Genomic DNA, 57071 nt, shown 5'->3' with positions numbered 1-57071 from the left:
TTGACGGCGGGCGTATTGAGTCAACTGCGCGGCGATCCGGACCGGACGCTTGCCCATACATCGGACCTGCTTGAACTTGTCGAGGAACACCGGATGCCGAACTGGCGGCTCGCCGCGACGGCCCTGTCGGGCTGGGCGATCGCGGCGCTCGGCGATCCCGATGCGATGAGTGACGCAGAGGCCGCCGCACATGCCCTGAGTGACACGATGGGCTCGGTCGGTTCGATGCTGCTCGGTCTGCTTCGCGATCGCGAATCCTGAGATTCGGCAGGGATCGGGGTGCCGTAGGCCGACTTGCGGGGCAGGCTCGTGGTACCTTCGTGCACATCAGTATCGAAGAGGTTGAAGAGTCATGGCAGGGCAGCAGGAGCACGAACACGCGCATCAGCACGCGACGCCGCGCGGCACGCACGAGCAGATCGAACAATTGCGAGACAAGGGTTTCGTTGTCGTTCCGGGATTCGTGCCGGGCGACGCACTCGCCACACTCAACGCCGTCGCGCGCGAGCAGCTTGCCGCGCGAGCCGAGCCGCTCGAATTCGAAGCGGATCTTCAGTACCCGGGTGCACCGTCATCGCGCGAAGCCGCCGGTGGAGAAACCGTTCGCCGATTGCTCGATGCGTATACGCGAGAGCCCCAGTTCGCGCGTTGGGGCGCATCGGAAGCCACTGGCGCATGGATGCGCGAGTACTTCGGCGAGCGTGTGTTCATGTCGCGCGCGCATCACAACTGCCTGATGACCAAGCATCCGCGCTACGGCAGTCTGACGGGCTGGCACCGCGATATCCGCTACTGGTCGTTCGGACGCGAAGACCTCGTGTCGGTCTGGCTCGCATTGGGAGAGGAAGAGGTCGATAACGGCGCGCTGTGGTTCGTGCCGGGCTCGCACCGGATGGACTTCGACGCGAGCCGCTTCGACGAGGCGAAGTTCTTCCGGGCCGATCTCGCGGACAATGCTGCGCTGATCCGGACCGCCGAATCGCCGCGCCTTGCACCGGGCGATGCGGTCTTCTTTCACAGCAACACGCTGCATTCGGCGGGCAAGAATCTCAGCGACAACGTGAAGTTTTCGCTGGTGTTCACCTATCGCGGCGAAAGCAATCCGCCGCTGGCCGGCACGCGCTCGACGTCAAAACCCGAGGTCGAACTGCGTGCCGTAGGCGTGTAAGGTCTGAACCGTTATCGCCGCGCCGACGCTGCGAGTCCGATCAGGCCGGCGATCAATGCGACTGCGCCGCCGACGAGCAACGCGATGGTCTTGTCGGTCGGCGAGCCGGTAAAGAAACGCGAGACGTCGTTGCCGAAGGAGTGCATGGACTGTCCGCCGAAATACAGCAGCAGCACGCCTCCGATTACCAACGCCAGGGAAATCGCTCTCGTCATCGACACACTCCACTCAAGGGCCTCGCGCGCCACAGCGCTGAAACCCGCAGTTTCAGAATGCCGCTATCGTCGCGGATTGCGCGCAGGCAGGCAATGGCCCGTCACAAACCGTTTCAATCACCCGTCGGCTTCAAGATCACTGAACGTCTTCTGAACGCAGTCGCCGACGCGTTTCATTGTCGTTTGCTATAGTCGTCGGCCTGCCGTCCTGTACGACCCCGCGTCACGCCGTGCCGTTACCCGGGTGCATCCGCCACCTGCGTGCATATCTGCCGCGGCGCACATGACGCAGCACATCGACGCACACCCGACCCGGCGCAAGACCGGGCTGCCTTTCCATTTCGAGGACACACGATGACGTATCTCGCTGCATCCGACCGTTATGACGGTCGCGTCCCCTATCGCCGCTGTGGCAAAAGCGGTCTTCAGCTCCCCGCGATTTCGCTCGGCCTGTGGCACAACTTTGGCGACACGACGCCGATCGATCGCCAGCGCGCGATGCTGCGCACCGCATTCGATCTCGGCATCACGCACTTCGACCTGGCCAACAATTACGGGCCTCCGTACGGCTCGGCCGAGACGAACTTCGGCCGGATCTTCAAGGACGACTTCCGCCCTTATCGCGATGAATTGCTGATCTCGTCGAAGGCAGGTTGGGATATGTGGCCGGGTCCGTATGGCCAGGGCGGCGGTTCGCGCAAGTACGTGCTCGCGAGCCTCGACCAGAGCCTGCAGCGCATGGGTCTCGACTACGTCGATATCTTCTACTCGCACCGTTTCGACGCGGACACGCCGCTCGAAGAAACGGCGGGTGCGCTTGCCACTGCAGTCCAGCAAGGCAAGGCCCTGTATGTCGGCATCTCGTCGTACTCGGGCGCGAAGACGCGTGAGATGGCCGCGCTGCTGAAGGACCTCAAGGTGCCGCTGCTGATCCATCAGCCGTCGTACAACATGCTGAACCGCTGGATCGAAGAAGACCTGCTCGACGCGCTCGATGAAACCGGCGCGGGTTGCATCGCCTTCACCCCGCTCGCGCAGGGCGTGCTGACCGACAAGTATCTGAACGGCATTCCCGCAGAAGCCCGGGTCAACCAGCCTGGTGGTGGCTCGCTGCAGAAGGACCATCTGAGCGAGCAGAACCTCAACCATGTGCGCAAGCTCAATACCATCGCGCAACGCCGTGGTCAGAGCCTCGCGCAAATGGCGCTCGCGTGGACACTGCGCGACAAGCGCGTGACGTCCGCCCTGATCGGCGCAAGCCGTCCCGAGCAGATCGTCGAGAATGTCGCGGCGCTCAAGAACCTGACTTTCTCGCAGCAGGAACTCGAAGAGATCGATCAGCACGCGCGCGACGGCGGCGTGAACCTCTGGCTCAAGCCGTCGACGGACCAGCGGGTCGGTTAAACGCACGGTGCGCCGGTAGAGGATTCGATCACGCGACCTCTGTTTCCGGCTGCACAAAATAAACAGCCCGGCACCGAATTCGCATTCGGGCCGGGCTGTTTTTCGTGGGTACTTGCCGATCGATGCTCAACGCTCGAAGGTCCGTAACCCACACATCGCTGCTCGGGCGGGACCTTCCGTGCAGGCAAGGTCCGTTATACGTATCTGAAGCCGATACGCTTAGAAGTTGAAGTTATCGATATTGCTTTCGTCAAACGTCGTCGGCGGTCCGAGCACGACTTCGCCGTTCTTGCCGACCGTGCGCTTGCCGAGCTTGCCGGCTTCAAACGAATCGCCTTCCTTGCCCGTGATCGTGCCCGAGGCCAGGTTCGCTGCGGCATACGCGGCGAGGTAGCCGAGTGCACCCGGATCCCACAGTTGGAACGCCTTCACAGTGCCGTTCTTGACGAACGCGCGCATCTGGTTCGGCGTACCGAGGCCTGTCACGGCAATCTGACCTTTCTTCGGCGACGTCGACAGATAGCGCGCGGCAGCGGCGATACCCACCGTCGTCGGCGCGATGATGGCCTTCAGGTTCGGATACGCCTGCAGCAGCCCTTGCGTTTCGACAAACGACTTCTGGTCGTCGTCGTTACCGTACGCAACCTTCACGAGCTTGATCTTCGAGTACTCAGGCTTCTTGAGCTCGTCCTGCATGAACTTGATCCAGGTGTTCTGGTTCGTCGCGTTCGGCGTGGCCGAGAGAATCGCGATTTCACCCTCACCGCCGATCAGCTTCGACGTGAGCTGGATCTGTCCGCGGCCGATATCTTCGCTGACTGCCTGGTTCACGAAGATCTGACGGCCGGCGGGCGCCGTGTCGGAGTCGAATGTCACGACCTTGATCCCGGCCGCGTGCGCCTTCTGCAGATACGGCACGACGGCGTTGGCATCATTGGCCGCGATCACGATCGCATCGACCTTCTGCGTGATCAGCGTGTTGATGTATTGAACCTGCGACGACGCGCCGGCATCCGACGGACCGACGACCTTGCCGTCACCCTTGAACTCCTTGATCGCGTCGAGGCCGCCGTTGTCGGCAATCACCTCGTACGGGTTGTTGATCTGCTTGGGCAGAAACGCGATCTTGAGTCCCTCCTTGACGCCTTGCGCGTGACCGGCGCCGCTGACCGCGAGCAATGCCGCGCACAGGGCGGGCATCGCTAACGCACGAACGTTTCGCAACATGTGAAGCCTCCTAAGGTTGCACTCTTCTGCCGGCGAGCCGGATGACGGTGCGTGGGTGGGTACTGCGGTGAGGTGATCTCCTCGATCATCGATCAGGCCCGCGCGGCAGCGCGGGCAGCCAGTACGCGGCGCTCGCGCATCGAGCGCCAGCGTGCGAACAAGTTGGGAATCAGCACGGACGAGAGCAGCAGCGCACCCGTGATGATCGTCAGCACTTCGCTCGATACGTCGGTCAGCGTCAGCGCGTTGCGCAGCACACCGATGATGATCAGCGAGAGCAGCACGCCGATCATCGAACCGCGGCCGCCGAAGATGCTCACGCCGCCGAACAGCACGGCGGCGATGACGGACAGTTCGAAGCCTTCGCCGTTGTCGCCGCGCGCGCTCGTGAAGCGCAGCGTGTAGATGATTCCGGCCAGCGCGCTCATCGCGCCCGACATCACGAACAGCTTGAGCTTGGTGCGTGCGACATCGATGCCGGAAAACTGCGCAGCCGTCGGGTTCGCGCCGATCGCATAGAGACTGCGGCCGAAGGCCGTGGCCTGAAGCAGCACGCAGAACACGATCGCGCCGATGACCACGATCACGAACGGCTGAGGCAGGAAGGAGTTGCCCACCGTATTGATGCCGAACGACGTGTACTCGGGCGGAAAGTCCGCAATCGCCTGATCGCCGAGCAGCACGTAGGCCAGGCCACGGAAGAACGCGAGCGAGCCGATCGTCACGGCCAGCGAGGGCAGGTTGAGCTTCACGATAACGAGGCCGTTGAGCAAGCCCGCGAGCGTGCCCGCGACAAGCACGATGACGATCACGAGCGGCATCGGCAGCCCCATATGCCAGAGCACGCCCATCAGGGCGCTCGATGCGCCGAGCACGGACGCCACCGACAGGTCGATCTCCGCCGCGACGATGATCAGCGTCATCGGTAAGGCCATCAACGCGATCTCGGTGAAGTCGGCCAGCATGTTCGAGATGTTCGACGCACCGAGAAAGTCGGGTGACAGCGCACGGCCCAGCGCCAGCGAGGCGATCAGCACGACCGCGAGCGAGGCTTCCCACGGCCAGTGAAACGCGCGGCCGTTTGCGGCAGCGGTGGTATCGGGCTTGAGTCCGGTATCAGACATGGTCGATGTATCCCTTCAATGCAAGTGCTGTGCAACCGGCGATCACCGCGGATGCCGCTTCGATGTTCGACGCATGCGATTCGTGCGCCCTGTCGTTGCCGATCCTGTTCGCCTGTGCGGCCCCGTACATCCGGGGCGCTGGCGACTGAGGGTCGTCCGGGAGAGTGAGGGCACTACGCATGTTCACGCTTCTTCATCATGCGTTTGGCGACGGAGCGCGCCAGCAGCGTGTCGAGCGTGATGGCCGCGACGATCAGTGCACCCTGAATCGCCTGCTGCCAGAACGGCGACACGCGCAGGACCACGAGCGAAATATTGATCACCCCTAGCAGCAGCGCGCCGAGCGTAGCGCCGCCGATCGTGCCGACACCGCCCGTGATCGCGACACTGCCGACGACTGCGGCCGCGACGACTTGCAGTTCGATCCCTTTGGCCGTGCTTGCATCGACAGTGCCGAAGCGTGCGAGCCAGAGTGCACCCGCGAAGCCCGCGATCGCACCGGAGATCAGGAACCCGTAGAACACGCGGCGGTCGACGGCAATCCCTGCAAGTCGCGCAGCTTCGAGATTCGATCCGATGGCGTAGTACTCGCGTCCACCGCGGTAATAGCGCAAGTAGATGCCCATGATCACGAGCACGAGGGCGGCGATCAGCACCAGGTTCGGCACACCGAGCAGCGAGCCTGTCGCAAGGCGCGAGTAGGCATCCGGCAGGCTCGTTGCATTGACCTGGCCGCCATGGACGTACCAGTAGTCCGCGCCGCGGATGATGTAGAGCGTCGACAGCGTGGCCACCAGCGAGGGCACGCGCCCGAACGTGACCAGCAGTCCGTTGATCAGCCCCGCACACATCCCCATGCCGACGCCGGCGAGTAGCGCGACGACGACCGGCATGCCCGGGAAAAACACATATAGCGTGCCGACGAGATAGGCCGTCAGTCCCACCACCGAACCGATCGACAGATCGATATGACGCATCAGCATGACCACGGTCATGCCCGCGCTCAGCAAGCTGATGATCGCGACGTTGAGCAGCACGTCACGCAGGTTCTGCACATTGAGGAAGCCCGGGCGGGCGAGCGCGGTACCCAGCACGACGAGCACGAGCACAATGACCAGCGTGCTTTCGCGATTGCGCGCCAGCGCGGCGGCGAAGCGCGAGGCCGCACCGGACCGGCGATCGGCCGGGCCTGCCGGCGGCGGCGCGGGTGTCTTGGGCGAGGAAGGCGAGGAGCTCATCGTGGACAGTTCGCGATGCGGACGATGGGAGATCGAATGGGCGCGGCTCATGCGGCACGCTCCCAGCGTTGCCCGAGGGCGGCGCTCATGATGCGTTCTTCATTGGCTTCGGCGCGCGTGAGCTCGGCGCTCAGCCGGCCTTCGTGCATGACGAGCACGCGGTCGGCCATGCCCAGCACCTCGGGCAATTCGCTCGAGATCATCAGCACGGCCATGCCGTTGCGCACGAGATCGGCCATGGTGCGGTAGACCTCGGCCTTGGCGCCGACGTCGATGCCACGTGTCGGTTCGTCGATGATCAGTACCTTCGGATCGGCGGCCAGCCATTTGCCGATCACGACCTTTTGCTGATTGCCACCCGACAGCGTGCCGACCGGCACCGTCATGCTCGCGGCCTTCAGGCGCAGGCGTTGGCCCCAGGTCTGCGCAAGCTGCTCTTCGCTGCGCGACGAGATCAGACCGCCGCGCGTCAGCCGACCTAGTACGGTCAGCGACGCGTTGCGTGCGATGCTGAGTTCGAGTGCCAGCCCTTGACCTCGACGATCTTCCGGGACGAGTGCGAGCCCCGATCGCACCGAGACCGCGGGCTTGCCGAGCGTGAGGCGTTTGCCAAGCAACTGCACTTCACCCGCGTCGACCGGATCGATGCCGAAAATCGCGCGAGCGACTTCACTGCGACCGGCTCCGACGAGCCCCGCGAGCGCGACGATCTCGCCATGGCGCACCTCGAAGGAGATATCGCGGAACACGCCGGTGCGGGTCAGACCGCGCACGGACAGGGCGACGTCGCCGGGTGTCGTTTCCGCCTTCGGGTAAAACGTATCGAGATCGCGCCCGACCATCTTTGCGACGATCGAGTCTGTCGTCATTTCCGACGTCATCGCGAAGTGCACCGTGCGTCCATCGCGCATGATCGTGATGCGCTGCGTCAGCTGAAACACTTCGTCGAGACGGTGCGTAATAAAGAGGATGGCGACGCCTCGGGTGCGCAGCTTCTCGGCAATCGCAAACAGGCGCTGAACTTCAGGCAGCGAGAGCGCCGCCGTCGGCTCGTCCATGATGAGCACGTTCGCATTGAGCGACAGCGCCTTCGCAATTTCGACGACTTGCTGATCGGCGATCGACAGTCCACGTACCGGTTGTTGCGCGCGCAGCGGGACACCGAGCGATTCAAGCAGGCTGTCGACCTCGGCGTGCATCGCATCGTAGCGAATGCGGCCCGCGCGATCGCACGGCTGCCGGCCCATATAAATGTTCTCCGCGATCGACAGATCGAAGAACAGCGTGGGTTCCTGATAGATGACCGCGATGCCTGCATTGCGTGCATCGGCCGGGGTGGAGAACGTGCGCGGCTCGCCATCGATGCGCAGTTCGCCGCCATCGGGCTGATAGACACCGGCAAGCAATTTGACGAGCGTCGATTTGCCCGCACCATTTTCGCCGAGCAACGCGTGGACTTCGCCAGGCCACAGCGTAAGAGAACCGTCCTCGAGCGCGCGCACGCGCCCGAAGCTCTTGCTCGCGCGGTGCATCTCGAGGCGCGGCGGAGTCGACGATGGATCAGTCATGACACATTCCTCATTCAGGCGCGGTGGCCTGCTCAGATCCGGTAGACGCGTTCCGCGTTGCGGCGGAACAGCGCTTCTTTCTCGGCGTCGCTCGCGCCGTTGACGATGGCCGCATAGGCGGACCACAACCTGTGATAACTCGTGAATAAACGGTCGACCGGAAAATTCGACGCGAACATTGCGCGATCGGTACCGAATGCATCGATCGTTTCAAGCACGTAGGGCCGCAGGCTATCGACGGTCCATTCGTGATCGAACATCGCAAGGCCGCTGATCTTGACGCTCACGTTGTCGCAGGCCGCGAGTGCGCGCAGGCCTTCGCGCCAGGCGTGCCAGCCCTGCACCGAATCGCGGTCGACGAACATGCCGGCGTGATTCACGACAAACGGCGTGTGCGGGTTTTCCCGCGCAAGTTCGACGGCCTCGGACATTTGCGACGGATACAGCTGCAGATCGAACGAGAGCCGGTATTTGCGCAGCAGCCCGAAATTACGGCGCCATACGGGCTCGCGCATGTAATGCCGCCCGACATAGTCGTAAAGCGGATTGGCGTGCACGTTGAGAATCTGGCGAATGCCGCGCGTATTCGGGAAGGCGGCATGCGCGGCGAGCACGGCTTCGACGTTATCGCTCGAGAGATCGGCGCCCGCGACGATTGCGTTCGGCATGCCGTGACTTGCTGCGCCATCAGCGACCGACTGGAGCCAGCGTGTTTCTTCAACGGGGTCCGCGGGATCGTGATTCGCGTCGATATGCACGGCTTTGATCAGCTCGAACCGCTCGGGCGATGCGACCGGATTCGTGGCCGCGGCATTCGCATCGGCCACGGACCGCGCTTCGGGGGCGTGCGTTGCGCTGGCGGACTCGGCATCGGCCAGGAAATCATTGATCTGGTAATTGTGCTTGAGCGCACGGGCGTCGCCGACGAACGACACGCCGGGGTTCGCCAGCCACGGGTAGTGGTGCGTGTCGAGGTCCCACAGATGAATATGCGGATCGACGATTTTCATTGAGCACGGCATCCGTTGGCAGAAAGGGGCACTGCGCGCCGGCGTCACGTACGTCGTACGCGAGCGCCGGTGCTTCAGCGGCTGCACTGCACTTACATTCACTGCGCATCCATCTCGGGATAACGCGCGTCGCGCGCCATCTCGCAAGGTGTCAGGCCGCGCGCTTACGCGAGATGAAACATCGGCGTGAGCGGCACGACGATCGGCGCATGGTCGGTCTCGGTATCCATGAGATCGGCCATGTAGTCCCACCAGCGGCGCATGACCGGAAGCCCCGGCAGCGCGTCCATGCCGTGATCGGCCGGGCGCTTGAGCACCGCAAACAGGTGGTGTGTCGATTCGTCGAGAAAGATCCAGTAATCGTGGATGCCGGCTTCGCGCAATGCGTCAGCCAGCTCGGGCCAGATAGCGTCATGACGCTGCCGGTACTCGTCCTGCTTGCCGGGCTTCAGCGTCATCCGAAAGGCGATCGTCTCCATCGGAATCCTGTTTCTAGGGACGTCGCGCTACTTTGGCGCGTCGTCTGTCTCCGTTGCATTTCTTCTATTGAGTGACACGACTATAAGCGGGGCAGCGATAACCATTCAATCCGATGTTACGATCAGTCGATCAGAAAAGCGGATCGGTGCGATGACCCTCTCCCCCTCGTTCGTGACGCTCGTGAACCGCCTCCGGTTCCGGCATCTGTCACTGCTCGTCGCCCTCGACGACACGCGCAACCTGCATCAGGCCGCGGCCGATATCAACGTGGCGCAGCCCAGTGCGAGCCGCATGCTCGCCGATATCGAAGAGGCATTCGGGTTTGCCCTGTTCGAGCGCCGCGCGCGTGGCATGGAGCCGACACCGCTTGGCATCGAAGCCCTTGCGTATGCGCGTCAATCGCTCGCCCACCTGACGCGTTTCGCCGAGGGGCTCGAGGTCAAACGCCGCGGCGGCCATGGCCAGCTGACGGTCGGCGCGATCATGGGCGCGGCGCCGGATCTCGTCGCGGTTGCCGTTGCCGACCTCAAGGCGGAGCGGCCTCTGCTCAATATCCGCATCCTTGGCGAGACCAGCGATCAGGTTGTCGAACTGCTCGAGCGTCGCGAAATCGAACTCGCGCTCGGTCGATTTACGAATCCGCTCCAGCACAATCATTTCGACTTCGAGCCCATCGCCAATGAAACGATGAAGCTCGTCGTGCGTGCGCGTCATCCGCTGATTGGCCAAGCTGCGCCGCGGCTCGCCGATCTGATCGACTGGCCGTGGGTTGTGCAGCCCATCACGAGCCCGGCACGCAAGCTATTCGAAGAAGAACTCGCCTCGGCGGGGCTGTCGTCCCCTGCCAATCTTGTCGAATGCGCTTCGATTTTCGCGACGCTTCAACTGCTTCAAAGCAGTGATGCCGTGGCCATGCTCTCCGAGTCGGTCGCGCGTGACTATCTGAAAGCGCGCTTATTGGTCGATCTGCATGTCGAGATCGGTAAGAACCTGACCGGGTTTGGTCTGCTCGTGCGCAAGCACGAACCGCTCAGCGACGCGGCTGAGCGATTTATTGCGCTGTTGCGGAAATACTCGGGTGTTGCGCCGCGTGAGGGGGAGATGGTGACGCCGGCGTGACTAGCTTTAGCGCGGGGTTAGTGCGTCCCGCCGACGAGCATGATCGTCAGTGACCGTACGCCTTGCGCGCCGCGAACCAGCACGCCCTCGATATCGGCCGTGGCCGACGGTCCGGTCACGAGCACGGCATAGCGCGCGTGGTTGAAATCGTCGCGGCGATACGCGTCCTGCAAGCCGTCGACGATCGACGACTCGTCGAGCACGATCACGAGATGCTGCGCGAGATAGCCGATCGAATTGACGCGATATTCAGCCTCGCTGAGCCACACCGAGCCCGTCTCGGCGACGCCGAACCGACCGGGCACGACGGCCACTTCCACGTCGTGCAGCGACGATGGCACGGTGTCCGCGCCGATCACGCGCGTGCCCGGAATGGCGTCGACCACCGAGCACAACGCGACGTCCTTGCCGAATTTGGCGTAAATCGCGTCGCGCGCCTCGTCGACGGTCGCGACACGTTGTGCGACACCGCCGTACAACGCGAGCCCGGCAATAAACCGCTCGATCCGATCGCCTTCCGGCGTCGCAAACAACGGAATGTCGGGCATCTCGACCGCCGCCGGCTGCGCCGCACGGATCTTCGCGAGAAAGCTGTCTTTTGAACTCATGGCGCGTATGTGCTTCTCAATTCGATGACTCGATAAACCGATGACTTAATGACTCGATAAACCGATGACTCAATCATTCGACTACTTGGTCTATCGGTGACTTGTTAATTCGCTTACTCGACGTCTTCCGACTTCGCCCCGCGATGCGTCGCGTACCACTCGTGGAACGTCTGCTTCGGCACGTCGGGCAGATCCCGGTGCCGTCCCCAGATATTCAACGGGTTGTAGAGCATGAAATTCGGCAACCGCTCAAGCGCCGTCGACATCGATTTGACCGTCGTCCGATAGAGCTTGGGACTCGCGAGCAATCGCCCGGCAACCTGCAGCGCCTTCTGTTTGACGAACGGCAGCTCATGATGCGTCGCGACGACCTGCCGCCATTTGTAGAGCTGCTCGTGAATATCGATCTTGACCGGGCACACGTTCGAGCAACTGCCGTTCAGCGTCGATGCATAAGGCAGCGCGCTGAACTTCTTGAGGTCGTAGGTCGGATTGATGATCGCGCCGATCGGTCCCGCATACGTGCTGCCATACGACAGGCCGCCGCTGCGCCGGTACACGGGGCAGGTATTCATGCATGCGCCACAGCGAATGCATTTAAGCGAATGCCAGAAATCGCCCATCGCGAGCCGGTCGCTGCGTCCGTTGTCGACGATCACGTAATGCAATTCAGCGCCTTCACGCGGTGCGCGGAAGTGCGAGGTGTACTGCGTGATCGGCGAGCCGAGCGCGCTGCGCGACAACAGGCGGATAAACACGCCGAGATCGCGCGTGCGCGGGATCAGCTTCTCGATCCCCATCGACACGATATGCAGCGGCGGCACGTTCGCGCTCAGATCCGCGTTGCCTTCGTTCGTGCAGACCACCACCGTGCCCGTCTCAGCGACGGCGAAGTTACACCCCGTCATGCCGGCTTCGGCGCGCAGGAAGTACGGGCGCGTGTTCTGACGCTGGCTTTCGGCGAGATACGGGATGTCGCTGTTGTTCGGATCGCTGCCGATCGTCTTCGCGAAGACTTCTGCGACATCCGTGCGCAGCTTGTGCACCGCAGGCATCACGATATGGCTCGGATCTTCATGATCGAGCTGCTGGATGCGCTCGCCGAGATCGGTCTCCATGATATCGATGCCGCGTTCCTCGAGGTACGGCCGCATGCCGCACTCTTCGGTCAGCATCGACTTGCTCTTCACGAGCGTTGTCACCTTGCGGTCCGACAGGATCTTGTGAACGATCTCGTTATGCTCTTTCGCATCGGCCGCCCAGTGCACCTTTACACCATGCGCTTCGGCTTGTTCGGCAAACTGTGCGAGGTACTGTGACAGATTTGAGAGCGTGTGTTCCTTGAGCGCCGACGCGGCCGCACGCAGTTGCTCCCACTCGGGGATGCCGTGCATCAGCGTGTCGCGCTTTTGACGGATGTCCCACAGGCGTTTGTCGTGAAACGCGATGTGGTCTTCACGCGCGATGAACTTGCCGGCCGCTTTCGCGTGATCGACCTTGCCGGGCTTGCCATGAATGGTTGCACTCATTCGCGGGCTCCGTTGAGGATCTGGGCGATATGAATAAAGCGCATGCCCATGCCGATGCGGGCCGAGCAGCCCTTCTGATGCATCAGGCACGACATGTCGCCCGATACGATGTATTCCGCGCCCGCCGACAGGTGGTCGCGAACCTTGTCCTGGCCCATGCGCACCGACACCGCTTCCTCACCGACCGAGAACGTGCCGCCGAAGCCGCAGCATTCGTCGGGCCGCGTGGGCTTCGCGAATTCGATGCCCTTGACGCCCGATAGCAGCGCCATGGGTTTGGAGAACGCTGGCGCATCGACCTCGCTGATCGACGCTTCCTTGAGGTGACGCAACGCGCTGCAGCTGTTGTGCAGGCCAACCTTGTGAGGAAACTCGGCCCAGGGAAATTCGCTGACCTTGAGCACGTCATGCAGGAACTCGACGAGTTCGTACGTGCGTGCGCGGACTTGCGTCACGCTATCGGTCTGCTCGATGGCCGTCATGTGCGATCGCACATGGTGAACGCAGCTTGCAGAAGGGCCGACGATGTAGTCGTAGCCCGCGAAGCTGTCAGCGAAGAGTTGCTCGCAGCCAGCGGCATCGGCTTCGCTGCCGTTGTTGGCCATGGGCTGGCCACAGCAGGTCTGCGTGGCCGGGTAGTGGACATCGAGACCGAGACGCTCGAGCAACTCGAGCGATGCGATGCCGACTTCAGGGTAGAACGCGTCGATGAAGCAGGGGACGAACAGCGCGACTTTCAAGCTTTCCTCGCGGGGTCGGCCGTCGCGCGCTCTGCGGCGCCTGCTGCGACGGCGCTATTGAAGATTGACGAATAACCCGCCGTCGACCAGCAGCGCGGCGCCTGTCACATAACGCGCCATGTCGGAGGCCAGGAACACCACGACATCGGCGATATCGTCAGGACGGCCCAGCCGGCCAAGCGGAATTCGTCGTTCGAAATAGGCTTTCTTCTCGGGCGAGGACAGATCTTCTGCATTCAGATCAGTCGCGATCGTCCCCGGCATCACCGAGTTACACCGAATCTTATAGGGGCCGAGTGCGATTGCACAGGACTGCATCAACGAATGCACGCCGGCCTTGGTCGGTGTGTAGTGTGTTTGCATGCCGCCGCCGACCAGCGCGCTGATCGAACTCGTAGCGACGATTGCCCCGCCGTCGCCTTGCTTCTTCATCTGGTTGGCCGCGGCTTGCGTCACATAGAACGCGCCACCGAGATTGACGGCGACTGTGGTCTGAAAGACTTCAGGCGGCATGTCGAGAAAGGCGTGGAACGGGCAGATGCCTGCATTGCTGGCCAGCACGTCGACGCGGCCGAAGGCTTCCACCGTCTTGTCGACAAGCTCGGTGGCCGTTGCCGGTAGCGAGACGTCGCCTTCGACGGCGATCGCGCGGCGGCCTAGTGACTTGATCTCGTCGAGCACGCTGTCGACGGCCGAGCGCTTGTGATACGACGCGTCGTTCTCGCCCCAGTAGTTGATTGCCACGTCGGCGCCTTCGCGCGCGCATGCGACGGCGATCGCTCGCCCGATACCGCGCGAGCCACCGGTCACGATGACCACTTTGTTGTTGAGCAGCATGACGAGATGTCCGATTCCGGTTTACAGGTGAATGGTCGCGCGACCGATGCAACCGGATCGCATGTACCTTCGATGTGGCAAAGCCCGATCCGGTTCATGGGTGAATGCGCGAGGATTCGAAACCGAGCTCGGCGTTCATCAGTGAATCGCATCGGGGCCCTGCACATCGCGCATCACGAGCGGTCGATGCGCGTGAATCATGCGCTTAGTGTTCGTACGGACGATGCAACGCACAATCCGGATTCAGGCGCACGCCGAAGCCCGGTGTGTCGGGCACTTTCAATCGGCCGTTCACAGGGACCGGTTCGTCGAGCAGCAGCGGTGTGAACATCGGCACGACCTTGTCGGCCTTCGGCGCCATCATCAGGAATTCGGAGAACGGCGAGTTGTGGCGCGTGACGACGAAGTGGTAGCTGTAGACCGATGAGCCGTGGGGCACGACGAGCGCATCGTGCGCATCGGCGAGTGCCGAGATCTTGATGAGTTCGGTGATGCCGCCGCACCAGTTCACGTCCGGCTGGATCATGTCGCAGCAGCCCATCTCGAGCAACATGCGGAAGCCCCAGCGGGTGGCTTCGTGTTCGCCGGTCGTCACCCACATGCCCTTGGGCACGTTCTTGCGCAGTTCGGCGTAGCCCCAGTAATCGTCGGGCGGCAGAGCCTCTTCGATCCACTTGAGATTCCACGGCTTCGCGAGCTCGGCGAAGCGCGTCGCGTAGCGCACGTCGAGACTCATCCAGCAGTCGTACATGAGCCAGAAGTCATCGCCAACTTTGTTGCGCATGTCGGCGAGCCGTTCGATGTTCTTGCGCAGGCCTTCTTCGCCTTCGGCGGGGCCGTGTTGCAGCGGCATCTTGCCGCCGATAAAGCCCATTTGCTTCGCGAGGTCAGGGCGTGCGCCGGTGGCGTAAAACTGGAGTTCGTCCCGCACGGGGCCGCCGAGCAGTTGGTAGACCGGTTCCTTGCGGATCTTCGCGAGCAAGTCCCACAGCGCGAGATCGACGCCCGAAATCGTGTTGAGCACGACGCCCTTGCGGCCGTAGTAGAGCGTGCCGAAGTACATCAGGTCCCACATCTTTTCGATGTCGCTGACCAATTGGCCTTCGAGGAAGCGCGCGAGATGCTTTTCGACGATGAACGCGCCGATCTCGCCAGCAGTCGTGACGGCGAATCCGACCGTGCCGTCGCTCGCTTCGATTTCGACGACCAGCGTGCCAAGCACGTTGATGCCGAACGAGCGGCGGCTCTTGCGGTATTCGGGGTAGCGCGCGAGCGGGGTCGAGATATGGTCGTCGATCCAGTGACCATCGTCCTGGTCGTGATAGTCGGCGCCGCCGCCGCGCACCGTGAATGCGCGGACGTGACGAATCGTGGGCATGGACATCATCGGTCTCCGTCGGAGGGGAGGCGCGCGCATCGATGCGCGCGTCGTCGCTTAAGTCGGTTCGGGGCCTGGCGAGCGACAGGGGTGCCGCGGACAGGCGGCACGGCGGTTGTCTCGAGCAGGCGGTTGTTTTGTGTCTTGATCGGCGCTGACGGTCTTGGCTTCGGCTTCGGCTTCGGCTTCGGCTTCGGCTTCGGCTTCGGCTTCGGCTTCGGCTTCGGCGCGCAAACGTTCGCTGTGCGCCGAAGCCGCGTCAGCGCGCCGTAGCGTCAGTACGTTGCGCGGCCGCCGGACAAGTCGAAGACGGCACCCGTGCTGAACGCACAGTCTTCCGAGGCGAGCCAGATGATCATCGCGGCGGCCTCGGACGGCTGCAGGAACCGCGCCATCGGGATGCGCGCCAGCATGTAGTCGATGTGCTGCTGCGTCATCGAGTCGAAGATCTCCGTCTTGGCTGCCGCCGGGGTAACCGCGTTGACGAGGATGTTCTTCGTCGCGAGTTCCTTGCCGAGCGATTTGGTCAAGCCGATCAGGCCCGCCTTCGACGCACTGTAGTGCGAGGCGTTCGGATTGCCTTCCTTCGCGGCGATCGAGGCGACGTTGACGATCCGACCGTAGCCTTGCTTGATCATCTGCGGAACGATTGCCCGGCAGGTGAGATACGGGCCGATCAGGTTCACGTCGATGACGCGGCGCCACACGTCGGGCGGCAGTTCCCAGAGCGGGCCATTGCCACCGGTGATGCCGGCGTTATTGATCAGGCCGTCGATCGAGCCGTGCGCGTCGAGCGTGGCCTGCGTCGCCGCGTTGACCGAGGCTTCGTCGGTCAGCTCGACCACGTGCGTGGTGACTTTGCCCTTACCGAGCGCGCCAAGTTCACCCGCCGTCTGCGCGAGGCGTGCCGCGTCGACATCCCAAAGGGCAGCCGAGCCGCCTGATTCCAGTGCGCGCTGCGCGACCGCGTAACCGATACCGCGCGCGCCGCCCGTCACGACGAGCACCCGCCCGCTCAAATCGATCTGGTTCACCGTGTCTCCGAATCGTTCGTTGTAGTGCGAACAAATATATCGGCAATGCGATAGCCGACCAATCGCATTCGATGATCGGGCGATAGCGAAAGAGAATCTCTCGAGGGGAAAGCTCTAGGGCGCCAACGAGCGGATTGTGAAATCCGGGTCGCTCGCGCGTCTGGCGAATGGGGGTGAAGTGAGCGTTGCGAAGAACGAGGCGGCCTATCCGTCGCGCTGCAACGCCACAGTGACGCGTTATCGCGCGTCAATCGGCTTTATCTACATTGCGGGGAGGGCACCATGACCATGTACCCACGGCGATCGCGACGACTCGGGGGTCCGCGTCTCCATGTGCGAACGCCTTATCAGAGCGAACATCAAAAAGAGATGGCTAGCTTGCGCGCATGCATGGATAGGCTGGACCGAGACCCTGACGGGACGACGCAAGAGCTGATCGATGCCGGGATTCTTTATAGGCATCCCGACGGGAGCGTGACGCTGCCTCCACTGCCTCCGATCGGTATTACTGCAGTGTTCTTTCGATAGCTAGGAACGAGTCTGCCATCCGACCCGCGAAAATCAGGAACACGGACCTGCAGTGATCGCGTGGCCTTGCTTTACCCGACTCTGGCGTTTGCCTTCAAGCGGCTCGAACTGCCTTTCGACGATCAGGTCTCGCTCCATTGTCGGAGCAAGTTGTGATAGCAGCCGACGAGGGTACGTCGGGCGTCCTCGTCGCCTGAGGTGGCGTTGAGGCGTTGGATGGCCGTGTCCATGTCGTGCAGGATCGAGCGCTGGCCGTCGTTGCGAATCAGGCTCTGGATCCAGAAGAAACTCGCGACGCGAACACCACGTGTGACGGGTTGAACGCGGTGCAGGCTCGATGCGGGGTAGACGATCGCGTCGCCGGCTGCCAGCTTGACCTCATGCGTACCGTAGGTGTCTTCGATCACCAGTTCGCCGCCGTCGTATTCGGACGGATCGGCCAGAAAAAGGGTGATCGACAAGTCCGCTCGAATCTTGCGTCCGGTGGCCGGCGAGATTCGCACTCCGCCGTCGACGTGATTGCCGAAGGTCATACCTTCCCCGTACCGATTGAACATCGGCGGGTAGACCTGGTTCGGCAGTGCGAAGCTGATAAAGAGCGGGTTGCGTTCCAGAAACGACAGAATCTGATCGCCCGCCTCAGCCGCGAGCTGCGACACTTCGCTGATCTGTTGATTCAGCTTGACCGGCGCACCGGAGTATCCGGCTGAAACACGCCCGTCGACCCAGGGTGCGTCCGACGCATCGAGGCGGCTTCGAATCGAGGTGACGGTGTCGCGGTCAATCAGCTTCGGAATCGACAGAATCATGTGCAGTGTGTTGTGTGTTTCAGACTACTTGTTTTCAGGAACGTCAGGCGCCTGGCTTCCCGTGCGGCTGGCCGGGGTGCAATCGGCGATTGCCGCCAAGACCCGGTGCCTTGTCCGGACGTGGCCAAAAGCCATGTCCGGACAACCGCGCAAAGCCGGAGAGCCTCGCCTCCCCAGGCTTTGGCGGACAGCGGATCAGAAGCGATACGTCCCGGTCAGCAGCACGGCGCGGCCAATGCCAGGCACCGCTCGGCCACCGTCCGACGGGATCAGCGCGTCGTAATAGTACTTGTTCGTCAAATTCAGCAAGTTCACCCGCACGTCGTACTTCGGCTGACGGTAGGCGACGGTCGCGTCGAAGCGCGTATAACCGCCGACCGACACGAAGTCGTTGTTCGCCGCGTAACGCGACGACAAATACGTCATGCCTCCGCCGATTTCCCAGTGCGGCAACGGTTCGTAGGTGGTCCACAGCGTGAACGTGTGCTTCGGTACGTTTGCCGGTGTCTTGCCCTGTGTGCCGTCACGCGCTTCAAGGATCGTCGCGTCGAGATACGTGTATCCCGCGTAGATGAGCCAGTTGTGCGTGAGCCGGCCGCTCGCACCTGCCTGAAAACCGTCGACGCGAATATTACCGTCAAGCGAATAGACCCCCGTCGATACCTGCGTGCGCGCATTGGTCTTGTCGATGCGGAACAGCGCCGCGTTCGTCGACAGATTGCCGTCAAGCAGATCCCACTTGCCGCCGACCTCATACGACCGGTTCGATTCGGGCTTGAGGTTCTGCTGACCGCTGGTGACCGTCAGCGTCTCGAGCGACGGATCGAACGAGGTGCCATACGACGCGTAGTACGACTGGGTGTCCGTCGGCTGCCAGATCACCCCGGTGCGCACGCTCGTAAAGTAGTTCGTCTGCGATGCGTATCCAGGCGCGGTAATTGTATTGGCGATGTGCGCCCGATATTTGTCCCAACGCAAACCGCCGACGATTTTCCAGTGATCGCCGATCGACACCGTGTCGTTCGCATACGCCGCGAACTCATTGGCACCCGAGTTTGCATAGTTGCCGATCGTTGTCGCTGAGTTGGCGGGCGTAGAGGTATAAATCGGATCGAGAAGCGAGACGATCGGAAGGTTGGTGCGCGTTGTTGCCTGGTTCGTGTACGAATCGTGGCCGAGTTCGATACCCGTGACGACTTCGTGCTTGAGCGGCCCCGTTGCGAACTTCGAAATCAAGTCGGTCGTGTTGTAGATCGACTGATCGGTGATGACGCGATCATGGGAACCGAGCTTCGCGTACAAGGACGACAGCGGGAGCGTCGTGTAATTGCCGTTTGTCAGCGCCGTGCTGGTCGACAGCGGTCCGGTCAACACTGCGCTCGCACCGGTCTCGCGCGCGTCCGTCACGTAGTGCGCGTACTGCGTCTGATTGCGCAGACGGAAGTTCTCGTTGAAGCGATGGTCGACCCGGGCCGACACGATCTGCACATCCTGGATCGTTCGATCGTCCGTCAGCCCGTAGAACGTCGACTTGTCGACCGGTACGGGACGGCCGTTGACCGGCGGAACGCCATAATCGGGCATATCGCGGTTGTGCTGGATCAGCGCCGATAACGTGATCTCGGTGGGCGTACCGATGCCGAACTTCACGGTCGGCGCGATCCCGTAGTCCTTGTTGCGCATTTCGTCGCGCGACGAACCCATGCTCTGGCCGAACGCGTTGATCCGGAACGCCGCTGTGTCGGACAGGGCGCGATCGAGATCGACCGTCGTGCGGTAGCGGTCGTCGGTACCGATCGTCGCCGAGACTTCGGAGACGGGCGTCAGCTGCGCCTGCTTACTGGTCTGGTTGATCACACCACCCGTCGAACCCCGGCCGAACAGCATCGACGAAGGACCGTAGAGGACTTCGATCGCGTCGAGATCAAACGTGTCGCGATAGTACTGACCGCGGTCACGGAATCCGTCGAGATAAATATCCGTTCTGGCGGTAAATCCGCGCAAGTTCACGTTATTTCCGATGGTCCCGCCTTCTGCCGCACCGATCGTCACGCCGGGTGCATTGCGCAACGCATCCTGAAACGACGTCGCTCCCTGCGAATTGAGCAGTGCACGGTTGATGACCGTGACCTGTTGCGGGATATCGCGGAGCTCGGTCGGCAGCTTGGCGCCAACGGATGAGGTCTCGGCAGAGAAGCTTTGATTATCTGTGACGTCATTGACCTGCACTGTGGGCAGCGTACCTTCCTCATGCGACGGCGTGGTCTGAGCCTGAGAAGTGGCGGCCTGGGCCTGGGTCTGGGCTTCCGCGCTTGCGGCATGAGCGGGCAGGGCAGCCAGGGTGATGGCACCGGCTGAGAACAGCGCGGTGACGAGCGGAGTCGGGCGAAGCATCATGTTTTACCTGGTCAGTCGAGTGGCGGAACGCGTCGAAGACGCGAACGGGTTGTCGGCTGGCTTGGCAAACGGAGGCACGCACCGTCCGCCCGGATTTCTCACCGGTGAAAACGGGGTTTGAGCGTGGTGTCGCCTGGCTGGCTTTTCGGTGCGGGGCTAGGCAGATCAAGGCGCGGCGGGGGCGGAATGAAATCGCCGCACGCGGGGTGTAAGCTGCGAAGCCTAGTCTCAAATGTCCATTTGAGAATCGTTATTATTACTGTCCATTACCCTGGTGAGTGAATGGCCGTTGTAAGGTAAAGGTTTTTGTAAGCGATTTGTGCATGTAGCAATTTTGTGCATGGACGCGGAAGCAGGCTGCGGTTGTTTGGCGTAGGCGTTTGTCGCTGTAAGGCGCGGCGGCCTTCAACGACAACTCGAGAGGGATCTGCGCTGCAGCAGGCGATCCACGACACACGAAATAAACCCGGCGAACGCCCACGACGCGACGCCATCCCGAAGGGCCCGGCACGTTGTTCGATCGGTACGGAACGTGCTCCCGCCGTACGCATTGGACGGCGAACGGGTTCCGTTTCAACCCCGCGTATGACGGCAATAACGCCGCGTGCGCCTCGTCACCTGCGTCGGACCCGCGTCTGACGCGAAATGTGCAGTCGTGCAACACTGACGGACTTCGCTATTCGTTGGCAGGGCTTCACGCCGACACCCCTTTTAGGAGCGAGCGCGAGATGACAACGACTTCCCCCACCGCGCGCGACGCCTGGCCTTTGCTGCTCGCGCGCCTGGATCATGCCCGCGCGGCGACCGACAGCCTGTTTGGCTTGCTCGCCGATGACGCCTTTTACGACCGGACCATTGCCGAGCGGCATCGGCTTGGTTTTTATCGCGGTCACCTGGACGCGTTCGACTGGAATCTTTTCAACGGCCGGCTCTTCGAGCGGGCGTCGGTGAACCTGGAGTACGACCGGTTGTTCGCATTCGGCATCGACCCGATCGACGGCCAGTTGCCGTCCGACCAGGTATCGGACTGGCCGACGCGTCCCGAGGTCGAACGTTATTGCTGGTCGGTCCGCGAGATCATCGACGAAGAACTTCGCAAAGCGGAGCGCAACGGCGTTGATCAACTGCCGACCGGACAGTCGACGGCATTGCTGCTGAACGTCGCCATCGAGCATCGACTGATGCACGCCGAGACGTTGGCCTATCTGCTCCATCAGTTGCCGCTCGATCGCAAGGTGCGCGGCCAGCCGTCGTTCGTTCCGAATGCGCCTCCGGTTCAGAACGAAATGCTCGATGTGCCGGCCGGGCGCACCCGCGTCGGTATGCCCGCCGATGCGAATGGCGCGTTCGGGTGGTGCAATGAATTCGGCGGTGCCGACGTCGACGTGCCGGCGTTCTCGATCGACAAGTACATGGTCACGAACGGCGAGTTCCTGGCGTTCGTCGCGGCGGGCGGCTATCAAAACCGGGCGCTGTGGAGCGATGCGGGCTGGGCGTGGCGCGAAGCCGCCGGGATCGACCATCCGGTGTTCTGGCGGCGTGCATCGAAGGGCGGCGTGAACAGCGCGGCCAACGATGCGTCCGTTGCTGGAAAGGCGGGGTCGTCAAGCCGCGCAGCACAAGCCCATGCCGGCCAAGCGAACGACTGGACGCTTGTCACGATGTTCGACGAGATTCCATTGCCTTTGAACTGGCCCGTGTATGTGAGCCACGCCGAGGCGAGTGCTTTTGCGCACTGGACCGGCAAGGCATTGCCGACCGAGGCGCAATGGCAACACGCGGCAGGTCAGCGGCGTGCTCACCATGGCAATTTCGATTTCGCCTACTTCGATCCTGTCTCCGTGGACGCCGATTTGCACGAGCGCAGCGATGCTGGCGTCGTCGGGATGTGGGGCAATGGATGGGAGTGGACAAATACGAAGTTCGGTCCGTTGCCGGGCTTCGAGATTTACGAGTGCTATCCGGGCTATTCCTCGAATTTTTTCGACGATCAGCACTACGTGCTCAAGGGCGGATCGACGCGTACCGCGAGTTGCATGATGCGGCCGTCGTTCCGTAACTGGTTTCAGCCGCATTACCAATATGTCTACGCAGGCTTTCGCTGCGTGAACGCCTGAGCAGACAGGAGACGAAATGGCGCATCCCGTACTCGCCGACAAGACATTGTCGGCCTTTGCTGAAGACGTTCGTTTGGGCCTGACGCGCTCGCCGCAGAAGGAACTGCCGTCCAAGTATCTATACGACGCCGTAGGTTCGGCGTTGTTCGATGTGATCACGGTCCTGCCGGAATATGGTGTGACCCGTGCCGAAGAGCGTGTGCTGGTCGCCCACGCGGGCGAACTCGCGCGCCTTGTGCCGCAAACCAGCCTCGTCGCCGAGCTGGGGAGTGGCAGCGGGCGCAAGACCCGGCGCATCCTGGAGTCGCTCGCGGTGCGGCGCCCGGTCACGTACTGCCCGATCGAGATTTCGCCGGCAGCGCTCCACCAATGCGAGCGCGCGCTTGGAGATCTCGAGCGCGTCAGCGTTGCGGGTTACGCGTACGAATATCTCGACGGGCTGAAGCGCGTGGTCGACGAGCGTCGTCGTCCGGACGAGCGACTGCTCGTGATGTTCCTGGGCTCGACGATCGGCAACTTCCGCCGGCTCGCCGCGGCGCACTTCCTTCGTGACGTCCGGCATCTGATGCGCCCGGGTGATGCACTCGTCCTCGGTGCTGATTTGCTTAAGCCCGAACCCGTGCTGATCGACGCGTATGCCGATCCGACGGGCGTCACCGCGGCGTTCAACCTCAATCTCCTGGGACGTCTGAACCGCGAACTGGGAGCGGACTTCGACCTTCGTGAATTCGAGCACGTCGCACGCTTCGACCCGGTTGCCCGCGCGATCGAAATGCACCTGAGATCGCGCCGTGACCAGACGGTAACGATCGAAGCCGCCGACTGCACCGTGCACTTCAAGCGTGGCGAGACAATCTGGACGGAAGCGAGCCATAAGTACACGCTCGACGACATCGCCCACCTCGGCGACGTCGCAGGCTTCGACCTCACCGCACAATGGACCGACGCAGAGTGGCCGTTTGCGGAAACGCTATTTGTCGCGCGGTAGTGATCGATCGCGGTGTTGCGAGCTGCGGTAGCTGAGATCGTCGCCAGTTATGGCACCCGCAATGCCTGGCGTGCAGTTAGATGAGTTCTGAAGCGTCCCTCAAGCGGAGCGCGGTGATCGGTAGACCGCCGCGCTCCAGGGCTTGGGCAAAGTCCTCTGGAGTAGCGTGAGGACGCCGCCATCGGCTGCGCATTCGTTTAAACGCGGCAATAACGACGAGCGGGTCGAGATCCCACTGATTCACGATGAATCGATCCGGATCAAGCACTTCGACGCCATACGGATTGACCAGGGCGTTCGGAAAATCCCTCAGGTTTGACGTGACGATGCAGTCGGCATGTCCGGCCACAGCTGCGGCAAGCACGTGGCAATCATCAGGATCGGGCAGCGAATAGCTGTGTGCAAGCGGCATCCACGCCGCTTCGACAACTTCCCAGTCGGGCACTGCTTCACGCATGCAGTTTCGCCGGACATCGAGCTTACCGACCAACTCAGGACGCATCGCTTCGAGCGACCCAATCCATTCTTGTTCGATTCTTTGTGTCCATTTCGCTGCGTAGAGTCCTGCCGTGGCAAGACTCATCAGCGCGTCGGCTATCGCGATCGGGAAAAGGACGCACGCGTCCAGCACAGCTGTGTAGCGCGCGCACCCGGCCATGTTCAATAATCCAGTCCAAGTTCGCGCGCGTTCGCTGCCATCCGGTCGAGGGCGGCAATCTTAGCCTCGCGCATGGCTTTGGCGTAGGCGACGAGATCGCCAAACGCTATCCGGCGGTGAGTGCCAACCATCCGATGCTTCAAGCGCCCTTCGTTGATTTCCTTGATGACGAACGGGCGCGATACGTTAAGGAAGTGCGCGGCTTCTACTGTTGTGAACTCACGGTTCGACGGCACGAGCGTGATCGTCAGGCCCTCGCTCAGTGCACCGAGCAACTGCCCTATAAGCTTCAGCGCCGCTGGCGGAAGCGCGATTGAGGGATGTTCGCCTTTGTCTGTCGTCAGAGTGATGGATGCGGCACGGGAGTGATCCAGTGCCTCCATGATGCATCGCTGCGCTATACGGGCCATTTCAATGTCGCTCTCGGTCATCGGGGGGGGCGTTATTTCACGAAGTCGGTCGAGAGTGCTCATGACTGTATGTTCCTTAGCTGGCTACGTTCGGCGTGGGGCCCAAGGGATCCCTTCGTGTTGACCATGCTAAGGAGCAAGTGAAATAAACGCAATTCGTTTCATATGATCCTTTTACGCAGGCAGCGGTATCCGAGCAAGGCTCTTCGTGAAATGAGATCGAAATTGGCATGGTCCTAAAGAAAGATCGAGTTTTTGAGACGCAAAAGACTTCGCTGGCGGCGCGCGCACGCGTCGGCCAAGGATGCTTAGCGGGTTGAGGAACCAGAGGAGAGGGAAGAACTGCATACACATCGCCGTGGCTCGGCGATCGTCTGCGTATGCTGAATGGGCGAGCGCGTTGGCGCGTTCGCCCGAGTGATGCGCGACGCTAAGGTCGCGGTGCAGGCCCGGATAGGGCCTGGCGGTTACAGCATTGCCGGTAGTGCCTCAACGAGCACCATGCCGCACAGCGCACCAATCGCTGCGCCGACGAGCCGCAGCGTGTTTGTCCGCATTTTGGTGCGCATCGGAATGGCGCCAAGGAACAGCGCGCCAGCAAGCGCCATCGGGATCAACAGGATGAAATCGTTGATCGTGAAAAGATCGAAATTGAAGTTCATGCGCGTCTCCGTCCATTATTCGTGGACCTCTGAATTCGAGTATAGGCAATGCCGCCTGATTGCAAAGGCGGTCTGATCCCTATTCGATACTGCGTCGCAGCAAACGCTCAGAGGGGCTCGGTAACGTCAAGGACTACGCATTTTTTGTGCCCTGGTTGGCGGCGGAAAAACTAAAAAAGCGAATCCGTCGTTTAAAACGAATTCGCTTTTTGCGGGAAAGCAGGGCGATTTGCGCTCGTTCAGCTCAATTGCTGCGCGGAGAGGCGCAACGACTACGGCTGCGACCTCCCAGCGAGCCGTGCCCGGCCTATCCGATCAGCTATTGCTGCCCTTCGCTGCGTTGACCATGTAGTCAACGGCGGCCTTCACATCTTCGTCCGATGCGTTCGATCCGCCCTTCGGTGGCATCTGGCCTTTGCCATGCAGCGCGTAGTTATAGACCGTGTCGATCGGATCCTTGAGACGCGGTGCCCACGCGGCGGCGTCGCCAAATTTCGGTGCGCCCAGCAGGCCCGTCGCGTGGCACGACTGGCAAACCGATGTGTAAAGCGCTTTGCCGGCTTGCGCTGCATCGGCGCTGTTGCCGGCCGCGGCCGGTGCCGACGACGGAGCCGGAATGGCGGCAATCGCCGCAGCTGCAGCCGATGCGGCGTCTGCACCCGCGTTGGCACCCGATGCGGCGTTGGCGTCCGTTGCACCCGACGCTGCGGCCGCCGTCGCATTCGCTGCGCCGGGAGCCGGCGCTGCCGGTTCGTCCAGATGACCCCCGGAGTTGTTGGCCATATAGACGATGGCGCGGCCGATTTCATAGTCGCTATAGTCGTCCGGGCTCGTGCCACCGCGCGGAGGCATCGCGCCCTTGCCGGCGAGCGCGGTCTTCAGCAGGGTGTCATAGCCCTGCGAGATGCGCGGCGCCCAGTCGGACGCATCGCCAAACTTCGGAGCGCCTGCAGCGCCCGGCGTGTGGCATGTCGTGCAAACCGCCTTGAAAACTTCTTCGCCCGTTTTGAACGCGTGAGGCGCGCTGGCGTCGTGGACTGTCAGTTGTGCAATCGGCGAGATTCGCGCTTTGACGTCATCGGGGGCGAACGCGTCGGTGCCGGCTCCCACGCGATTCATGTTCTGAACGTATTGCACGCACAACACAATCACAATAATCGGAAGCAGGAAACTCGCAATCGCGACGGCGATGAGCTGACCTGGGGTTTTGATAGGGGACTGGTGTTCATCGCTCATGCCTGTCTCGTCTCTCGAATGGTTATGTTCAGGGCGATACGTAACGACCAACTTCCATCTGTAAACGATTATAGGCATAAGTGTTTTCGCGACGCGATCAGCAGAATCCCGTCGAAGTCGCGCGCGTGGATGGAAAATTCGTGCGCGAACAGGGTGACGCGCTAAGGAATGCGCGGATGCAGCAAGGAATAAAAGTTAGCGCTCGCTATCGCTCGGCTCACACACGGTCAGTTGGAGGGCGCGTGTGGATGCGGGTTTGCGGGTCGTGACGTTGCGTTTGTCAGGCGGACGGGCCAGGAGCGGGAGAGGGCGTTTGAGGTCGAAATTGCACCCCAAGCAAAACGCGAAGGCTGCGCCGCCTTCGGAAATGAATCGTCTACGTGTTTCGTCAGCCCGTCCGGCGCAGGATTTAAGCCGTGGGCGAGGTGGACGGCGTGCGTTGAAGCAGGTATCCTTGCGGACTCGCAAAGGGCGCTGGGTCCAGTCGGACCAGCGCCTTCGTCATGTACGCGCCCGTAGCTCAGTGGATAGAGTATTGGCCTCCGAAGCCAAGGGTCGCTGGTTCGATCCCAGCCGGGCGCGCCACACAGCGCATTCAGTTTGCGCATCCCCCCAAGCGTCACGCCATCCGGCGCAATGACCCGTCGCGGGCCTAAGCGTCGTACCCAATCCGCTCAAACGCCCTGACTCGCGCTCGCGCGACGCCCTGGACAATCGCGCCGTGCAGCACGGCGTCGGTACCCGTTGAAGAGATTGCGAAGTCGGGGATCGGAATAGGTAGCCATGCAGCGAGGTGTTCGCGGATCGCCGGCAGCATCATGGACGCGCTGTGGCCGATGCCGCCGCCCAGCACGACGAGTGCAGGATCCAGAACAGGAATGATGGACGCCAGACCCCAGGCAAGCTGGCGCGACTCTTCGGCTACGGAAGCGAGTGCTCGCTTATCGCCTTCCTGCGCTTTCAGGAATACTTCTTCGGCGGTCTCGACGGCCATGCCCGATCGCCGGGCGAACGCGACAATGCCCTTAGCCGCGGCGGACCGCTCGAAGACGTCGTCGGACGGATCGGATCCCGCATCGACATTCGCGGGGACCGGCGCCGGCCTCAGCACCGCAATTTCTCCCGCGAACCCGTGCGCGCCGCGATGCAGTTTGCCATCGGCAACGATCCCGAGCCCGATGCCGGTGCCGATCGACATGAATACGAAGTTGTCGACGCCATGCCCGACACCGTGCGCTTGTTCGCCGAGCGCGGCGAGATTGATGTCGTTCTCGAAAATCGTGTCGTGTCCCAGCGCCGTGCGCAGCGAAGCGACGAGGTCAGCAGCCTCCCAGTCCGGAAGGTTCGGTGCAAGGCGCAGTCGCTCAGTCTTCGAATCGAAAACGCCGGGTGATCCGAGCACCGTCGCCAGCACGTCTTCGCGCTGAATTCCGCGTTCTTCGCGCATCTTTCGCGCTATGTCGGTGATCTTGGCGATGAGCTGCGAAGCCTGCGGCGACGAGCGCTCTTCGCGCCGCAGGACAACATGCCCCGTCAAGTCGGCGAGCGCACCGCGAATCCACTCGGCGCCGACATCGATCGCCAGCACATAGGCGGCATCCGCCCGCGGGGCATACAAACGTGGCGACCGGCCGGCGTTGCCTTCCCGGACGCCGGTCTGTTCGACAAGCCCAAGCCGTTCGAGATTGCCGAGCGCAGCCGACACAGTCACCTTCGACAATCCCGTGCTTTCGGCCAGCTGCGGACTGCTCGCCGGCGCGAGCGAGAGCAGGTGCTGATAAATCGCCCATTCATTGCCCTGGCGCACATAAGCGGGTCCGCGCGTCACAGGCGCGGTGGGAGGGCGAAGCTTCCGTGTATGCAAGGTCATGCTTGTCGTTGAGTCATCTTCTGAAAGCGGATTTTGCCGCGCCTGACCCGTCAGACGGCACGCCCGATGCGCGTGTGCCGTAGGTGATTCGCCAAGGCCCTCGATCCTATCAACGCTGTGTCACCCCGGGCAAGCCGAGGAGAACGCGAAGAAGCACACACGATGCGAGCTTCTTGATAGTGTTTTTACGGATTTGAATTCGTAAAGAACCTTTCCTATTATTCGCCTCCATGTCACCGAGAAAGGGGTGTCCGCGCTGGAGATCCCTGAAATACCTGGACCAACGATCAAACGGCGCAGGCCGCATGGAGGCAGTGATGAGCGATTCGACCAGACGGAGCCCGTCGCGAGGGGCGGGTTCGGACGGCAGTTTTAACGCGCCTTATACGGCATCGACGTCCGCGTCGCCGTCGGGCTCCGCCTCCGCCCACGCCGCATCCACCACAAGCGATCGCAGCGGGAACCGCGGAGCTGGAGCTGGCGACGCCTCCCCGCATTTCCATCGATCAGTCGGCCTTTTCCCGGCAATCGCGGTCAACATGATCCAGATTTGCGGGATCGGGCCGTTCCTGACCATTCCGGCCATCGTTGCCGTGCTCAACGGGCCGCTTGCCGTCATTGGCTGGATCTGCGGCGCGATTCTGGCAATGGCTGACGGGCTGGTCTGGGCCGAACTCGGCGCGGCCATGCCGGGCGCGGGCGGCACTTACCTCTATGTCCGCGAGGCGTTTCAATACCGCACGGGCAAGCTCATGCCGTTCCTGTTCGTCTGGACCGCGATGCTGTCGATCCCGCTGATCATGAGCACCGGGATCATCGGCTTTGTGCAGTACCTCGGGTTCTTCCTGCCGAATCTGACGCCGTGGCAAAGCCACGCGATCGGCGTCGTGACCGTCGCGCTCGTCGTACTCGCGCTGTATCGACGCATCGAATCGATCCGGTCGTTGAGCACGGTGCTGTGGATCATCATGATCCTCGCTGTCGGCCTCACCACAGCGGCGGCCTACACGGACTTCCATTTCCAACAGGCCATGTCGTTGCCACCGGAAGCCGCGAGCCTGGGCAAGTTCTTCACGGGCCTCGGCGCCGGGCTGATCATCGCGATCTACGACTACGCCGGTTACAACACGACGGCCTACATGGGTGACGAACTCGAGAACCCGGGCCGCGTCATGCCGCGTTCGATCATCATCTCGATCCTCGCGATGATGGTGTTCTACCTCGCGATGAACATCGGCGTGATCGGCACGGTACCGTGGCAGGACGTGGCGAAGTCGACATCGGTCGCCTCACTCGTGGTCGAACGCAATTGGGGCCACACAGCCGCGGCCATCGTCACGGTGCTGATCCTGATCGCGGCGTTTGCGTCGGTCTTCGCGGGTCTGCTGGGCGGATCGCGCGTGCCGTTCTATGCGGCGCGCGACGGGGTGTTCCTGTCGGCGTTCGGCAAGATGCACAAGAAGCACAACTTCCCGCACGTCGCGTTGCTGGTGATGGGTGTCGTCACAGCCGCCGGCACGTTCTTCGACCTGACCACGGTCATCAACATGCTCGTCGCGGTCGCGGTGCTCCTCCAGTCGGTCGCGCAGATCGCCGCGCTGACCGTCCTGCGCAAGCGTCAGCCGTCGCTGCGCCGGCCGTATCGCCAGTGGATGTATCCGTTGCCGAGTCTCGTCGCGCTGGTGGGCTGGATCTATGTCTTCTACGCAACCGACCATCAATCACAACTGCTCTCGACGCTCTGGATCGTCTTTGGCCTCGTGGTGTTCCTCGTCTGGGCCCGTATCGCGCGACAATGGCCGTTCGGACCGAAGCACGTGCGAGAAGAGTTTCTCGAGCGCCAGAATGGGTCGGTCCAGCGTCACTGATCTTGTTGGCCCCGATCCGAATGTTGAACCCAGAGGCCGACCCAAACGCAGACTTCAAAGGCAAACCTCCAGGGCAAACCTCAACGGCAAACCTCAACGGCAAACCTCAAGGGCAAACCTCAACGGCAAACCGGAGAGGCCGGCCTGACAAGCTGGCCTGAAAAGCAGTACAACGCCTAACCGAAAGGCTTGACTCGACACGTAGATGAACACAACTCTGGACTCTAGTGGCGTCGTCACAAGCGACGCCGATGGGGTGCACTCGCGCTCGGGTTCCGACCGGACCGTCGCGAGTGATTCGCCCACCCGCCCCGCGCCCGGATGCCTGCTCGCAATCGACTTCGGCGGCACGAAGATCGCAATGGCGACGGCGGCCCCGACGGGTGAACGTCTGCGCGAGTGTGAGATTCCGACGCTCGCGGAAGAGGGCGCCGACCGCGTACTCGAAAGAATGTTTGAAGCGGCCTCGAACCTTGTGCGCGAGACAACGGCAGCAACGCGACTGTCGCTGCAAGCCGTGGCGGCCGTTACTCCCGGCATCGTGGAGCCCGACGGCATCCGGCTCGCGCCGAACAACCCAGGTTGGGACCGCTTGCCGCTCGAGCGTGTGCTGCGTGCAGGTTTCGACGTCGACGCAATCCGCGTGGAGACCGATGTCAAAGCCGCCGCGCTTGCCGAGGCGCGTTGCGGAGCACTCGCTGGAGTGCGGCACGGGCTGTACGTCAACGTCGGTACCGGACTCGCCGCGGCTGCCGTCATCGACGGCAAGGTGCTCCACGGCGCGAATGGCGCAGCCGGCGAGATCGGATATTCGCTGCGCGGCGTGCCGAACGAAGTCCTGTTCGCCGATGACGGCGCGCCGCTCGAGCAATTCGTATCAGGACGAGCGATCGCCGATCGCGCGACAGCGATGCTTGGACGGCAAGTCAGTGCACGCGATGCGTTCGATCTGGCGAAGTCCACCCCCGAAGTCGCGGGTCTGATCGACGGGGCGCTCGAGGCGTTGGCGATTCATGTCGCCAATCTCGTGCTGATGCTCGACCCGCAACGCATCGTCTTGGGCGGCGGCATGGCGCGCGTGCCGGCGATATCGATCAAGCTGATGCACTGCCTCGCACGTGCGGTCCCGTATCCGCCGGAGGTCGTCATTGCGACGTTCGGGCAGGGCGCCGCATTGCAAGGCGCGATCGTGGCGGGGATGGAAGCGCTAAACGGCGTGTGAGCATCTCGAGGTCGAGATGCCCTCATCAATGGGGGCCTGGCCACTCAATGCCTTGAAGGTGGCGGCAAGAGAGCCGAGGCAGGAGCGAGCGCGGGGCATGAAATCCAGCCTTACCGACGCCCAATCGTCGATCACCCCGTAGCTGCTCCACCAAGACGTTCGCCTCAAAACCCCCAGTTACACACGACGTTCTGCCCGCTGCTGCTATCCGACGCGTACGGGATGAACCCGTGTGAACGCGAGCGTGTGTAGACCGTGCGCGCTGCGGCCGTCGCCGAGCAACTCCCCACGTAGTCGAGGGTCGCGATCCAGAACGGGTGACCGTTCGGCGTCAGGTTCATCGCTTGCCACGCAAGAAGCTGCTGCTCCGCCTGCGAGTCGTAACTCGGCGAATAGACTTCTTCATGCGCGATGCCGTCGAGCAGGCTGGCAAAACTCACGCCGCCGGTCTGGCCGAGCCGCGTGACGTCGCTCGTGGCGTTCTGCATCACGATGACCAGCGACGGGTACTTCGCGCGCAGCATGCGCACGATATCGAGTCCGCCCTGCGCGCAGGCGGCATTGCAGGGACCGTTTGTCGTCGACGTGCCATGCTCGACGATCTCGAGATTGTCGAGATAGAAGCCATCGGCACCCTGCGCGACGAGGCGCGGCGCCACATAGTCGACGATCAGGTGCTGGTAAGCCGGGTTCGACGGATTCATCCACATCTCGTCGGGATACCCCGAGTACGTCCCCGCGTGCGCGGCGGTGTTCGCCTGGCATGACACAAAACCTGCCGGCACCGTGTTCCAGTACGACCGGAAGTTCTCGCACGATCCGATGTTCAGGTAACTGAGCACGACGTTGTTACCGTTCGCCTTGAGCGTAGCAATATCCGACGCACTGAAATTGCCTGCATCCGGGTCGAGGTCGACGTCCATGACGTGAAACGTGCTTGCGACAGTCGAGACGTTGCCGATCGTCGACACATCGCCGTAAAACGACATCCACGGCGCCGACGTGAATGCGCGCGCGCTGTCGACGACCGTCGCCGAGTTGAGCGTCGTCGGCGAAGTCGAGGTCGTGATGTTCGACGGCGTACCGGACGAGTTCGATGCACCCGAGGTGCCGTCGTCGCCGCCTCCACCGCCACCGCCGCATGCGACAAGCGCACAGAGCACGATCGCACTGACGCCCGCTTTGACATGCCGCCATGGCAGGCCAGTGCGCTGCATCTGATCAAGCGCCTTCATGTATTCGTACCCCGAATCTGTATGGGAAGCGATAACGATTGTTCGAACGGGCCGCTCCCGGGCCGGTGTACGAATGGTGAAGCATCAATGCCTGCTCGGGAAATATCGATGTGCAGGCTAATCAATTCAAGTGAAACGCTGTTGTCAGCAGCCTGCTGCCCCGTTGCTAACTTTCTATAGGCTCAGACCTACTGGCACAGACCTACTGACGCGGAACTACTGACTCGGTCCTACTGACGCGGGCCTACTGACGCGGACCTACCAACGCGGAACTGTTGAAGCCGACCGCTTCACCTACATCGGGTCGACCCTGCTTTTCGTAGCCATCGCAATCATTGTCGAGGCCAACGTCGCAAGGTTGCGCAGATCGACGATGTCCCGTCCATTCCTTAGATCGGCTGAATTTTGCCAACCTTGATAGTGGCTCACAATTTGAAACACTCGTGTGACCGGTGTGCGGCCGATGCGGGACCGATGAACGACCGATGTCCGGCCGATGTGTGGCCGATGTGTGGCCCACATGCGGCCTATAGCACCGAGAAATCTTGCCGTGTAACCCGAAGCTCGCATGTCTGACAGCGCTGCCAGAGCGCGAACGGTTTGCGTACTTCGGTCTCGCGGCCGTGCGCAAACTGATCGAGTACAAATGGCGAGCGCGGTGGCTTGAATCTCGCGCTTGCATTTCTACACTCGTCTTCAGCGCGCATTGAATGTGCGTATCTCGACGGCGAGGCGTGCTCATGCGACCACGTAGCGCACCGGCGGCGGCATCATTTCAGACGTGCGGCAACTCAGACGCACACGGACTGCGTTTGCCGGTGTTCGTGGTCATTCTGTGGCTCCTCGTCTCGGCCGATCAAGCGGTCGCGCGATGCACGTCCTCGGCAGGCGTCGTTACCTGCGACACCGCGGCACCGAACCCCTGGACAACGACGATCGGCTCGTTTCGCGAGAACGGCTGGTCCGTCACGCTGTTGGATGGCGCGCAAATCGTCGTGGGCGATACGAACGCGATCGCGTTAAGTTCGAACGCCCGAATTGTGCTTGGCCCCGGTACGCTTGTTGAAAATGTCCCGGTCAGCGGCAGCGGTCTTGCGGGAGGCGGATCGGAGACGATCGTGCTGCGCCGTGGCGGATCGATCACGATCGATGCGGGTGCGAGTCTGATCGATGCCGGACCGCAGCCCAATGCGTCGACCATCGAGGTGCTCGGTGGCGGTGTCCGGGTCGACAACAGCGGATTGATCCAGAACGAACTCGAGGGCGGTTTGCTCCTGGGTGACGGTTCGACGTTAATCAACCGAGCGCCGGGCGTCATCACGTCGCTTGCGGGCGGCAACGTGTTCTTCGGCACAACGTCGATCACGTTCGTCAACTACGGCGCCGTTCATGGCGATGTGGGCTTCGATGGCGGGAACAACCTCGTCACGCTCTACACGGGCTCGACTATCTCGGGATCGATCTCGCTCGGGGCGGGCGACAACACGCTGACACTCGCAGGCGAGGGCAGCGATGTGTTTTCGAACCCGACGACGGGGCTGACGCACCTGATCAAGGCAGATGGCGGCACGTGGCAGTTCAGCGCGCCGCTCGCCACGCCACAGACGATCGAGGTCGATGCGGGCACCTTGCTGTTCCGGGGCACGACACGGGCGACAAGCCTGTCCGTCGCGGCGCCCGGTGTGTTCGACGCACCCGCGACTGTGTTGCCGCTACAGGTGGTCAACCAAGGGCTCGTGCGCGTGTCGGCCGACAACGGATCGATCGGCTACGCCGGTTCAATCAGCGGAAGTGGCGCGGTCGAGAAAACGGGTTCGGGCACGCTCGCGTTGTCGGGGGCGAATACGTGGAGCGGTCCGACCTTTGTCGATGCCGGCACCTTGTCGGCGACGCAGGCAGGCGCGTTGTCGCCAGCCAGCGCAATCGTGCTGGCGCCGTCTGCGGCGCTCGTCATGTCTGCGTCGCAGAACGTCGCCGCGGTGTTCGGCGCCGGGACGATCGCGATCGATCCGTCGACCTTGACGGTTGGCGGCGGCAACGTCAACGCGCTTTACGGCGGCGTGATCTCGGGCGACGGCAGCCTTGCGAAGGTCGGTTCGCAGGCACTCGTGCTGACGGGCGCCAACACTTTTACCGGTGGTACGTCCGTCGAAGCTGGGGTGCTGGCCGTCGAAGGCAGTCTCGCGTCGGGCGTAACGATCGCGGCGGGCGCGACCTTGTCCGGATCGGGCGCGGTTCACGGCGATGTCGAGAACAGCGGAACGATTGCCGCAGGCAGCCACGCCTTCACGTTCGATATCCCGACGGTGTCTCCGACGGGCGCGCTCGGCGCAGCGACCGATTCGGTGCCTGCCGCGCTGGGTGCCTCGTTGATTGCCGGCAACTACGCAAGCGACGGCGGCGCGCTCGGCGTCCGCACCGTGATCAACAACGGCGGCGCGGGCAATCAGTCGACCGATCGTCTTCTTGTTGCAGGCAACGCGTCGGGGCAAACGACGATTCACGTATCGCCGCTCGACGGCAGCCAGGCTGCGCTCACGGGTGTCACGGCGTTGAGCGGTATCTCGCTCGTGCAGGTTGGCGGGGGATCTTCCCCCGTGAACTTCTCGCTGCCGGGCGGGTACGTAGCCGCCGGCCCCTATCGGATGCGCCTCGTCTATTTCGCACCGGCTCAGTCCGCTGCGGCCGAGCTGGATCCTCGGCTCGCATCGGCCGGTGCGACGCAGTTCGGCGACTATCGTCTGCAGACGGAAGAAGTGCTCGCAGCGGGCACGCCGCCCGCGGATGACCCGACCGGTGAACCGACGGGAGAAGGGCCCGATGGCGAACTACCCGGCGGCGAAGTCCTGACGCCGTCGGTGCCCGCGTACCTCGCCATGCCGACGAGCGCGCTGCATTACGGCAACGTGATGCTCGACGATCTGCACAAGCGCGCGATCGAACTCATGGATCCTGTATTCGGCGAACTCGAGCCTTATACGGCGACGGGCTTTCTCCGCGCGAAGGGATGGACGGGCAACGTCGAGGCCGACTCGTCGCACACGTCCGAACAGAACTTCCATCAGCGCATCTGGATGGTCCAGGCGGGAGGCGGCGTCGTCTGGCCGAGCGTGTTGCAGCCTGGCGATCGCCTCGACACGGAGATCGTGATCAGCGAGGGTGGCTCGAGTAGTTCCGTCGCGATCAACCACGCCGGCACGCGCTTCGACGCGACGGGTATCGGCGTCACGGCGACCTATCGCGCGGTGTGTGGTGCGTATGTCGATGCCGTTATCGAAGGCCTGTTCTTTACCGACGTCGGTTTCTCGACGGACGAGCGCGGCACCACGGGCACAACAAGCGGCGAAGGGTTTGTCACGTCGATCGAAACGGGGATGCCGTTTGACGTCGCACATGTGCTGACGGTCGAACCGCGCTTTGCGCTCAGCTATCAGGGTGACTATTTCAAGTCCTTTACGGATGTCGACGACGTTCAGGTCGATGTAGGCAATCCGTCCGCGTGGCAGGCGCGCATCGGCACGCGTGTCTCACGTGCGTTCGAGTTGCCGGTGATGCATGGAGACATGATCGCCGAGCCTTTCGCAACGATCGACTACGTCCGGGCGCTCGATGGCCACAACCGCGAGACGATCGGTAGCGTGGTATTTGCCGACGATGCGGGAGGCAGCGCGCTCAAATATGGCGGCGGGGTCGAACTGCGAGTGCGCGACCGCCTGCGCGCGTATCTGAGCTTTGAGCACGCATCGGGCCGTGGTGCGCCGAGCGCAACAGGCAACGAGGTACTAGGGACTTTCCGCTATGTATTTTGACCCTCACGCGCCGACTATCGCCGACCGCGAGTGAGCGCGCACTGCAAAGGTTTTTTCCGAATCCTTACCGGTAGCGCAATGAATTTCGGTAACATCCAGCCCATGCTGATGCAGCGCCCAGTGCATCGGTATGGCGAGTCATCGTGGAGATTCGGCGCTAAACAAGAGATCGAATCCCATGCTTGCGATGACTCCGGCCTCTCGGGGTTGGGCGAAATAGCAGGCGAACTATGAACAACAAGGACGGGGCGCCCGGCGCATGGCAAATCCATACGCTGGCGGATGAAGGCAAATTGGGTATTGCGTTTGAGCTGTTTTCGGCCGACGCGGTGACTTACCATTCGAACGCAGTCAATCCTCACTACGCGTTGACCTCAGACCAGGTTCACGCGCTGATATCGGATCTCAATCGTGCGCTGCTCGATCTCGAGCGGGAGCGCGACCGGCAATCTCACGAATCGCGACTCGGCGCGGCGGCGCTTTAAGCCTGGCTAACGCACCGGGAGCATGGGTGCTCCCGAGTTCCGGGATCGCGGTTGGGTGCTTTCGCGCCCGGGATTTTGTCGATCCCACACCGACGTGCTTGCTGCGCGCCGAGTCAATCAAACCTTGCGAAGATCGATGTCGAGGTGCGCCTCGATAAACGCGCGCACGGCGACGGTCGCCGCCTCGTGGCTGCGCGCCTGAAGCCATTCGGCAAGGCACTCGAAAAACGCGCGCTCAAACAGCACGCCCTGATTGTGCGTGACGCGCTGACGGATCTCGTCGAGCGCCACGGCGCGATTTTCATGCTGGCGGCTCGCGATCTCAGCGGCCTCGCGTGCAATCAGATCCGGCACGGTCTGGCGTACGCGTGTTTTTTCGCGCTCGAGCGCACGCACGCGCCGCTTTCCAGGCGGACCCCCCGTCTTGTTGTCGGTATTCATAGCGGTCTAATGCCAATTTCAGCGGTCCCCGTTGTCTTTTATTGGCCGCTTCGCAATGACCTTAACCGATTTTCTTTTGATTTGTACGCTCGGTTTTAAAATAATGTGCGACTGAGATATTGCGCACATTACGGTCGGGAGCACCGTGCTAGAGAAGTCCGGATGTTATTGTGAATAAATCGGATTTTAATGTGTGGCTGCGAACGGTTGAAGCCGGGCAACGATGCCAGGGCAGGCGATTCAAGCCTTGGTATGTGTGAACCTGAGCGCAGCGGATCAGTAGAAACGCTCGGATATTTTTACTGATACACGCAATCGATGCTGAATGGGTATTCGATCGCCATTAACTGCGTGCAGGTATTGTAAGTGATTTGGCAGCGTGCTGTGTTTATTGAATTGCGCTAAACGTTAATATTCAGCGCAATCCTTTTCACGTGTGCGAAAAAACCCTGCTTTAGGCTGCCGACTTCACGCGTTCGCTATTGAGCCCGAACTGACGGGCAATCGACGTCAGGCGATCGTGCCATTCCCAGATGCCAAAAACGTCGTGGACGTTCTGCAGGCAACTCAACAGTTCGACGGTCAGCGGATCATAGACATTGATCTTCGAATGCAGCAGCGCCTTGCGCAATTGCGCGACGCCGGCATCCATATAACGCGGCACCTGGTTGGCCGGCTTGTTCAGGAAACGCACGGGAATACCTTCGAGCGCGGTCATGTAATCGCGCGGTTTAATGAAGTTGCCCACCGGGCAGCCCCCGCAGTACCCGCGATATGCACCGCCGCCACGGGGAAGCAGCGCTGCGCGCCCTTGCGTGAAGAGGTGCGTCGCCGCCGCGTCGAAGATCTCCTGGTGGCTCAGGAAATGGACGGTTTTCATTTGATGTCTGGTCTCCCTACATATGCGGTTCGGCTAGCCAAGCGCCCCGATAAGCAACCGCTTTCACGTGGAATGTAGACCCGTAACCCGGTAACTCTGTACTGGTACTTCCACGATGGGAGCAATTCTGACACGCGGGAATTCGCGTGCAAGCGCTTGCTGTATGGCGCTGAGCCGTGTTGCTTTCGGGCCACGGCGCGTCAGAATCGTGGTTTCGCCAGAATGCATCTGTTGCGGGTGAGGTTGCGGGTGATGCGTGCCCGCAACGGTTTTGAAACTATGCGCATCGTTCATCGCGGTCTGTGCGGGGGCGAGCATCGGAGAGGAAATCGTTTTATGGCTCGGTTTGCTGTCGGCGTCGACGGAGGCGGAAGCGGTACGCGTGTCTTGATCGCGGATGAACACGGAAGCGTGATCGCGCGCGCGAATGCGGGGCCGTCGGCGCTGGGGCTCGGCGTCGACCGGGCGTGGGAGGAAATCGGGCGCGCGACGCGCACGGCGTTGGAGTCGGTCGGTGTCGCTCTCGACTGGAGCGCGTGTGCGTTGTGTTGCGGCCTGTCGGGCGTCAACAACGCGACATGGCGCGCGGCGTTCGAGCGGTCGATCCCGGCAGGCGCATCGCTGTTGCTGGTGTCCGATGCGTACACGACGCTCTGGGGCGCACACGGTGGGCAGCCCGGGGTCATCGTTGCGCTCGGAACCGGAAGCATCGCAGCCGCACTCGTGAGCGTGCCGAACGCTGCGGCGGGCTCCGAGGTGGGCGGCGACGCGCGGCTCGAGGAACGCATTTCGGGCGGCTATGGCTTCCCTTCGGGTGACGAAGCCAGCGGTGCGTGGCTCGGCTTGCGGGCGCTGGTGTATCTCCAGCAGGTGATGGACGGGCGCCGTCCGGCCGACGCGTTTTCGGATGCGCTGCGCGAACAGCTTGGCGTCACGACGCGCGACGAACTTGTCGAGTGGTCGTGCGATGCCAACCAGACGGCCTACGCGACGCTCGCGCCCACGGTGATCGCGTTTGGAGGCGAGTCCAATCCGTTCGCCCATGGCCTTCTGAACCAGGCCGGCGAAGAGATCGCCCGCATGATCGACGCGCTCGATCCTGAGGGTGTGATGCCCGTCGCTCTGTGCGGAGGCCTCGCTGAACCGCTCGCGCCGTTCGTTCCCGCGCGCTTCGCGCCGCGCTTGTGTGCGCCCATGACGGATTCGGCCGGCGGCGCGCTGGCGCTCGCGCTCAGACGGATTGCCACCGGCGCATAAGCGCAAGAAACCGGACGCGCGACAGGCTGCGATGGCACAGACTGCGAGCACCGCAGGTTGGGCAATGTCGCAGGGTGTCGCTGCGCCGGGCGTAAAATAGCGTCCTCGCAGCCGCCTGAGGCGCGCCCGACGCTTCTCGCGCGCCGCTACCCGTTGTCACTTCAGAACCCCGCCATGTACCGATTGATCGCGACCGACCTCGATGGAACCCTGCTCAACGCGCATCATCAGGTCGATGCGTTCACGATCGACGTGCTGCGCAAGCTCGAACGCAAGGGTGTTGCGATCACGATCGCGACCGGTCGTCACTACTCCGATGTCGTGGGCATTCGCGACGTGCTTGGCGTGCGGGCGCATCTGATCACGTCGAATGGCGCACGGGTTCACGATCCCGATGACCGCGAGGTATTCGCCGAGAATCTTCGGCCGGAATTCGTCCAGCGGCTCGTGACGCGCGACGTCGCGGACGACGCGATCGTCAACCTGTTCCTCGATCGCGACTGGCTGATCGACCGGGAAGCGCCGGAACTGCTGCGCTATCACCAGGATTCGGGGTTCACGTATCACGTCACGGATTTGACGAAGCACTCGGGCGACGATGTCGCCAAGGTGCTGTATATCGCCGAGCCGGAGACGCTCGCACGCGTCGAGGCGAATCTCGAGCGCGAGTTCGCCGATGAGCTGTATGTGACCTACTCGCTTGCCGATTGTTTGGAAGTCATGTCGCCGACGGTGTCGAAGGGCCGCGCACTACAGGTCGTTCTCGACAAGCTGGGCATCCAGCGGTCTGAAAGCGTCGCGTTCGGCGACAACATGAACGACATCGACATGCTGGAAACGGCCGGGCGGCCGTTCATGATGGGCAATGCCAACCCGCTGCTGATGCAGCGCCTGCCCCACGTGCCGCGCATCGGCAACAACTTCGATGCGGGCGTCGCACGCGAACTGGCGCGCCTGTTCGATCTCGAAGACCAGCAGGACAACGCCAGCGTCGCGTAACGGCTGAGCTGCTGCTTAGCCTGCAGCGACCACGCGCAGTGCCGGCTTGACCGGACGGCGGGCGTCGATCAGCGACTCATAGGCCGCCACGTAGTTGCGCGCCATCACATCCGACGTGAAGCGGCGTTCGAACTGGGCGCGGATCTCTTCGCGCGACAGCTCGTCGAGTCGGCCCAGCGCATCGACCGCACCGTCGACGTCGTCGACGATATAGCCGGTCACGCCGTGATCGATGACTTCAGGCACCGACCCGCGACGGAACGCGATGACCGGCGTGCCGCACGCCATCGACTCAATCATCACAAGACCGAACGGCTCGCACCAGTCGATCGGAAACAGCAGCGCCGAGGCGCCCGACAGGAACGCAGGCTTCTGCGTTTCATCGATTTCGCCAATAAATTCAACGTCGGCCTTGTCGAGCAGCGGCTCGATGTCGCGCTCAAAGTACTCGCGGTCAACCTTGTCGACCTTCGCGGCAATCTTGAGCGGCATGCCCACGCGTGCGGCAATTTCGATCGCGGTGTCCACGCGCTTTTCCGGGCAGATACGGCCCAGGAAGGCGAGATAGCCGCCGGACTTGCCTGACTTGCCCGATTTACCCGACGTAAGGCGCGGCTGCGGCGTCAGCAGCCCCGAGGGCAGTCCGTGATAAATGGTGTCGAGCCAGCCTGCGCGCGGCATCGGCTGACGCTGCGAATCGGAGATCGACACGACCGGTGCTTGCGGGAAGGCCGCGAACATCGGGTGGATCTCGGGCAGGTCAAGGCGACCGTGCAGCGTCGTGACGAACGGCGTCTCGATATCGGCGAACAGCGAGAACGGCAGATAGTCGAGGTGGAAGTGCAGCACGTCGAATTCGTGCGCACGCCGGCGGACCTGCTCGAGCAGCAGCATATGCGGCGCGATCGCGTCGCGAATCGACGGATCCAGGCGCAGCGCCTGCGGCCATGCGGCTTCGAGCCGGGCATTCGTAATCGAGTCGCCGCTGGCAAACAGCGTCACGTCGTGGCCCTGTTCTACCAGGGCTTCGGTCAGGTACGACACCACGCGTTCGGTGCCGCCGTAGAACTTCGGCGGAACGGCTTCGTGCAGCGGGGCGATTTGGGCGATACGCATCGGTCTTTCTCCTTCACGGAATTCAAGGATCCTGAACGCTGCGCTTCGCGCTTCGAAGGCTAACCGTCAGGATTCGACGATTCCATTATCTCGATCGACCCGCCGTGTATTCAGCTTCCTTTTCAAAGACTTGCTCTTGTTACAGCGCGAAACAACCGTGCCAGCCGCACGATTTGGCGGATTCGCGCGCAAATCGCGCCTCAAACAGAAAATCTTCGCCGGATTTATTCCCCGCTTTCGAGTGCATCATTCACGTTTCACGCGTACGGGTAAACCCAAAGGAAAAAGCGGAAATTTGCTTTTTGAAGCGGTTGTATCCGGGTGAACTATCCCGAGACCGTTTCCGATAAAAATGTTTACGGTTCGTCAAACCTCGTTTCAGACAAGTTTTACCGGCAAATCGTGCCGCTTTGAACAAGTGTCAAGGCAAGTGATCACGCTTAGGAGTAAACTTCGTGACACGCAATCAAAAAAAACGCTGTGTCGCGTTTACCTCATGTTTACCAAGTCTCCTCCGGTAAGAAATACGGTTAAAAAGGAGACACGCCGCAACGGCAGGTAAGACATTCGGACATCCCCGGACTTCCTCACCACCCCGTAAGTCCCTGTCCCATAAGGATTTCTTCAAAAATGTAGGAATTTTTCCTACACGTTTTTTAGAAAAACTTTATTTCACATCTTCGCTTCTTCCGATTTCAGGCCTTAGTTGGCTATCGCAGAATCTGGCCCATCAACACGGCATCTCCGTGCGTCTGCGTCAGTCAACCAAGCGAGGGTATCAATGAGCTACAGCAGCGAAATGCTCAACGAAATCAAGGAAGTGAATTTGTCGTATCTGCTTCTCGCACAACGGTTGCTGCGCGAAGATAAGACGACCGGAATGTTTCGTATGGGGTTGTCTGACCACGTCGCCGACGTGCTCGCAAACCTGACTCTTTCGCAAACGGTAAAACTGGCAGCAACGAACCAGTTGCTCTGCCGTTTCCGCTTCGACGACCACGCTGTGCTTTCTTCGCTCACGCATACGGGCAAGAACGCAGGTACCGCTTCGTCGCACGCAGCCATTCTTCTCGCGGGCCAGCCCGTCGAGCAGATTGGTTAATTCGTCAGGCACGTATCAGCAGGATCAGACGCCGTCGCGGCGCTCAGCGGGAGAAGCAACATGGCATCGAAAAGCGTAGTCCTTGAAGCAAAAGAAATTACGCTCGCAATCGAGTTGATCGAGCTCGGTGCGCGGCTGCAGTTGCTCGAAGCTGAAACGAACCTGAGCCGTGACCGGCTCATCAAGCTCTATAAAGAACTCAAGGGTGTTTCGCCGCCCAAGGGCATGCTGCCGTTCTCGACGGACTGGTTCATGACCTGGTTGCCGAACATCCACTCGTCGTTGTTCTACAACACGTACCGCTTCATGGTTCAGCACGGCAAGTGCGAGACGATCCAGGCGGTCGTGAAGGCGTATCGCCTGTATCTCGAACACGTCGACCTCCACGGTGGTGAAGCGGTGCTCGGCCTGACGCGCGCCTGGACGCTGGTGCGCTTTTTCGACAGCGGCATGCTCCAGATGACGCCGTGCAGCCGTTGCGGCGGTCACTTCGTCGCCCACGCGCACGACCCGAAGTCGGGCGTGGTCTGCGGTCTGTGCCAGCCGCCGTCGCGCGCCGGCAAGACCCGCAAGTCGACCTCGGAAGCCATCGAGCGTGTGTCGGCCGAAGACGCCGAAATGATTGGCTGACGCAGCGCGTCGCCCGTCACCTCCAGCGAATGCCCGCCCGAATGCCGTACCCGGCCTTCGGGCTTTGCTCCATGTTTGTCAACGACTTAGCGCACGGCCGCGAACGAAACAGGTCCGTCCGTGCCACGAAACACGGTGTGGCGCGCGCCTCAATCGCCCACGCACCGCACCTCGGCGGCCGTCTCGCTGTTTACCCTGACGTCCCACGTCCGATGCGCCTTTCCGGCCCCCCCAACTCAAGTTTCCCGCAGCCCTTGCCGTTATCAAGCTCAACAATGGCCGTCGCCGGTTGGCTTGTCTCCGGCGACTTCTCAAGAGGATCCAGGTAGTGCTTGTCTTCATTGGATACATCGTCACGCTTCTGTCGGTCTTCGGCGGCTACATGCTGGAGGGCGGCCACCTTGGCGCGCTCGTTCAGCCGGTCGAACTGCTGATGATCGGTGGCGCCGGCCTCGGTGCGTTCATCGTCGGCAACAATGCCAAGGCGATCAAGGCCACGCTCAAGGCGTTGCCCGGGCTGCTGCGCGGCTCCAAATACAGCAAGTCGCTGTACATGGAACTGATGGCACTGCTTTATATGTTGCTGGCGAAGGCACGCAAGGACGGCATGCTCGCGCTCGAGACCGATATCGACGCGCCGGCCGACAGCCCGCTGTTTTCGCAGTACCCGAAGATCCTCGCCGATCACCATATCGTCGAATTCCTCACCGATTACATGCGCCTCATGATCAGCGGGAACATGAACGCGTTCGAAATCGAAAGCCTGATGGACGAGGAAATCGAGACTCACCATCACGAAGGCAATGTGCCGGCCGGCTGCCTGCACAAGCTCGGCGACGCGATGCCGGCGTTCGGTATCGTTGCCGCGGTGATGGGCGTCGTTCACACGATGGCCAATGCCGGCCTGCCGCCTCAGGAGCTCGGCGCGCTGATCGCGCAGGCGCTCGTCGGCACGTTCCTCGGCATTTTGCTGTCGTACGCGTTCATCGGACCGCTCGCCACGCTGCTCGAACAGCGCGTGAACGAGTCGACCAAGATGCTCCAGTGCATCAAGGTCACGATCCTCGCGAACCTCAACGGCTATGCGCCTGCGCTCGCCGTGGAGTTCGGCCGCAAGGTGCTGTTCTCGACCGAACGCCCGTCGTTCATCGAGCTCGAAGAGCACGTGCGTTCTGTCAAGGCGAAATAAGCGAGGTCGACCATGGCAGCGAGAGGCAAGTCAGCTAAAGGCGAACAAGGCGCGGCTCCGGCACGCCCGATCGTGATCAAGCGCGGCGGCGTGCAACGCCACGCGCATCACGGCGGCGCGTGGAAGCTCGCCTATGCGGACTTCATGACCGCGCTGATGGCGTTCTTCCTCTTGCTGTGGCTGCTCAGCTCGGTGAACACCGCCGAGCTCGCCGGCATCGCCGACTACTTCAAGATGCCGCTCAAGGATGCGCTGCTCGGCGGCCACAAGGTCTCCGAGGGTTCGAGCATCGTCAACGGCGGTGGCACGGACCTGTCGCGCAAGGAAGGCGACGCGACGACGCTCGCCGGCCGGCGCTCACCTGACCAGACCGCGGTTGATCCGCGGCGCGACGAAGACGACCAGCAACGCCTGCGCGAACTCAAGGCGCGCCTTGAAGCCGCGGTCGCATCGAACCCGCAGCTCTCGCCGTACAAACAAAACATCCGGATCGACATCACGCCCGAAGGCCTGCGCATCCAGATCGTCGATACGCAGAACCGGCCGATGTTCGCGACCGCGAGCGCCTCCGTCGAACCGTATATGCAGCAGATCCTCCGCGAGATCGGCAAGTCGCTCAACGAGCTGCCGAACCACGTGATCCTGTCGGGCCACACCGATGCGCAGCAGTACTCGGGCGGCGAGAAGGGCTACAGCAACTGGGAATTGTCGGCGGACCGCGCGAACGCATCGCGTCGCGAGCTGATCGCGGGCGGCATGGACGAAAGCAAGGTCCTCCGTGTGGTCGGCGTCGGCTCGACGCAGAACCTCGACAACGACAATCCGCTGGATCCGGTCAATCGCCGCATCAGCATCATCGTGATGAATCGCCGCGCGGAAGCCGCGATCACGAAGGACGGCGCGATGCACACGGAGTCGATCGCGAATGGCGCGGCGACATCCGGAGCAGCGGGCACGGCAGCAACGAATACCGGTAGTACCGCGGGTAACGGGGGGCAAGGTTCGGCAGGCACGGCAGATTCCGGCCGTGCGTCGGGCGGCACCGTTCAGCCCGCGGGTCGCAAGTAAAGAGGCGGCGCAGGCGCACAGGGGACGGGATAGAGCGATGAACAAACGAATATTGGCGGCGGACGATTCGGCGGCGATGCGCGAGATAGTCGCGGCGACGCTGGCGGAAGCCGGCTACGAGGTCACGACGGCATGCGACGGCCAGGAGGCCCTGGCGATTGCGCTGAAGGCGCAGTTCGATCTCGTGCTGACCGACCAGCACATGCCGGCGATGGACGGACTCAAGCTGATCCAGTCGTTGCGGCAGATGGAGGAGTACGACGCCGTGCCGATCCTCGTGCTGACCACGGAGTTCGGCGAGTCGTTCAAGGTCGCGGCGCGCGATTCGGGCGCGAGCGGCTGGCTGCTCAAGCCGATCGATCCGCTCACGCTGACCGAGGTGGTCGCGGAGCTGATCACGCAGGATGCATAAGCAGGGGCTCGCAGTAAGCAGGGACACGTAGTAAGCAGGGACACGTAGTAAGCAGCAATCTGTACCAGCAGAACGCACAAGCAAGACGCATAAGCAGAAAGCACAAGCAGAAAGCGCAGGCAGTACGCAGAAGCAGTTTGCAAAACGGGGCCCGGGATCGACCGGACCTCGCAACAAAAGACAGCAAGCAGTATCACGGTCCTGCACCAGGCAATACGCAGGACTCCTTGGACAACGATGGCAGTTATCCGGACGCGCCCGAAGGGGCGAGCCGAAAGCGGTAGAAGAGCATGACACTCGACATTACCCAGTTCTATCAGACCTTCTTCGACGAAGCCGACGAGCTGCTCGCCGAGATGGAACGCCTGCTGCTCGAGATCGACGTGGGCAACCCCGACATCGAGCAGATGAATGCGATCTTTCGCAGCGCGCACTCGATCAAGGGCGGGGCGGCAACGTTCGGCTTCGTCGCGCTGACCGAAACGACGCACATTCTCGAGTCGCTGCTCGATCGCGCGCGCACGGGCGAAATGGCCCTGCGCACGGACATGGTCGACCTGTTCCTTGAATCGAAGGACGTGCTGTCGGACCAGCTCGCCGCGTATCGCGCATCGACCGAGCCGGATGCGGCCCAGGCTGCAGCCATCTGCGCCAAGCTGAATCGCCTCGCCGCCGAGCAATCGGGTCAGGCCGCGCCGGCAGCGGCTGCGCCTGCTGCGGCGAAGCCCGCACCGGCACCCGCTCCCGCACCGGCGCCCGCGCCCGTTGCCGAAGCGCAGCCGAATACGTCGGGCGTGCCCGAGCACGTGACCGACACGCTCGCACAACTCTCGTCCGGTGAAGAAGCGGCTCCCGAAGCTGCCGGCACGCCGCACCTGAAGATCGTGCTCAAGGGCGTCGGCGAAAAGGATCAGGACCTGCTGACTGAAGAGCTCGGCAACCTGGGCAAGCTGACCTCGCAGATCAAGACGGGCGAAAAGCTCACGATCTGGCTCGATACCGATTGCACGGAAGACGACATCATTGCCGTCTGCTGCTTCGTGATCGACATGGATCAGATTGAAATCTCGCGTGGCGTGCCGCCGGCCGCGCCGGCTGAAGCCGCACCTGCTGCTGCACCGGCCGCCGCCGCAGCTCCGGTTGCCGCACCGGTCGAAGCCGTCGCTGCGCCGGCACCGGCTCCGGTCGCACCGGCACCGGCTCCGGTGGCCGCCGCGCCCGCACCCGCGCCCGCTCCGGTCGTCGAAGCCGCTCCGGCCGCCGCTGCTGCGCCTGCCGCTGGCGCCAAGGCACCGGCACGCGCCGCCGCGCAGCCGACGAGCGAAGGCAGCTCGATCCGCGTAGGCGTCGAAAAGGTCGATCAGCTGATCAACCTGGTCGGCGAACTCGTGATCACGCAAGCCATGCTCGCGCAGACCGCCAGCGTGTTCGACCCGGTGATCCACGATCGCCTGTTCAACGGTCTCGGCCAGTTCGAGCGCAATGCGCGCGACCTGCAGGAAGCCGTGATGTCGATCCGCATGATGCCGATGGACTACGTGTTCAGCCGCTTCCCGCGCCTGGTCCGCGATCTCGCCGGCAAGCTCAACAAGAAGATCGAGCTCGTGACGTTCGGTCAGGCGACCGAACTCGACAAGAGCCTGATCGAACGCATCATCGACCCGCTGACCCACCTCGTGCGTAACAGTCTCGATCACGGTATCGAAACGCCCGAAGTGCGCGTGGGCGCAGGCAAGGACCCGGTCGGCCAGCTGATCCTGTCCGCAGAACACGCCGGCGGCAACATCGTCATCGAAGTGTCGGACGACGGCGCCGGTCTGCGCCGCGACAAGATTCTCGCGAAGGCAATGAAGCAGGGCATGCCGGGCGTGACCGAAAACATGCCGGACGAAGATGTCTGGAACCTGATCTTCGCGCCGGGCTTCTCGACGGCCGAGCAAGTGACCGACGTGTCGGGCCGCGGCGTGGGCATGGACGTGGTCAAGCGGAACATCCAGGACATGGGCGGTCACGTCGAGATCACCTCGCGCGCGGGCCACGGCACGACGACACGCATCGTGCTGCCGCTGACGCTCGCGATTCTCGACGGCATGTCGGTCAAGACGGGCGACGAAATCTTCATCCTGCCGCTGAACTTCGTGATGGAGTCGCTGCAGCCGGTCTCGGACGACATCTACACCGTCGCGGGCAACGAACGTCTGGTGCGCGTGCGCGGCGAATATCTGCCGCTGATCGAACTGCACTCGACGTTCACCGTGGCCGATGCGCGCACGGACCCGACGCAGGGCATCGTCGTGATCATGCAGGCTGAAGGCCGCCGGTTCGCGCTGCTCGTCGACGAGCTCGTGGGCCAGCAACAAGTGGTCGTGAAGAACCTCGAAACCAACTATCGCAAGGTGCACGGCATCTCGGCGGCCACGATCCTCGGCGACGGCAGCGTCGCACTGATCGTGGACGTTGCGGCGCTGTCGCGACTTGCCCGTGACCTGCATCGCGGTCACGGCACGCATCACACCCAGCATGCCGCGGCATGACCTATTGAAAGACGAGTGAGACCAACATGGCAGACAAATTTTCAAGCGTCGCCCGCGGACAGGAAGCTGAGGCTACGGGCCAGGAATTCCTCGTTTTCGCGCTCGGCGAAGAGGAATACGGGATCGACATCCTGAAGGTTCAGGAAATCCGCGGCTACGACACGGTCACGCGCATCGCTAACGCGCCTGACTTCGTCAAGGGCGTGATCAACCTGCGCGGCATCATCGTGCCGATCGTCGACATGCGTATCAAGTTCCACCTGGGACGCATCGACTACGACCACCAGACCGTCGTGATCATCCTGAACGTGGCCGGCCGCGTGGTCGGCATGGTGGTCGACGGCGTGTCGGACGTGCTGACGCTGACGACCGAACAAATCAAGCCGGCGCCGGAATTCGGCTCCACGCTGAACACGGAATTCCTGACGGGTCTGGGCACGGTCGAAGGCCGCATGCTGATCCTGATGGACATCGAAAAGCTCATGTCCAGCGAGGAAATGGCACTGATGGATCAAGTGGTCGCGTAAGCGGCTCGCTCGTGACCCTGGCGGTGAAGAGAAACGCACTATGAAGAACCTCACAATTCGCACGACTTTGTCGCTTGCCCTCGGGGCGATTGCCGTCCTGATCGTGGTCGGCGGATGGAATGACATCGCCGCCACCGTCAGTGGCAAAGGCGATCTGACCAACGTGGTCAGCACCGTGACGACCCTCGTGTCGCTGCTCGTGCTCGGCTATATCTATCGACTGCTCAGCAGCAAGGTGGTGCGCCCGCTCGAAGCGTGCGTGTCGTTCTGCGAGCGCATCGCAGCGGGCGACCTGACGGTCCGCGTCGAAGCCAACAGCACGGATGAAATCGGCCGCCTGTTCGGCGCAATCCGGAAGGTGCGCGACGGCCTGACGGCGACGGTTCGTGCAGCCCGCACGGGTGCCGAGTCGATCGACGTCGGCGCGCGCGAAATCGCCAACGGCAACTCGGACCTGTCGGCACGCACCGAGCAACAGGCCGCGTCGCTGCAGGAAACGGCGTCGAGCATGGAACAGCTCACGACGACGGTTCGCCAGAATGCGGACAACGCACGCCAGGCCAGCCAGCTCGCAGTGAGCGCCTCGAGCATCGCATCGCAAGGCGGTGAAGTCGTCGGCCAGGTCGTCTCGACGATGGACGCCATCTCGACGAGCTCGAAGAAGGTCACCGACATCATCGGCGTGATCGAAGGCATCGCGTTCCAGACCAACATCCTGGCGCTGAACGCCGCCGTGGAAGCGGCGCGTGCCGGCGAGCAAGGCCGCGGCTTCGCAGTCGTCGCAGGCGAAGTGCGCACGCTCGCACAACGCAGCGCGGCGGCAGCCAAGGAAATCAAGGAACTCATCGGCGACTCGGCTGACAAGGTCGCGAGCGGTTCCGAGCTCGTGGGCCGCGCCGGCAAGACGATGGCCGAGATCGTGCAGGCCGTGCAACGCGTGACCGACATCATGGGCGAGATCAGCGCCGCGTCGGAAGAGCAGAGCGGCGGTATCGAGCAGGTCAATCGCGCTGTCACACAGATGGACAACGTCACGCAGCAAAATGCTGCGCTCGTCGAACAGTCGGCTGCAGCAGCGGGCGCACTCGAAGACCAGACGCGCCAGCTGCGTGAAGTGCTCGCCAACTGGCGTGTCGAAGGCGGCGATACGGGCTCGCGTGCGGCAGCTGTCGCCACGCTGAAGGCCACGACGTCGGGTTCGAAGGGCGTCAAGCCGTCGGTGAAGAGCGCCGCGCGCCGCGCCGATCCGGCTCCGCTGCGCAAGCCTGCGGCAAAGCCGTCGCTGAAGGCCGCGTCCGATCCGCGTCCGGCTGCGCAAGTACCGGTTGCAGATGTGAAGCCCGCAGCACGTGCCGAAGCCGACAAGCCGGCGGCCGAAGCCGCGAGCGAAGTGCGTCAGGATCCGGCACCGCGCGCACGCGCAGCGGCCCGTCCGACGGTTGAACGTCGCCCGCCGCCGGCACCGGTGTCGGCAGGCAGCGACGACGATTGGGAAACGTTTTGAGGTAGAGGCAGCGGCTCGCAGCAATTCGGTCTGAACGACCCCCGCATGGATGTGGGGGGCGCGGACCGCGGTACGAGCGGTATTTGCGAGCCAGGAGAGTGATATGGAAGCGCGCCAGTTGCGACGTAGTGACTCAGAGGAATCCGGTGATGTGCCCGGGCACGAGCGCGATTTCGTCTTTACCAATGCCGATTTCGCGCGGATTCGCGCGCTGATCTACCAGGTAGCAGGCATTTCGCTGTCCGATCACAAGCGGGACATGGTCTACAGCCGGCTCGCGCGTCGTTTGCGCGCGCGCTCGATGACCGTGTTCAGCGAGTATCTCGACTATCTCGAGCGCACGCGAGACGACGCCGAGTGGGAAGCGTTCACCAATTCGCTGACGACCAATCTCACGTCGTTTTTCCGTGAAGCGCATCACTTCCCGATCCTCGCCGACTTCGTCGCCAAGCGCCGCGGTCCGGTGTCGATCTGGTGCTGCGCGGCGTCGACCGGCGAAGAGCCGTATTCGATTGCGATGACGCTGCAGGAGTCGCTCGGCAATGCCGCGCGCAACAGCACGATTCTCGCGACCGATATCGATACGCAGGTGCTTGCCAAGGCGGACGCCGGTGTCTACACGCTCGACCAGGGCAAGAACCTGTCGCCCGAGCGGCTGCGCCGGTTCTTCCTCAAGGGCACGGGTTCGCGCGCCGGGCAGATGAAGGTGCGCCCCGAACTGCGCCAGATGCTCACGTTCTCGCGGCTGAACCTGCACGAAGACCGCTGGCCCGTGCAAGGCCCGTTCGATGTGATCTTCTGCCGCAACGTGATGATCTACTTCGACAAGCCGACGCAAGGCCGCATCCTCGAGCGCTTCGTGCCGTTGATGAAGCACGATGCGCTGCTGTTTGCCGGCCACTCGGAAAATTTCACATACGTATCGCGGTCGTTCCGCCTGAAAGGGCAGACCGTGTACGAGCTTGCCAATGGCACCGCCGCGCGCGGAAGCCAGTCGTCCATGCATGCCTCCGAGGCGGTGCGCGAGGAGGCGTCATGAGCGGTTTGCCGGTTGCGACCAACCGATACTACGACAACAACTTCCAGCGCCCCGGCGTGAAGCTGTTGCCTAACGAGTTCTTCGTCACGCGCGAGGACATGGTGCTGGCGACGGTGCTCGGCTCGTGTGTCGCCGCATGCATCCAGGACCCGGTGGCCGGCATCGGCGGCATGAATCACTTCATGCTGCCCGACGACGGCGCTGACGCGTCGCGCGCCACGTCGGACTCGATGCGCTACGGCGCGTACGCGATGGAAGTGCTGCTCAACGAACTCCTGAAGGGCGGCGCGAAGCGCGAACGCCTCGAGGCGAAGGTGTTCGGTGGCGCCGCGGTGCTCGCCGCGATGACCACGCTGAACATCGGCGACCGCAACTCGGAATTCGTGCGCCGCTACCTCGCGCTCGAAAAAGTCAGAATTACCGCGGAAGACCTTCAGGGTCAGCATCCGCGCAAGGTGTGTTTCATGCCGGCAACCGGCCAGGTCATGGTCAAGAAGCTGCGTGCGGCTCACGAAACACAGGTCACCGAACTTGAACACCGCCTCGCGCGCGAAATGCGCGAGCGCCGCGCAGAACGTGCGCGTGAACGTGTGGAACTGTTCGCCAAGCCGGCCGCAGCGGGGACAACACCCGCGCGACCGAAGATTGAGTTGTTCGGCAAGCCCGGCACCATGACCGGCACCAGCCGGGGTGATTCCTCGGGCTCGTCGACACTTGGCAAAACGATGGAGGAGGCGTGAACGCCCAACGCAAAATCAAGGTCCTGTGCGTCGATGATTCCGCACTGGTCCGTAGCCTCATGACGGAGATCATCCGGAGCCAGCCCGATATGGAGGTCTGCGCAACGGCACCCGATCCGCTCGTGGCGCGTGATCTGATCAAGCAGCACAACCCGGACGTTCTGACGCTCGACGTTGAAATGCCGCGCATGGACGGGCTCGACTTCCTCGAGAAGCTCATGCGCCTGCGTCCGATGCCGGTGCTGATGGTGTCGTCGTTGACGGAACGCGGATCAGAAATTACCCTTCGCGCGCTGGAACTCGGCGCGGTGGATTTCGTGACCAAGCCGAAGGTTGGCATCCGCGACGGCATGCTCGAATACACGGCGATGATCGCCGACAAGATTCGTGCTGCGTCACGGGCACGCGTGCGCCAGGCGCATGCGCATCCGCACGGCACGCCGGTTGCGGCACCTGCGGCAGCGCCGATGGTGCGCAACCCGCTGATCTCGACGGAAAAGCTGATCATCATCGGCGCGTCGACGGGCGGCACTGAAGCGATTCGCGAAGTGCTCGTGCCGCTGCCGCCCGATGCACCCGGCGTGCTGATTACGCAGCATATGCCGGCAGGTTTCACACGGTCCTTCGCACAGCGCCTGAACGGTCTGTGCCGGATCACCGTGAAAGAGGCGGAGCACGGCGAGCGCGTCTTGCCGGGTCACGCCTATATCGCCCCGGGCGACAAGCACTTGTCGCTTGGCCGTAGCGGGGCAAACTACGTCGCACTGCTCGATGACGGGCCGCCGGTCAACCGGCACCGTCCTTCGGTCGACGTGTTGTTCCGGTCGGCCGCGCAGTTTGCGGGGAAGAATGCGATCGGCGTCATCCTGACAGGCATGGGCAAGGACGGAGCTGCCGGGATGGTGGAAATGCACAACGCGGGGGCGCATACCTTTGCGCAAGACGAAGCCAGCTGCATCGTCTTCGGCATGCCGCGCGAAGCAATTGCAGCAGGGGGGGCGGACGAAGTCGTGCCGCTGAACGAAATGTGCGGGCGCGTGATGACACGCCTCGCTGGAATGGGCGAGCGAGCGCATCGCGTGTAAGCGAGAGGCTCCGTCAACGGAAAAACGGGAGTTGTGATGGTTGACAAGAATATGCGGATCCTGGTGGTCGACGACTTTCCGACGATGCGTCGGATCGTGCGTAACCTCCTGAAGGAATTGGGTTTCTCGAACGTCGACGAGGCGGAAGACGGCGCAGCCGGTCTGGCCAAGCTCAAGGGCGGCGGTTTCGAGTTCGTCGTGTCCGACTGGAACATGCCGAACATGGACGGCCTGACGATGCTCAAGGAAATTCGTGCCGATGCCTCGATCTCGGGCCTGCCGGTCCTGATGGTCACGGCTGAAGCGAAAAAGGAAAACATCATCGCGGCGGCGCAAGCCGGTGCGAATGGCTATGTCGTGAAGCCTTTCACGGCGGCCACCCTGGACGAGAAGCTCAGCAAGATTCTCGAGAAGATGGCCAAGGAAGCGTGAGGCCATCATGGAGAACACCGCTGAGAAGGACGTCGTCGGTCACGACGGCGAGGATTCGCACGACAAGTTAGTCAGCCGTATCGGTCAACTCACGCGCATGCTGCGCGACAGCATGCGCGAGCTCGGGCTCGACAAGCAGGTCGAGCGTGCCGCGGAAGCGATTCCCGATGCGCGCGACCGTTTGAAGTATGTCGCGAACATGACCGAGCAGGCTGCCGAGCGCGCGCTGAACGCGATCGAAGTGGCCAAGCCGATGCAGGAGCGCATGCGCGCCGAAGCCATCGACCTCGACGGCCGCTGGCAGACGTGGTACGACTCGTCGCTGCCGCTCGAGGAAGCACGCTCGCTCGTGTCCGACACGCGTGCGTTTATCGGCCGCGTGCCGGAAGACGCGCAGGCGACGGCGTCGCAGCTCATGGAGATCATGCTCGCGCAGGATTTCCAGGATCTGACGGGCCAGGTGATCAAGAAGATCATGGAGGTGGTCTACAACATCGAGCAGCAGTTGCTCGCCGTGTTGCTCGAGAACATCTCGCCGGAACGCCGTGCGGAACTGATCGCTGTCGTGTCGGGTGTGGGCATCACGGGTGGCGACAGCCTGATGAACGGCCCGCAGGTCAATACGGAAGGCAAAGACGACGTTGTGACCGACCAGGATCAGGTCGACGATCTGCTGACCAGCCTCGGGTTCTGATCCAAAGCGGTGTGAAGGGTCTCACTGCGCGTGCCGACGTCGGTACGCGCGGTCGCTTGCATCCATCAATTGGGGCCAGCGAATCAATCGCCTTGAACTCGCGTCTGCAGACTTTTCAGACGCGGATCGGGGTCGCCTGAAGCAAGGGTGTCAAAAGGGTGTCCGCCTGCCGCGGCCACCCTTTTTTGTTACCTGCCGCGCGCGATTGACCGCGCAAACCGGCGTCTGGCGTGGGTTCGGAAAGAGTTTCCGGCGCAGCGGGGCATCGTTAACGGCAGCGATCTGTCGACCTTAAGCGTCGAAAAGCCGCGTTCGTGCTCCCGTTTTTTAAACGCCGGTATGCCGAATTCCGTCTCAGGCCCGTGCCATCAGGGGTTTCCCGGCGTTTTTACCGACGGGTTTGATCCCATGAAATACGCCAATTTCCCCCTTTTCCTCCTCAGATCGTGACTTGACCCGATTCGGAATAATTCTCCTCACTGGCACTCATCCTGAGAGCCGGGCAGGAGAAGCAAGTGGCTGAGGATAGCGATAGCGAGAAGACAGAATCTGCGACACCCCGGCGCCTCGAAAAGGCGCGCGAGGAAGGGCAGGTTGCGCGTTCGCGCGAACTGTCGACGTTCGCTTTGCTCGTCGCCGGTTTCGGCATGGTGTACGCGAACGCCGGCAATATCGCCATGCACCTCAAGGTCGGCATGCGTACCGCGTTCACGTTCGACCGCGCATTTGTCATGGCGCCGGACCGTATGATGCCCAAGGCCATGATCATCATCACGCTGGGCGCGAAGTGCGCCGCGCCGGTGATCGGCGCCCTGTACCTCGCTGCCATCCTGTCGCCGATGGCGCTTGGCGGCTGGCTTCTCACGACCAAGACCCTGGCGCCGAACTTCGGCCGCCTGAACCCGATTTCCGGCATCGGCCGCCTGTTCTCGGCCAACACGATCGTCCAGCTGGGCATGTCGATCCTCAAGTGCCTCGTCGTCGGCGGCGTTGCGTTCTGGGCGGTGGTCGCCAGTAAGGACCAGGTGCTCCAGTTGTTTTCACAGCCCCTCGGCGTCGCGATGACCGAAGGTGCGCAGATCGTCGCCGGCACCATCGGCAAGATCGTCCTCGCCTTCCTGCTGCTGGTGATCGCCGATGTGCCCTGGCAGCTCTACAGCTACGCGAAGAAGCTGCGCATGACCAAGGAAGAGGTCAAGCGCGAATTCAAGGAAAGCGAAGGCGACCCGCATATCAAGGGCAAGATCCGCGCACAACAACGTGCGATGGCTCGCCGCCGCATGATGGCCAACGTGCCGCAAGCCGACGTGATCGTCACGAACCCGACCCACTACGCCGTGGCGCTGCAGTACAGCGACTCGTCGATGCGTGCGCCGAAGGTCATCGCCAAGGGCATGGACCTCGTGGCCGCCCGCATCAAGGAAATCGGCGCCGAACACAAGATTCCGGTGCTCGAAGCGCCGCCGCTTGCACGGGCGCTCTTCTACAACGTCGACCTGAACAAGGAAATCCCGGCTGCGCTGTACAGCGCCGTCGCTGAAGTGCTCGCCTGGGTGTTCCAACTGCGCCGCTGGAAAGTTGAAGGCGGCATTGGCTCCGTTGCCCCTACCGCGCCGACCGACCTCGAAGTCCCGGCCGAACTCGATAAACACGGGAGTGTTGCATGACCACGCGCGGTGCCATGCTCAAGCTGCCGCCGGCATTGACCGGCGCAAATACGAAGGCCCTGGCAGGCCCTGTCCTGATCGTCATGATCCTGGGCATGATGATCCTGCCGTTGCCGGCGTTCCTGCTTGATCTGCTGTTCACGTTCAACATCGCCCTGTCGATCATGGTGCTGCTCGTCAGCATGTACACCATGAAGCCGCTCGACTTCGCCGCGTTCCCGAGCGTGCTGCTGTTCTCGACGCTGCTGCGCCTCTCGCTGAACGTCGCGTCGACCCGGATCGTGCTGCTCGAAGGTCACACCGGTCCCGACGCTGCAGGTAAGGTCATTGAATCGTTCGGCCACTTCCTCGTCGGCGGCAACTTCGCCGTCGGTATCGTCGTGTTCGTGATCCTGATGGTCATCAACTTCATGGTGATCACGAAGGGTGCGGGCCGGATCGCTGAAGTGTCCGCACGCTTTACGCTCGATGCCATGCCCGGCAAGCAGATGGCGATCGACGCCGACCTGAACGCCGGCATGATCAACGAAGACCAGGCACGCAAGCGTCGCCAGGCCGTGTCGCAGGAAGCCGAGTTCTACGGCTCGATGGACGGTGCAAGCAAGTTCGTGCGCGGCGACGCGATCGCGGGCCTGCTGATCATGGTGATCAATATCATCGGCGGCCTGATCGTCGGCGTGCTCCAGCACGGCATGGACATCGGCGCGGCCGCGAAGAACTACACGCTGCTGACCATCGGTGACGGGCTCGTCGCACAGATCCCGTCGCTCGTGATCTCGACC

51 protein-coding genes, 1 tRNA gene and 1 pseudogene (2 of these 53 running past the window's edge) are annotated in these 57071 nt (G+C 62.4%); 29 read left to right on the top strand and 24 right to left on the bottom strand.

The window, feature by feature from the left end; genetic code table 11:
- Window positions 1-261: the 3' end of a BTAD domain-containing putative transcriptional regulator gene (locus ACMFWR_RS00735; protein ID WP_413193157.1), read on the top strand. It extends 1461 nt beyond the left edge of the window; the window shows 261 of its 1722 coding nt (coding positions 1462-1722); its start codon lies off the left edge, out of view; it ends in the stop codon at window positions 259-261.
- A gap of 91 nt (window positions 262-352) precedes the next feature.
- Complete coding sequence (locus tag ACMFWR_RS00730; RefSeq protein WP_413193156.1) at window positions 353-1168, top strand: phytanoyl-CoA dioxygenase family protein; 816 nt, start codon at window positions 353-355, stop codon at window positions 1166-1168.
- A gap of 11 nt (window positions 1169-1179) precedes the next feature.
- On the opposite strand, the gene ACMFWR_RS00725 is transcribed toward ACMFWR_RS00730, so the two are convergent.
- The gene (locus tag ACMFWR_RS00725) at window positions 1180-1383 is read right to left on the bottom strand and encodes a DUF3185 family protein (protein WP_413193155.1); all 204 of its coding nucleotides are present in this window, start codon (window positions 1381-1383) and stop codon (window positions 1180-1182) included.
- A 354-nt stretch (window positions 1384-1737) separates the two neighbouring features.
- On the opposite strand from ACMFWR_RS00725, the gene mgrA reads away from it, so the two are divergent.
- Complete coding sequence (gene mgrA, locus ACMFWR_RS00720; protein ID WP_413193154.1) at window positions 1738-2787, top strand: L-glyceraldehyde 3-phosphate reductase; 1050 nt, start codon at window positions 1738-1740, stop codon at window positions 2785-2787.
- Window positions 2788-3006: 219 nt separating this feature from the next.
- On the opposite strand, the gene rhaS is transcribed toward mgrA, so the two are convergent.
- From rhaS to ACMFWR_RS00690, 6 genes are all read right to left on the bottom strand, one after another.
- Window positions 3007-4014: a rhamnose ABC transporter substrate-binding protein gene (rhaS, locus tag ACMFWR_RS00715; protein WP_413193153.1), complete on the bottom strand. Its 1008-nt coding sequence runs from the start codon at window positions 4012-4014 to the stop codon at window positions 3007-3009.
- A gap of 92 nt (window positions 4015-4106) precedes the next feature.
- A complete protein-coding gene (locus ACMFWR_RS00710; RefSeq protein WP_413193152.1) occupies window positions 4107-5138 on the bottom strand; it encodes an ABC transporter permease in 1032 nt (343 codons plus the stop codon).
- A 173-nt stretch (window positions 5139-5311) separates the two neighbouring features.
- Complete coding sequence (locus ACMFWR_RS00705; RefSeq protein WP_413194965.1) at window positions 5312-6376, bottom strand: ABC transporter permease; 1065 nt, start codon at window positions 6374-6376, stop codon at window positions 5312-5314.
- Between the two features lie 47 nt (window positions 6377-6423).
- Window positions 6424-7944, bottom strand: a complete 1521-nt coding sequence (locus ACMFWR_RS00700; RefSeq protein ID WP_413193151.1) for a sugar ABC transporter ATP-binding protein — start codon at window positions 7942-7944, stop codon at window positions 6424-6426.
- A gap of 32 nt (window positions 7945-7976) precedes the next feature.
- Complete coding sequence (locus tag ACMFWR_RS00695; RefSeq protein WP_413193150.1) at window positions 7977-8954, bottom strand: amidohydrolase family protein; 978 nt, start codon at window positions 8952-8954, stop codon at window positions 7977-7979.
- 164 nt (window positions 8955-9118) lie between these two features.
- Window positions 9119-9433 (bottom strand): L-rhamnose mutarotase, encoded by a 315-nt coding sequence (locus ACMFWR_RS00690; RefSeq protein WP_413193149.1) that lies wholly within the window; start codon window positions 9431-9433, stop codon window positions 9119-9121.
- A gap of 151 nt (window positions 9434-9584) precedes the next feature.
- Between ACMFWR_RS00690 and ACMFWR_RS00685 the strand changes: the two genes are divergently transcribed.
- Window positions 9585-10553, top strand: coding sequence for a LysR family transcriptional regulator (locus ACMFWR_RS00685; RefSeq protein ID WP_413193148.1), 969 nt, complete (start codon window positions 9585-9587; stop codon window positions 10551-10553).
- A 17-nt stretch (window positions 10554-10570) separates the two neighbouring features.
- Here ACMFWR_RS00685 and ACMFWR_RS00680 read toward each other — a convergent pair whose 3' ends face one another.
- The 5 genes from ACMFWR_RS00680 to rhmD form a co-directional block, all read right to left on the bottom strand.
- Entirely contained in the window at window positions 10571-11161 is a 591-nt protein-coding gene (locus tag ACMFWR_RS00680) for a LutC/YkgG family protein (RefSeq protein WP_413193147.1), read from the bottom strand.
- Window positions 11162-11274: 113 nt separating this feature from the next.
- The gene (locus tag ACMFWR_RS00675; RefSeq protein ID WP_413193146.1) at window positions 11275-12690 is read right to left on the bottom strand and encodes a lactate utilization protein B; all 1416 of its coding nucleotides are present in this window, start codon (window positions 12688-12690) and stop codon (window positions 11275-11277) included.
- Window positions 12687-13430 (bottom strand): (Fe-S)-binding protein, encoded by a 744-nt coding sequence (locus ACMFWR_RS00670; protein WP_413193145.1) that lies wholly within the window; start codon window positions 13428-13430, stop codon window positions 12687-12689. The genes ACMFWR_RS00675 and ACMFWR_RS00670 overlap by 4 nt, the downstream gene beginning before the upstream one ends.
- A 54-nt stretch (window positions 13431-13484) precedes the next feature.
- Entirely contained in the window at window positions 13485-14267 is a 783-nt protein-coding gene (locus ACMFWR_RS00665; RefSeq protein WP_413193144.1) for an SDR family NAD(P)-dependent oxidoreductase, read from the bottom strand.
- 205 nt (window positions 14268-14472) lie between these two features.
- Complete coding sequence (gene rhmD, locus ACMFWR_RS00660) at window positions 14473-15651, bottom strand: L-rhamnonate dehydratase (protein WP_413194964.1); 1179 nt, start codon at window positions 15649-15651, stop codon at window positions 14473-14475.
- Between the two features lie 138 nt (window positions 15652-15789).
- Here rhmD and ACMFWR_RS00655 point away from each other — a divergent pair, with 138 nt between their 5' ends.
- Window positions 15790-15918, top strand: a complete 129-nt coding sequence (locus tag ACMFWR_RS00655; RefSeq protein WP_413193143.1) for a hypothetical protein — start codon at window positions 15790-15792, stop codon at window positions 15916-15918.
- A gap of 2 nt (window positions 15919-15920) precedes the next feature.
- On the opposite strand, the gene ACMFWR_RS00650 is transcribed toward ACMFWR_RS00655, so the two are convergent.
- From ACMFWR_RS00650 to ACMFWR_RS00640, 3 genes are all read right to left on the bottom strand, one after another.
- Window positions 15921-16679, bottom strand: a complete 759-nt coding sequence (locus tag ACMFWR_RS00650) for an SDR family NAD(P)-dependent oxidoreductase (RefSeq protein WP_413193142.1) — start codon at window positions 16677-16679, stop codon at window positions 15921-15923.
- Between the two features lie 650 nt (window positions 16680-17329).
- Window positions 17330-18016, bottom strand: a complete 687-nt coding sequence (locus tag ACMFWR_RS00645; protein WP_413193141.1) for a Fe2+-dependent dioxygenase — start codon at window positions 18014-18016, stop codon at window positions 17330-17332.
- A 195-nt stretch (window positions 18017-18211) separates the two neighbouring features.
- Complete coding sequence (locus tag ACMFWR_RS00640) at window positions 18212-20410, bottom strand: TonB-dependent receptor (RefSeq protein ID WP_413194963.1); 2199 nt, start codon at window positions 20408-20410, stop codon at window positions 18212-18214.
- Between the two features lie 731 nt (window positions 20411-21141).
- Between ACMFWR_RS00640 and ACMFWR_RS00635 the strand changes: the two genes are divergently transcribed.
- The gene (locus ACMFWR_RS00635; protein ID WP_413193140.1) at window positions 21142-22530 is read left to right on the top strand and encodes an SUMF1/EgtB/PvdO family nonheme iron enzyme; all 1389 of its coding nucleotides are present in this window, start codon (window positions 21142-21144) and stop codon (window positions 22528-22530) included.
- Between the two features lie 16 nt (window positions 22531-22546).
- On the top strand, window positions 22547-23518 hold the full coding sequence (egtD, locus tag ACMFWR_RS00630) for an L-histidine N(alpha)-methyltransferase (protein WP_413193139.1): 972 nt from the start codon (window positions 22547-22549) through the stop codon (window positions 23516-23518).
- Window positions 23519-23594: 76 nt separating this feature from the next.
- On the opposite strand, the gene ACMFWR_RS00625 is transcribed toward egtD, so the two are convergent.
- The 4 genes from ACMFWR_RS00625 to ACMFWR_RS00610 form a co-directional block, all read right to left on the bottom strand.
- Window positions 23595-24176, bottom strand: coding sequence for a PIN domain-containing protein (locus ACMFWR_RS00625; RefSeq protein ID WP_413193138.1), 582 nt, complete (start codon window positions 24174-24176; stop codon window positions 23595-23597).
- A 2-nt stretch (window positions 24177-24178) separates the two neighbouring features.
- Window positions 24179-24649 (bottom strand): excisionase family DNA-binding protein, encoded by a 471-nt coding sequence (locus tag ACMFWR_RS00620; protein ID WP_413193137.1) that lies wholly within the window; start codon window positions 24647-24649, stop codon window positions 24179-24181.
- 404 nt (window positions 24650-25053) lie between these two features.
- On the bottom strand, window positions 25054-25248 hold the full coding sequence (locus ACMFWR_RS00615) for a hypothetical protein (RefSeq protein WP_413193136.1): 195 nt from the start codon (window positions 25246-25248) through the stop codon (window positions 25054-25056).
- A gap of 315 nt (window positions 25249-25563) precedes the next feature.
- On the bottom strand, window positions 25564-26484 hold the full coding sequence (locus ACMFWR_RS00610) for a c-type cytochrome (RefSeq protein ID WP_413193135.1): 921 nt from the start codon (window positions 26482-26484) through the stop codon (window positions 25564-25566).
- A gap of 509 nt (window positions 26485-26993) precedes the next feature.
- On the opposite strand from ACMFWR_RS00610, the gene ACMFWR_RS00605 reads away from it, so the two are divergent.
- Window positions 26994-27069: transfer RNA gene (locus ACMFWR_RS00605), tRNA-Arg, on the top strand.
- A 67-nt stretch (window positions 27070-27136) separates the two neighbouring features.
- On the opposite strand, the gene ACMFWR_RS00600 is transcribed toward ACMFWR_RS00605, so the two are convergent.
- Entirely contained in the window at window positions 27137-28354 is a 1218-nt protein-coding gene (locus ACMFWR_RS00600) for an ROK family protein (RefSeq protein ID WP_413193134.1), read from the bottom strand.
- A gap of 539 nt (window positions 28355-28893) precedes the next feature.
- On the opposite strand from ACMFWR_RS00600, the gene ACMFWR_RS00595 reads away from it, so the two are divergent.
- Complete coding sequence (locus tag ACMFWR_RS00595) at window positions 28894-30222, top strand: APC family permease (protein WP_413193133.1); 1329 nt, start codon at window positions 28894-28896, stop codon at window positions 30220-30222.
- Between the two features lie 205 nt (window positions 30223-30427).
- The gene (locus ACMFWR_RS00590) at window positions 30428-31444 is read left to right on the top strand and encodes an ROK family protein (RefSeq protein WP_413193132.1); all 1017 of its coding nucleotides are present in this window, start codon (window positions 30428-30430) and stop codon (window positions 31442-31444) included.
- A 164-nt stretch (window positions 31445-31608) separates the two neighbouring features.
- Here ACMFWR_RS00590 and ACMFWR_RS00585 read toward each other — a convergent pair whose 3' ends face one another.
- Window positions 31609-32679 (bottom strand): endo alpha-1,4 polygalactosaminidase, encoded by a 1071-nt coding sequence (locus tag ACMFWR_RS00585; RefSeq protein ID WP_413193131.1) that lies wholly within the window; start codon window positions 32677-32679, stop codon window positions 31609-31611.
- Window positions 32680-33419: 740 nt separating this feature from the next.
- Between ACMFWR_RS00585 and ACMFWR_RS00580 the strand changes: the two genes are divergently transcribed.
- Both ACMFWR_RS00580 and ACMFWR_RS00575 read left to right on the top strand, forming a co-directional pair.
- Window positions 33420-36488, top strand: coding sequence for an autotransporter outer membrane beta-barrel domain-containing protein (locus tag ACMFWR_RS00580; RefSeq protein ID WP_413193130.1), 3069 nt, complete (start codon window positions 33420-33422; stop codon window positions 36486-36488).
- A gap of 230 nt (window positions 36489-36718) precedes the next feature.
- Window positions 36719-36973: a hypothetical protein gene (locus tag ACMFWR_RS00575; RefSeq protein ID WP_413193129.1), complete on the top strand. Its 255-nt coding sequence runs from the start codon at window positions 36719-36721 to the stop codon at window positions 36971-36973.
- 117 nt (window positions 36974-37090) lie between these two features.
- Here the strand turns inward: ACMFWR_RS00575 and ACMFWR_RS00570 are convergent, their stop codons facing one another.
- Window positions 37091-37414, bottom strand: a complete 324-nt coding sequence (locus tag ACMFWR_RS00570) for a hypothetical protein (RefSeq protein WP_413193128.1) — start codon at window positions 37412-37414, stop codon at window positions 37091-37093.
- A 454-nt stretch (window positions 37415-37868) separates the two neighbouring features.
- A complete protein-coding gene (locus ACMFWR_RS00565; protein WP_413193127.1) occupies window positions 37869-38294 on the bottom strand; it encodes a hypothetical protein in 426 nt (141 codons plus the stop codon).
- A 336-nt stretch (window positions 38295-38630) separates the two neighbouring features.
- Here ACMFWR_RS00565 and ACMFWR_RS00560 point away from each other — a divergent pair, with 336 nt between their 5' ends.
- Together ACMFWR_RS00560 and ACMFWR_RS00555 are read left to right on the top strand one after the other, a co-directional pair.
- Complete coding sequence (locus ACMFWR_RS00560; RefSeq protein ID WP_413193126.1) at window positions 38631-39551, top strand: BadF/BadG/BcrA/BcrD ATPase family protein; 921 nt, start codon at window positions 38631-38633, stop codon at window positions 39549-39551.
- A 174-nt stretch (window positions 39552-39725) separates the two neighbouring features.
- Window positions 39726-40550 carry a Cof-type HAD-IIB family hydrolase gene (locus tag ACMFWR_RS00555; protein WP_413193125.1) on the top strand — a complete coding sequence of 275 codons (825 nt, stop codon included), beginning with the start codon at window positions 39726-39728 and terminating at the stop codon, window positions 40548-40550.
- A 15-nt stretch (window positions 40551-40565) separates the two neighbouring features.
- Here the strand turns inward: ACMFWR_RS00555 and ACMFWR_RS00550 are convergent, their stop codons facing one another.
- Window positions 40566-41666, bottom strand: a complete 1101-nt coding sequence (locus ACMFWR_RS00550; RefSeq protein ID WP_413193124.1) for a glycosyltransferase family 4 protein — start codon at window positions 41664-41666, stop codon at window positions 40566-40568.
- Window positions 41667-42447: 781 nt separating this feature from the next.
- On the opposite strand from ACMFWR_RS00550, the gene flhD reads away from it, so the two are divergent.
- The 15 genes and pseudogenes from flhD to flhA form a co-directional block, all read left to right on the top strand.
- A complete protein-coding gene (gene flhD, locus ACMFWR_RS00545; protein WP_413193123.1) occupies window positions 42448-42768 on the top strand; it encodes a flagellar transcriptional regulator FlhD in 321 nt (106 codons plus the stop codon).
- Between the two features lie 60 nt (window positions 42769-42828).
- Complete coding sequence (gene flhC / locus ACMFWR_RS00540; RefSeq protein ID WP_413193122.1) at window positions 42829-43398, top strand: flagellar transcriptional regulator FlhC; 570 nt, start codon at window positions 42829-42831, stop codon at window positions 43396-43398.
- A 328-nt stretch (window positions 43399-43726) separates the two neighbouring features.
- Window positions 43727-44587, top strand: a complete 861-nt coding sequence (gene motA, locus ACMFWR_RS00535) for a flagellar motor stator protein MotA (RefSeq protein ID WP_413193121.1) — start codon at window positions 43727-43729, stop codon at window positions 44585-44587.
- A 12-nt stretch (window positions 44588-44599) separates the two neighbouring features.
- Entirely contained in the window at window positions 44600-45655 is a 1056-nt protein-coding gene (gene motB, locus ACMFWR_RS00530) for a flagellar motor protein MotB (RefSeq protein ID WP_413193120.1), read from the top strand.
- A 37-nt stretch (window positions 45656-45692) separates the two neighbouring features.
- Entirely contained in the window at window positions 45693-46067 is a 375-nt protein-coding gene (locus tag ACMFWR_RS00525) for a response regulator (protein ID WP_413193119.1), read from the top strand.
- Window positions 46068-46357: 290 nt separating this feature from the next.
- Complete coding sequence (gene cheA / locus ACMFWR_RS00520; RefSeq protein ID WP_413193118.1) at window positions 46358-48601, top strand: chemotaxis protein CheA; 2244 nt, start codon at window positions 46358-46360, stop codon at window positions 48599-48601.
- 26 nt (window positions 48602-48627) lie between these two features.
- Complete coding sequence (cheW, locus tag ACMFWR_RS00515) at window positions 48628-49128, top strand: chemotaxis protein CheW (protein WP_413193117.1); 501 nt, start codon at window positions 48628-48630, stop codon at window positions 49126-49128.
- A gap of 127 nt (window positions 49129-49255) precedes the next feature.
- Window positions 49256-50632, top strand: a pseudogene (locus ACMFWR_RS00510) (methyl-accepting chemotaxis protein); the annotation flags it as partial.
- A gap of 103 nt (window positions 50633-50735) precedes the next feature.
- Window positions 50736-51671, top strand: a complete 936-nt coding sequence (locus ACMFWR_RS00505) for a CheR family methyltransferase (RefSeq protein WP_413193116.1) — start codon at window positions 50736-50738, stop codon at window positions 51669-51671.
- Window positions 51668-52411, top strand: a complete 744-nt coding sequence (gene cheD / locus ACMFWR_RS00500; RefSeq protein WP_413193115.1) for a chemoreceptor glutamine deamidase CheD — start codon at window positions 51668-51670, stop codon at window positions 52409-52411. Before ACMFWR_RS00505 ends, cheD begins: the two co-directional genes overlap by 4 nt.
- Window positions 52412-52470: 59 nt before the next feature.
- Window positions 52471-53496 carry a protein-glutamate methylesterase/protein-glutamine glutaminase gene (locus ACMFWR_RS00495; protein ID WP_413194962.1) on the top strand — a complete coding sequence of 342 codons (1026 nt, stop codon included), beginning with the start codon at window positions 52471-52473 and terminating at the stop codon, window positions 53494-53496.
- Window positions 53497-53532: 36 nt separating this feature from the next.
- Window positions 53533-53928: a chemotaxis response regulator CheY gene (cheY, locus tag ACMFWR_RS00490; protein WP_413193114.1), complete on the top strand. Its 396-nt coding sequence runs from the start codon at window positions 53533-53535 to the stop codon at window positions 53926-53928.
- Window positions 53929-53935: 7 nt separating this feature from the next.
- Window positions 53936-54622: a protein phosphatase CheZ gene (gene cheZ / locus ACMFWR_RS00485; RefSeq protein WP_413193113.1), complete on the top strand. Its 687-nt coding sequence runs from the start codon at window positions 53936-53938 to the stop codon at window positions 54620-54622.
- Window positions 54623-55137: 515 nt separating this feature from the next.
- Window positions 55138-56289, top strand: a complete 1152-nt coding sequence (gene flhB, locus ACMFWR_RS00480) for a flagellar biosynthesis protein FlhB (protein WP_413193112.1) — start codon at window positions 55138-55140, stop codon at window positions 56287-56289.
- Window positions 56286-57071: the start of a flagellar biosynthesis protein FlhA gene (gene flhA / locus ACMFWR_RS00475; RefSeq protein ID WP_413193111.1), read on the top strand. Its footprint extends 1311 nt past the window's final position; 786 of the gene's 2097 nt are visible here — the first part of the coding sequence; it begins with the start codon at window positions 56286-56288; its stop codon lies beyond the right edge, outside the window. Before flhB ends, flhA begins: the two co-directional genes overlap by 4 nt.

It is taken from the genome of Pararobbsia alpina (genome assembly GCF_965118125.1).
Lineage (GTDB): Bacteria > Pseudomonadota > Gammaproteobacteria > Burkholderiales > Burkholderiaceae > Pararobbsia > Pararobbsia alpina_A.
This window is presented reverse-complemented; position numbering and strand designations above follow the sequence as displayed.

What these genes read in the sequence shown, in the direction of transcription:
- ACMFWR_RS00695 (WP_413193150.1), bottom strand. Translation starts at nt 8,954, where the DNA reads ATGAAAATCGTCGATCCGCATATTCATCTGTGGGACCTCGACACGCAC.
- ACMFWR_RS00665 (WP_413193144.1), bottom strand. Translation starts at nt 14,267, where the DNA reads ATGCTGCTCAACAACAAAGTGGTCATCGTGACCGGTGGCTCGCGCGGT.
- ACMFWR_RS00730 (WP_413193156.1), top strand. Translation starts at nt 353, where the DNA reads ATGGCAGGGCAGCAGGAGCACGAACACGCGCATCAGCACGCGACGCCG.
- ACMFWR_RS00685 (WP_413193148.1), top strand. Translation starts at nt 9,585, where the DNA reads ATGACCCTCTCCCCCTCGTTCGTGACGCTCGTGAACCGCCTCCGGTTC.
- ACMFWR_RS00675 (WP_413193146.1), bottom strand. Translation starts at nt 12,690, where the DNA reads ATGAGTGCAACCATTCATGGCAAGCCCGGCAAGGTCGATCACGCGAAA.
- motB (WP_413193120.1), top strand. Translation starts at nt 44,600, where the DNA reads ATGGCAGCGAGAGGCAAGTCAGCTAAAGGCGAACAAGGCGCGGCTCCG.
- ACMFWR_RS00495 (WP_413194962.1), top strand. Translation starts at nt 52,471, where the DNA reads ATGACGGAGATCATCCGGAGCCAGCCCGATATGGAGGTCTGCGCAACG.
- mgrA (WP_413193154.1), top strand. Translation starts at nt 1,738, where the DNA reads ATGACGTATCTCGCTGCATCCGACCGTTATGACGGTCGCGTCCCCTAT.
- cheY (WP_413193114.1), top strand. Translation starts at nt 53,533, where the DNA reads ATGGTTGACAAGAATATGCGGATCCTGGTGGTCGACGACTTTCCGACG.
- ACMFWR_RS00620 (WP_413193137.1), bottom strand. Translation starts at nt 24,649, where the DNA reads ATGAGCACTCTCGACCGACTTCGTGAAATAACGCCCCCCCCGATGACC.
- ACMFWR_RS00580 (WP_413193130.1), top strand. Translation starts at nt 33,420, where the DNA reads ATGCGACCACGTAGCGCACCGGCGGCGGCATCATTTCAGACGTGCGGC.
- ACMFWR_RS00550 (WP_413193124.1), bottom strand. Translation starts at nt 41,666, where the DNA reads ATGCGTATCGCCCAAATCGCCCCGCTGCACGAAGCCGTTCCGCCGAAG.
- ACMFWR_RS00690 (WP_413193149.1), bottom strand. Translation starts at nt 9,433, where the DNA reads ATGGAGACGATCGCCTTTCGGATGACGCTGAAGCCCGGCAAGCAGGAC.
- cheA (WP_413193118.1), top strand. Translation starts at nt 46,358, where the DNA reads ATGACACTCGACATTACCCAGTTCTATCAGACCTTCTTCGACGAAGCC.
- cheZ (WP_413193113.1), top strand. Translation starts at nt 53,936, where the DNA reads ATGGAGAACACCGCTGAGAAGGACGTCGTCGGTCACGACGGCGAGGAT.
- flhC (WP_413193122.1), top strand. Translation starts at nt 42,829, where the DNA reads ATGGCATCGAAAAGCGTAGTCCTTGAAGCAAAAGAAATTACGCTCGCA.
- ACMFWR_RS00635 (WP_413193140.1), top strand. Translation starts at nt 21,142, where the DNA reads ATGACAACGACTTCCCCCACCGCGCGCGACGCCTGGCCTTTGCTGCTC.
- flhD (WP_413193123.1), top strand. Translation starts at nt 42,448, where the DNA reads ATGAGCTACAGCAGCGAAATGCTCAACGAAATCAAGGAAGTGAATTTG.
- ACMFWR_RS00625 (WP_413193138.1), bottom strand. Translation starts at nt 24,176, where the DNA reads ATGGCCGGGTGCGCGCGCTACACAGCTGTGCTGGACGCGTGCGTCCTT.
- ACMFWR_RS00565 (WP_413193127.1), bottom strand. Translation starts at nt 38,294, where the DNA reads ATGAAAACCGTCCATTTCCTGAGCCACCAGGAGATCTTCGACGCGGCG.
- ACMFWR_RS00680 (WP_413193147.1), bottom strand. Translation starts at nt 11,161, where the DNA reads ATGAGTTCAAAAGACAGCTTTCTCGCGAAGATCCGTGCGGCGCAGCCG.
- ACMFWR_RS00700 (WP_413193151.1), bottom strand. Translation starts at nt 7,944, where the DNA reads ATGACTGATCCATCGTCGACTCCGCCGCGCCTCGAGATGCACCGCGCG.
- ACMFWR_RS00705 (WP_413194965.1), bottom strand. Translation starts at nt 6,376, where the DNA reads ATGAGCTCCTCGCCTTCCTCGCCCAAGACACCCGCGCCGCCGCCGGCA.
- ACMFWR_RS00645 (WP_413193141.1), bottom strand. Translation starts at nt 18,016, where the DNA reads ATGATTCTGTCGATTCCGAAGCTGATTGACCGCGACACCGTCACCTCG.
- ACMFWR_RS00595 (WP_413193133.1), top strand. Translation starts at nt 28,894, where the DNA reads ATGATCCAGATTTGCGGGATCGGGCCGTTCCTGACCATTCCGGCCATC.
- ACMFWR_RS00725 (WP_413193155.1), bottom strand. Translation starts at nt 1,383, where the DNA reads ATGACGAGAGCGATTTCCCTGGCGTTGGTAATCGGAGGCGTGCTGCTG.
- rhmD (WP_413194964.1), bottom strand. Translation starts at nt 15,651, where the DNA reads ATGTCCATGCCCACGATTCGTCACGTCCGCGCATTCACGGTGCGCGGC.
- ACMFWR_RS00575 (WP_413193129.1), top strand. Translation starts at nt 36,719, where the DNA reads ATGAACAACAAGGACGGGGCGCCCGGCGCATGGCAAATCCATACGCTG.
- ACMFWR_RS00570 (WP_413193128.1), bottom strand. Translation starts at nt 37,414, where the DNA reads ATGAATACCGACAACAAGACGGGGGGTCCGCCTGGAAAGCGGCGCGTG.
- rhaS (WP_413193153.1), bottom strand. Translation starts at nt 4,014, where the DNA reads ATGTTGCGAAACGTTCGTGCGTTAGCGATGCCCGCCCTGTGCGCGGCA.
- ACMFWR_RS00505 (WP_413193116.1), top strand. Translation starts at nt 50,736, where the DNA reads ATGGAAGCGCGCCAGTTGCGACGTAGTGACTCAGAGGAATCCGGTGAT.
- ACMFWR_RS00615 (WP_413193136.1), bottom strand. Translation starts at nt 25,248, where the DNA reads ATGAACTTCAATTTCGATCTTTTCACGATCAACGATTTCATCCTGTTG.
- ACMFWR_RS00710 (WP_413193152.1), bottom strand. Translation starts at nt 5,138, where the DNA reads ATGTCTGATACCGGACTCAAGCCCGATACCACCGCTGCCGCAAACGGC.
- ACMFWR_RS00610 (WP_413193135.1), bottom strand. Translation starts at nt 26,484, where the DNA reads ATGAGCGATGAACACCAGTCCCCTATCAAAACCCCAGGTCAGCTCATC.
- ACMFWR_RS00560 (WP_413193126.1), top strand. Translation starts at nt 38,631, where the DNA reads ATGGCTCGGTTTGCTGTCGGCGTCGACGGAGGCGGAAGCGGTACGCGT.
- ACMFWR_RS00525 (WP_413193119.1), top strand. Translation starts at nt 45,693, where the DNA reads ATGAACAAACGAATATTGGCGGCGGACGATTCGGCGGCGATGCGCGAG.
- cheW (WP_413193117.1), top strand. Translation starts at nt 48,628, where the DNA reads ATGGCAGACAAATTTTCAAGCGTCGCCCGCGGACAGGAAGCTGAGGCT.
- ACMFWR_RS00640 (WP_413194963.1), bottom strand. Translation starts at nt 20,410, where the DNA reads ATGCTTCGCCCGACTCCGCTCGTCACCGCGCTGTTCTCAGCCGGTGCC.
- egtD (WP_413193139.1), top strand. Translation starts at nt 22,547, where the DNA reads ATGGCGCATCCCGTACTCGCCGACAAGACATTGTCGGCCTTTGCTGAA.
- cheD (WP_413193115.1), top strand. Translation starts at nt 51,668, where the DNA reads ATGAGCGGTTTGCCGGTTGCGACCAACCGATACTACGACAACAACTTC.
- ACMFWR_RS00585 (WP_413193131.1), bottom strand. Translation starts at nt 32,679, where the DNA reads ATGAAGGCGCTTGATCAGATGCAGCGCACTGGCCTGCCATGGCGGCAT.
- ACMFWR_RS00555 (WP_413193125.1), top strand. Translation starts at nt 39,726, where the DNA reads ATGTACCGATTGATCGCGACCGACCTCGATGGAACCCTGCTCAACGCG.
- ACMFWR_RS00600 (WP_413193134.1), bottom strand. Translation starts at nt 28,354, where the DNA reads ATGACCTTGCATACACGGAAGCTTCGCCCTCCCACCGCGCCTGTGACG.
- ACMFWR_RS00590 (WP_413193132.1), top strand. Translation starts at nt 30,428, where the DNA reads ATGAACACAACTCTGGACTCTAGTGGCGTCGTCACAAGCGACGCCGAT.